The sequence below is a fragment of the Kordiimonas aestuarii genome, from assembly GCF_025574465.1.
GTDB classification, from domain to species: Bacteria; Pseudomonadota; Alphaproteobacteria; order Sphingomonadales; family Kordiimonadaceae; genus Kordiimonas; species Kordiimonas aestuarii.
This window is the reverse complement of the sequence record NZ_JAOBPP010000019.1, coordinates 57,334-114,361: the sequence shown is the minus strand read 5'-3', so window position 1 is coordinate 114,361 and position 57,028 is coordinate 57,334. Positions and strand designations below refer to the sequence as shown.

Annotated in this window: 55 protein-coding genes and 1 tRNA gene (2 of these 56 running past the window's edge); 32 read left to right on the top strand and 24 right to left on the bottom strand. The window is 58.0% G+C overall.

All coding sequences use genetic code 11. The features are described 5' to 3' along the window. Positions 1-73: the 5' end (the start) of a cold-shock protein gene (locus OEU85_RS07945; RefSeq protein ID WP_262690940.1), read on the bottom strand. It extends 134 nt beyond the left edge of the window; 73 of the gene's 207 nt are visible here — the first part of the coding sequence; the start codon lies at positions 71-73; its stop codon lies off the left edge, out of view. Continuing rightward, a complete protein-coding gene (locus OEU85_RS07940; protein WP_262690939.1) occupies positions 60-824 on the bottom strand; it encodes a substrate-binding periplasmic protein in 765 nt (254 codons plus the stop codon). Before OEU85_RS07940 ends, OEU85_RS07945 begins: the two co-directional genes overlap by 14 nt. A 310-nt stretch (positions 825-1,134) precedes the next feature. On the opposite strand from OEU85_RS07940, the gene OEU85_RS07935 reads away from it, so the two are divergent. From OEU85_RS07935 to tdh, 4 genes are all read left to right on the top strand, one after another. Then, complete coding sequence (locus tag OEU85_RS07935) at positions 1,135-2,109, top strand: patatin-like phospholipase family protein (RefSeq protein WP_262690938.1); 975 nt, start codon at positions 1,135-1,137, stop codon at positions 2,107-2,109. Positions 2,110-2,319: 210 nt separating this feature from the next. After that, a complete protein-coding gene (locus OEU85_RS07930; protein WP_262690937.1) occupies positions 2,320-2,892 on the top strand; it encodes a helix-turn-helix domain-containing protein in 573 nt (190 codons plus the stop codon). A gap of 156 nt (positions 2,893-3,048) precedes the next feature. Continuing rightward, positions 3,049-4,245: a glycine C-acetyltransferase gene (locus tag OEU85_RS07925; protein ID WP_262690936.1), complete on the top strand. Its 1,197-nt coding sequence runs from the start codon at positions 3,049-3,051 to the stop codon at positions 4,243-4,245. Positions 4,246-4,282: 37 nt separating this feature from the next. After that, positions 4,283-5,311 carry an L-threonine 3-dehydrogenase gene (gene tdh, locus OEU85_RS07920; RefSeq protein WP_262690935.1) on the top strand — a complete coding sequence of 343 codons (1,029 nt, stop codon included), beginning with the start codon at positions 4,283-4,285 and terminating at the stop codon, positions 5,309-5,311. Between the two features lie 18 nt (positions 5,312-5,329). Here the strand turns inward: tdh and trmB are convergent, their stop codons facing one another. Further along, positions 5,330-5,989, bottom strand: coding sequence for a tRNA (guanine(46)-N(7))-methyltransferase TrmB (gene trmB, locus OEU85_RS07915; RefSeq protein WP_394805399.1), 660 nt, complete (start codon positions 5,987-5,989; stop codon positions 5,330-5,332). 429 nt (positions 5,990-6,418) lie between these two features. Here trmB and OEU85_RS07910 point away from each other — a divergent pair, with 429 nt between their 5' ends. Beyond that, positions 6,419-7,015 (top strand): transglutaminase-like cysteine peptidase, encoded by a 597-nt coding sequence (locus OEU85_RS07910; RefSeq protein WP_262690933.1) that lies wholly within the window; start codon positions 6,419-6,421, stop codon positions 7,013-7,015. 31 nt (positions 7,016-7,046) lie between these two features. Here OEU85_RS07910 and OEU85_RS07905 read toward each other — a convergent pair whose 3' ends face one another. From OEU85_RS07905 to OEU85_RS07885, 5 genes are all read right to left on the bottom strand, one after another. Next, a complete protein-coding gene (locus OEU85_RS07905) occupies positions 7,047-7,517 on the bottom strand; it encodes an aminoacyl-tRNA deacylase (protein ID WP_262690932.1) in 471 nt (156 codons plus the stop codon). Between the two features lie 122 nt (positions 7,518-7,639). After that, entirely contained in the window at positions 7,640-9,316 is a 1,677-nt protein-coding gene (locus OEU85_RS07900; RefSeq protein WP_262690931.1) for an amidohydrolase, read from the bottom strand. A gap of 28 nt (positions 9,317-9,344) precedes the next feature. Continuing rightward, complete coding sequence (gene trhA / locus OEU85_RS07895) at positions 9,345-10,028, bottom strand: PAQR family membrane homeostasis protein TrhA (RefSeq protein ID WP_262690930.1); 684 nt, start codon at positions 10,026-10,028, stop codon at positions 9,345-9,347. Positions 10,029-10,094: 66 nt separating this feature from the next. Then, on the bottom strand, positions 10,095-11,246 hold the full coding sequence (locus tag OEU85_RS07890) for an alpha-hydroxy acid oxidase (RefSeq protein WP_262690929.1): 1,152 nt from the start codon (positions 11,244-11,246) through the stop codon (positions 10,095-10,097). A gap of 153 nt (positions 11,247-11,399) precedes the next feature. Then, positions 11,400-11,840, bottom strand: a complete 441-nt coding sequence (locus OEU85_RS07885; protein ID WP_262690928.1) for a tetratricopeptide repeat protein — start codon at positions 11,838-11,840, stop codon at positions 11,400-11,402. A gap of 187 nt (positions 11,841-12,027) precedes the next feature. Between OEU85_RS07885 and OEU85_RS07880 the strand changes: the two genes are divergently transcribed. Further along, positions 12,028-12,948: a LysR family transcriptional regulator gene (locus OEU85_RS07880; protein WP_262690927.1), complete on the top strand. Its 921-nt coding sequence runs from the start codon at positions 12,028-12,030 to the stop codon at positions 12,946-12,948. Positions 12,949-12,952: 4 nt separating this feature from the next. Next, complete coding sequence (locus OEU85_RS07875; RefSeq protein ID WP_262690926.1) at positions 12,953-13,651, top strand: transporter substrate-binding domain-containing protein; 699 nt, start codon at positions 12,953-12,955, stop codon at positions 13,649-13,651. Between the two features lie 17 nt (positions 13,652-13,668). Here OEU85_RS07875 and OEU85_RS07870 read toward each other — a convergent pair whose 3' ends face one another. Then, positions 13,669-14,928 (bottom strand): MFS transporter, encoded by a 1,260-nt coding sequence (locus tag OEU85_RS07870; protein WP_262690925.1) that lies wholly within the window; start codon positions 14,926-14,928, stop codon positions 13,669-13,671. Between the two features lie 211 nt (positions 14,929-15,139). On the opposite strand from OEU85_RS07870, the gene OEU85_RS07865 reads away from it, so the two are divergent. After that, positions 15,140-15,532 (top strand): putative quinol monooxygenase, encoded by a 393-nt coding sequence (locus OEU85_RS07865; protein WP_262690924.1) that lies wholly within the window; start codon positions 15,140-15,142, stop codon positions 15,530-15,532. 51 nt (positions 15,533-15,583) lie between these two features. Here the strand turns inward: OEU85_RS07865 and OEU85_RS07860 are convergent, their stop codons facing one another. Continuing rightward, positions 15,584-16,003 carry a YigZ family protein gene (locus OEU85_RS07860; RefSeq protein ID WP_262690923.1) on the bottom strand — a complete coding sequence of 140 codons (420 nt, stop codon included), beginning with the start codon at positions 16,001-16,003 and terminating at the stop codon, positions 15,584-15,586. Between the two features lie 35 nt (positions 16,004-16,038). Further along, a tRNA-Met gene (locus OEU85_RS07855) sits at positions 16,039-16,115 on the bottom strand. 253 nt (positions 16,116-16,368) lie between these two features. On the opposite strand from OEU85_RS07855, the gene OEU85_RS07850 reads away from it, so the two are divergent. Beyond that, positions 16,369-16,839, top strand: a complete 471-nt coding sequence (locus OEU85_RS07850; RefSeq protein ID WP_262690922.1) for an OsmC family protein — start codon at positions 16,369-16,371, stop codon at positions 16,837-16,839. Positions 16,840-16,857: 18 nt separating this feature from the next. On the opposite strand, the gene OEU85_RS07845 is transcribed toward OEU85_RS07850, so the two are convergent. Beyond that, positions 16,858-17,457: a TetR/AcrR family transcriptional regulator gene (locus OEU85_RS07845; protein ID WP_262690921.1), complete on the bottom strand. Its 600-nt coding sequence runs from the start codon at positions 17,455-17,457 to the stop codon at positions 16,858-16,860. Between the two features lie 287 nt (positions 17,458-17,744). Between OEU85_RS07845 and OEU85_RS07840 the strand changes: the two genes are divergently transcribed. Both OEU85_RS07840 and OEU85_RS07835 read left to right on the top strand, forming a co-directional pair. Further along, positions 17,745-18,944 carry an alkane 1-monooxygenase gene (locus tag OEU85_RS07840; RefSeq protein ID WP_262690920.1) on the top strand — a complete coding sequence of 400 codons (1,200 nt, stop codon included), beginning with the start codon at positions 17,745-17,747 and terminating at the stop codon, positions 18,942-18,944. Between the two features lie 103 nt (positions 18,945-19,047). Further along, positions 19,048-19,230, top strand: coding sequence for a DUF1328 domain-containing protein (locus OEU85_RS07835; protein WP_262690919.1), 183 nt, complete (start codon positions 19,048-19,050; stop codon positions 19,228-19,230). Between the two features lie 102 nt (positions 19,231-19,332). On the opposite strand, the gene mnmA is transcribed toward OEU85_RS07835, so the two are convergent. Further along, positions 19,333-20,496, bottom strand: coding sequence for a tRNA 2-thiouridine(34) synthase MnmA (mnmA, locus tag OEU85_RS07830; protein ID WP_394805398.1), 1,164 nt, complete (start codon positions 20,494-20,496; stop codon positions 19,333-19,335). Between the two features lie 313 nt (positions 20,497-20,809). Here mnmA and OEU85_RS07825 point away from each other — a divergent pair, with 313 nt between their 5' ends. From OEU85_RS07825 to OEU85_RS07755, 15 genes are all read left to right on the top strand, one after another. Then, positions 20,810-22,687: a flagellar hook-length control protein FliK gene (locus OEU85_RS07825; protein WP_262690917.1), complete on the top strand. Its 1,878-nt coding sequence runs from the start codon at positions 20,810-20,812 to the stop codon at positions 22,685-22,687. Positions 22,688-22,714: 27 nt separating this feature from the next. After that, entirely contained in the window at positions 22,715-23,395 is a 681-nt protein-coding gene (locus OEU85_RS07820) for a flagellar hook assembly protein FlgD (protein WP_262690916.1), read from the top strand. 123 nt (positions 23,396-23,518) lie between these two features. Continuing rightward, the gene (locus tag OEU85_RS07815; RefSeq protein ID WP_262690915.1) at positions 23,519-24,931 is read left to right on the top strand and encodes a flagellar hook protein FlgE; all 1,413 of its coding nucleotides are present in this window, start codon (positions 23,519-23,521) and stop codon (positions 24,929-24,931) included. A 180-nt stretch (positions 24,932-25,111) separates the two neighbouring features. Then, the gene (gene sciP / locus OEU85_RS07810) at positions 25,112-25,393 is read left to right on the top strand and encodes a CtrA inhibitor SciP (RefSeq protein WP_262690914.1); all 282 of its coding nucleotides are present in this window, start codon (positions 25,112-25,114) and stop codon (positions 25,391-25,393) included. A 205-nt stretch (positions 25,394-25,598) separates the two neighbouring features. Beyond that, the gene (gene fliF / locus OEU85_RS07805; RefSeq protein ID WP_262690913.1) at positions 25,599-27,320 is read left to right on the top strand and encodes a flagellar basal-body MS-ring/collar protein FliF; all 1,722 of its coding nucleotides are present in this window, start codon (positions 25,599-25,601) and stop codon (positions 27,318-27,320) included. Positions 27,321-27,393: 73 nt separating this feature from the next. Continuing rightward, the gene (fliG, locus tag OEU85_RS07800; protein WP_262690912.1) at positions 27,394-28,383 is read left to right on the top strand and encodes a flagellar motor switch protein FliG; all 990 of its coding nucleotides are present in this window, start codon (positions 27,394-27,396) and stop codon (positions 28,381-28,383) included. A 16-nt stretch (positions 28,384-28,399) separates the two neighbouring features. Continuing rightward, positions 28,400-29,080: a FliH/SctL family protein gene (locus tag OEU85_RS07795; RefSeq protein WP_262690911.1), complete on the top strand. Its 681-nt coding sequence runs from the start codon at positions 28,400-28,402 to the stop codon at positions 29,078-29,080. 13 nt (positions 29,081-29,093) lie between these two features. After that, positions 29,094-29,456 (top strand): flagellar motor switch protein FliN, encoded by a 363-nt coding sequence (gene fliN, locus OEU85_RS07790; RefSeq protein ID WP_262690910.1) that lies wholly within the window; start codon positions 29,094-29,096, stop codon positions 29,454-29,456. 30 nt (positions 29,457-29,486) lie between these two features. After that, entirely contained in the window at positions 29,487-30,251 is a 765-nt protein-coding gene (locus tag OEU85_RS07785; RefSeq protein WP_262690909.1) for a motility protein A, read from the top strand. 54 nt (positions 30,252-30,305) lie between these two features. Beyond that, positions 30,306-31,691 (top strand): sigma-54-dependent transcriptional regulator FlbD, encoded by a 1,386-nt coding sequence (gene flbD, locus OEU85_RS07780; protein ID WP_262690908.1) that lies wholly within the window; start codon positions 30,306-30,308, stop codon positions 31,689-31,691. A 40-nt stretch (positions 31,692-31,731) separates the two neighbouring features. Next, positions 31,732-33,873 (top strand): flagellar biosynthesis protein FlhA, encoded by a 2,142-nt coding sequence (gene flhA / locus OEU85_RS07775; RefSeq protein WP_262690907.1) that lies wholly within the window; start codon positions 31,732-31,734, stop codon positions 33,871-33,873. A gap of 70 nt (positions 33,874-33,943) precedes the next feature. After that, a complete protein-coding gene (locus OEU85_RS07770) occupies positions 33,944-34,963 on the top strand; it encodes a flagellar biosynthesis protein FlhF (RefSeq protein WP_262690906.1) in 1,020 nt (339 codons plus the stop codon). Next, positions 34,960-35,748 (top strand): MinD/ParA family protein, encoded by a 789-nt coding sequence (locus OEU85_RS07765; RefSeq protein WP_262690905.1) that lies wholly within the window; start codon positions 34,960-34,962, stop codon positions 35,746-35,748. The genes OEU85_RS07770 and OEU85_RS07765 overlap by 4 nt, the downstream gene beginning before the upstream one ends. Positions 35,749-35,790: 42 nt before the next feature. After that, a complete protein-coding gene (locus OEU85_RS07760; protein WP_262690904.1) occupies positions 35,791-38,064 on the top strand; it encodes a hypothetical protein in 2,274 nt (757 codons plus the stop codon). A gap of 86 nt (positions 38,065-38,150) precedes the next feature. Next, positions 38,151-39,068 (top strand): DMT family transporter, encoded by a 918-nt coding sequence (locus OEU85_RS07755; protein ID WP_262690903.1) that lies wholly within the window; start codon positions 38,151-38,153, stop codon positions 39,066-39,068. 5 nt (positions 39,069-39,073) lie between these two features. Here OEU85_RS07755 and OEU85_RS07750 read toward each other — a convergent pair whose 3' ends face one another. The 3 genes from OEU85_RS07750 to fliI form a co-directional block, all read right to left on the bottom strand. After that, positions 39,074-40,447 (bottom strand): aminotransferase, encoded by a 1,374-nt coding sequence (locus tag OEU85_RS07750; RefSeq protein ID WP_262690902.1) that lies wholly within the window; start codon positions 40,445-40,447, stop codon positions 39,074-39,076. Between the two features lie 100 nt (positions 40,448-40,547). Next, a complete protein-coding gene (locus tag OEU85_RS07745) occupies positions 40,548-40,997 on the bottom strand; it encodes a flagellar export protein FliJ (protein WP_262690901.1) in 450 nt (149 codons plus the stop codon). Next, positions 40,994-42,343 carry a flagellar protein export ATPase FliI gene (gene fliI, locus OEU85_RS07740; protein ID WP_262690900.1) on the bottom strand — a complete coding sequence of 450 codons (1,350 nt, stop codon included), beginning with the start codon at positions 42,341-42,343 and terminating at the stop codon, positions 40,994-40,996. Before fliI ends, OEU85_RS07745 begins: the two co-directional genes overlap by 4 nt. 322 nt (positions 42,344-42,665) lie before the next feature. Here fliI and ctrA point away from each other — a divergent pair, with 322 nt between their 5' ends. Next, the gene (gene ctrA, locus OEU85_RS07735) at positions 42,666-43,367 is read left to right on the top strand and encodes a response regulator transcription factor CtrA (protein WP_262690899.1); all 702 of its coding nucleotides are present in this window, start codon (positions 42,666-42,668) and stop codon (positions 43,365-43,367) included. Positions 43,368-43,443: 76 nt separating this feature from the next. Here the strand turns inward: ctrA and OEU85_RS07730 are convergent, their stop codons facing one another. The 6 genes from OEU85_RS07730 to OEU85_RS07705 all read right to left on the bottom strand — a co-directional run bounded on the left by OEU85_RS07730 (position 43,444) and on the right by OEU85_RS07705 (position 50,366). Next, the gene (locus OEU85_RS07730) at positions 43,444-44,286 is read right to left on the bottom strand and encodes a CheR family methyltransferase (protein ID WP_262690898.1); all 843 of its coding nucleotides are present in this window, start codon (positions 44,284-44,286) and stop codon (positions 43,444-43,446) included. After that, complete coding sequence (locus OEU85_RS07725) at positions 44,283-45,569, bottom strand: protein-glutamate methylesterase/protein-glutamine glutaminase (protein ID WP_262690897.1); 1,287 nt, start codon at positions 45,567-45,569, stop codon at positions 44,283-44,285. Before OEU85_RS07725 ends, OEU85_RS07730 begins: the two co-directional genes overlap by 4 nt. 16 nt (positions 45,570-45,585) lie before the next feature. After that, a complete protein-coding gene (locus OEU85_RS07720) occupies positions 45,586-45,951 on the bottom strand; it encodes a response regulator (RefSeq protein ID WP_262690896.1) in 366 nt (121 codons plus the stop codon). A 78-nt stretch (positions 45,952-46,029) separates the two neighbouring features. Further along, a complete protein-coding gene (locus OEU85_RS07715; RefSeq protein ID WP_262690895.1) occupies positions 46,030-46,515 on the bottom strand; it encodes a chemotaxis protein CheW in 486 nt (161 codons plus the stop codon). After that, the gene (locus OEU85_RS07710) at positions 46,512-49,598 is read right to left on the bottom strand and encodes a hybrid sensor histidine kinase/response regulator (protein ID WP_262690894.1); all 3,087 of its coding nucleotides are present in this window, start codon (positions 49,596-49,598) and stop codon (positions 46,512-46,514) included. Before OEU85_RS07710 ends, OEU85_RS07715 begins: the two co-directional genes overlap by 4 nt. 132 nt (positions 49,599-49,730) lie before the next feature. Then, a complete protein-coding gene (locus OEU85_RS07705; protein ID WP_262690893.1) occupies positions 49,731-50,366 on the bottom strand; it encodes a histidine phosphotransferase family protein in 636 nt (211 codons plus the stop codon). 149 nt (positions 50,367-50,515) lie between these two features. Between OEU85_RS07705 and cysQ the strand changes: the two genes are divergently transcribed. Next, complete coding sequence (gene cysQ / locus OEU85_RS07700; protein WP_262690892.1) at positions 50,516-51,331, top strand: 3'(2'),5'-bisphosphate nucleotidase CysQ; 816 nt, start codon at positions 50,516-50,518, stop codon at positions 51,329-51,331. Between the two features lie 338 nt (positions 51,332-51,669). Beyond that, a complete protein-coding gene (locus OEU85_RS07695) occupies positions 51,670-53,481 on the top strand; it encodes a hypothetical protein (protein ID WP_262690891.1) in 1,812 nt (603 codons plus the stop codon). A gap of 63 nt (positions 53,482-53,544) precedes the next feature. Here the strand turns inward: OEU85_RS07695 and OEU85_RS07690 are convergent, their stop codons facing one another. After that, a complete protein-coding gene (locus tag OEU85_RS07690) occupies positions 53,545-54,009 on the bottom strand; it encodes an SRPBCC family protein (RefSeq protein WP_262690890.1) in 465 nt (154 codons plus the stop codon). Between the two features lie 127 nt (positions 54,010-54,136). Here OEU85_RS07690 and OEU85_RS07685 point away from each other — a divergent pair, with 127 nt between their 5' ends. Continuing rightward, positions 54,137-54,730 (top strand): TetR/AcrR family transcriptional regulator, encoded by a 594-nt coding sequence (locus OEU85_RS07685; protein WP_262690889.1) that lies wholly within the window; start codon positions 54,137-54,139, stop codon positions 54,728-54,730. A gap of 10 nt (positions 54,731-54,740) precedes the next feature. Here the strand turns inward: OEU85_RS07685 and OEU85_RS07680 are convergent, their stop codons facing one another. Continuing rightward, complete coding sequence (locus OEU85_RS07680; RefSeq protein ID WP_262690888.1) at positions 54,741-55,928, bottom strand: sialidase family protein; 1,188 nt, start codon at positions 55,926-55,928, stop codon at positions 54,741-54,743. A 138-nt stretch (positions 55,929-56,066) separates the two neighbouring features. Here OEU85_RS07680 and OEU85_RS07675 point away from each other — a divergent pair, with 138 nt between their 5' ends. Both OEU85_RS07675 and OEU85_RS07670 read left to right on the top strand, forming a co-directional pair. Further along, entirely contained in the window at positions 56,067-56,642 is a 576-nt protein-coding gene (locus OEU85_RS07675) for an NnrU family protein (protein WP_262690887.1), read from the top strand. Positions 56,643-56,648: 6 nt separating this feature from the next. Next, a protein-coding gene (locus OEU85_RS07670) for a substrate-binding periplasmic protein (protein WP_262690886.1) crosses the window boundary here: on the top strand, positions 56,649-57,028 show its 5' portion. 379 nt of this gene lie beyond the right edge of the window; 380 of the gene's 759 nt are visible here — the first part of the coding sequence; the start codon lies at positions 56,649-56,651; the stop codon falls past the right edge of the window.

The window sequence follows — 57,028 nt, the reverse complement described above, 5'->3', positions numbered from 1 at the left end:
CGCCGCCTTCATCGGGGGCGATAAAGCCGTATCCCTTGTCTTTGTTGAACCATTTCACTTTACCGGTCGCCACCTGTGCCCCCGTCAATTTCTGCACTGCACCCTGCTTCCAGACCGGACGTCAGCACATCCATGCCGCAAAAGGGTTTAGACCCAAATACAGGAATTTCACCCTCTTTCACAAGGCTTTCATAGGCTTCACGCGTCTGTTTCACCACCACCGGGCTGGTCTGCGGGCTGAAGGCCATATGTGGTTCGGCGTCAAATGCCCAGACGTAAGGCACAACGGACCCCGCCTCAATGTCGCCCGTCCTGACGTGGGCCGCCACATTCACGGCGGAGGTCAGCAACAGGTCGATCCGGCCATAGCGCAACTGCTTGAAGCCAAGGCTGATATCAAAAAGCGGCTGCACATCGGTAAAGCCGTGCAGACGCAGAAAATCCATCATCGCGCTGTCCTGGCTGGTGGCGACACGGTAGACCTTTGCGTCGTCCGCCTGCTCCAGCTTGATATCGGCCCGCCCCTTGATGCCAAAGAAATAAAGTTTATCCCCTTCCATGACCTGACCGACAAACTGAAACTGCCGCTCCCGCTCCGGCGTCTTGATCATGGCTGAGATCAACAGGTTTTCCCGATCCTGTGCCATGCGAAGGGTCCGTGGCCACGGATAAAGCGCGATATCATAGGTATAGCCCGCCCGTTCCATCACCTTGCGGACCGTCTCGGTCGCCCGACCCATGACAACGCCATTTTCTTCATAACTGTAGGGATACCAATTCTCGGCAATGACCTGAATATAGGGCACTGGCACCTGCGGCGACATTTGTTCAGGCTGCTGGGCCGATGCCCCGCTGCAGAGCACAGGCAAAAAGCCCGCGACCAAAATTGCAAGTGTGCGCAAAGCACCCCGATATCCCTGCGTCATTGCCAAAGGCAACATAAAATAAAGCTCCGATCCCCCACCGTGAACTACGGTCCGGCCATGACTATAAGCACATGATTTTTATGATGCAATTCCATTCCCTGAAAAGGGCAAACGTCCCGCACCAGCCATCATTAAAACTTATACTGCCCAAAATACGCGTATGACGCTATCATACGGGCGCCAACAATCTCATGAGGGGGAGATAATCATGCCACAGTTTGACCGCGCACTTGTTCTATCCGGCGGCAATGTAAAGGGGGCCTATCAGGCGGGTGCCGTGAAGGCGCTGCTCAACCACACATTCCCGGACGGCTCGATGTTTGAACCCAACGCCATTTACGGCGTTTCCGTCGGTTCCATGAATGGTGGGTTTCTGGCGGACCGCGCCGGCCGCGCGGCCAAGGCGGGCAAAGCCCCCAACTGGCCCCAGATCGGGGAGGAACTGGAAGCCTTCTGGCGCGACAATATCACCAGCTTCGCCTCCATCGGCAAAAAACGCGGCACCGTTGACCTTCTGGCCGACATCCTGTTCGGCAATTTCGATGGCCTGACCACGATGGACGGCGCGGCCAAACTGGCACGCGCCAACATCAATGCCGACAACCTGCGCGCAAGCCCGGCCCATTATGCGTGTGGTGTGACCAACATGGCGACGGGCGATTATTTTGATGCGGACGTTGGCACCTTCGGAGACGACATCCTCGACTATGTTATCGCCTCCACGCGTGAGCCCGTCTCGATGCCGCTGATGTGGATTAACAATATGCCAATGGCTGACGGCGGCGTGCGCAATATCGCTCCGCTTAAACCCGCCATCAAGATGGGGGCCAAACAAATGGCCATTATCGCCATGAAGCCGGAACAGATGACCCCCGACTATGCCAAAAAGAACTTCCGGAATATCCTGAAGCTTCTCAAGCGCACCATCGGCACCCTCACCGCCGAGATCATGAACAATGACCTTGATGAAGTGAAAAAGGTCAACCGCGCCTGCAGGCACGGCGGCAACCCTATGCTGGCCCAGGGCAAACATATTGTTGAATTTGTCGAGGTCCGCCCAAGCGAGCGCCTGCCCATCGACGTGACGGACTTCAACGCGGCAGACATTGCCAACCTCATCAAGGTGGGGGAAACCGAAGCGAAGGCCGCCCTCTCGGCAGGCTGGCAAACCGGCGCAGATTAAGCTATGATTACGGGTCTGGCAGGGCTGTGGCGACACGGCCTGCGGCCCCGATGATAGCGCCGCGCCCTGCCGCACAGATCTCGCACACAACCCGCACAGGTTTCGCGCAAAACCCGCCCACATTTCGCACAGCGTTCGCACAGGTTTTCAGTCCTTTACGCGCCTCAAAAATTCAATATAGTGAACATTGAGTTTTTGAAGGGATGCCCGATGGCACGCAATTCACCGCCCGATGTGGGCCAGAAAATCAAGGCCCTGCGGTCAGAACGCAAGCTGACGCTTGACGGGTTGGCCAAGGCGTCCGGCGTGTCAAAATCCATGCTGTCACAGATCGAACGTGGACTCACAAACCCGACCCTCGCCACGATCTGGAGCCTGACACAAAGCCTGGGCATCGATATTTCGAGTCTCTTGGGTGAGCCCGAGGGCGCCGGCGAGAGCGCGCCTGCGCTCGAAATTGTGAAGTCCTATCAAACGCCTGAGATCCAAAGTGCCGACGGTAAATGTACGCTCAGGATTTTAGGGCCCATTGACCTTGTCTCCCACACGGAATGGTATGATATGCGGCTTGAGGCTGGTGGCAAGTTGACCTCTGACGGGCACGGCAGCGGCACGGTCGAACATCTGACGGTGCTTGACGGCACGTTGTGGGTGAAAAACGGCGGGCCGAAAAAGCAGGTGGAAACCGGCGACACCGCGCGTTATGAGGCCGACGTGCCGCATGTGATCGAGAATAAAAGCGATATGCCCGCGCGGGCGCTGATGATGGTCATCACCCCCTAAAAGCGCACTATCGCGGATAAAGCCACGCAAAAACAATATATTGAACTACTAGTATGCTATATTGAATTTCAGGCTGGAAATCGGGCCAGAATTTGCTATGGTCCTGCAATCAGAAGACCAGAGTAGCCAGCCGAAGTAGAGAGAAAGGACACCCGAATGAGCGAACGCTATAAAAAATACCTTCAGCAACAGCTTTCTGATGTGAAGGAAGCGGGCCTTTATAAAAGCGAACGGGTGATCACCACACCACAATCCGCTGCCGTGCATGTGGCGGGTGCGGGTGACGTGGACTATATAAACTTCTGCGCAAACAATTACTTGGGCCTTTCCAACGACCATATTCTGGTCGAAACGGCGAAGGACGCGCTGGACAAACACGGCTATGGCATGTCTTCCGTGCGCTTCATCTGCGGCACGCAGGATGTGCATAAGGAACTTGAGGCCAAGCTGGCCACCTTCCTCAAAACCGAGGATGTCATCCTTTACCCCAGCTGTTTTGATGCCAATGCCGGGCTTTTTGAAACCCTGCTCGGGCCTGAGGACGCCATCATCTCCGATGCCCTCAACCATGCCAGCATCATTGATGGCGTAAGGCTTTGTAAAGCCAAGCGTTTCCGCTATGCCAACAATGATATGAGCGAGCTTGAGCAGTGCCTCAAGGACGCGCAGGACGCCCGTTTCCGCCTCATCGCCACCGATGGTGTTTTCTCGATGGACGGTATCCTTGCCAACCTACCCGCCATTTGTGACCTGGCCGAAAAATACGACGCCATGGTCATGGTGGATGACAGCCATGCTGTTGGTTTCATTGGGGAAACAGGCGCGGGCACGCCGGAGCATTTTGGCGTTCAGGACCGGGTTCATATCGTCACCGGCACGCTTGGCAAGGCGCTTGGCGGCGCGTCGGGCGGCTACACGGCGGCCTCGGCCGAGATGGTGGACTGGCTGCGCCAGCGCTCGCGCCCCTACCTCTTTTCCAACACGCTCGCACCCGTGATTGCAGCCACCAGCATCAAGGTGCTGGAGCTTCTCGAACAGGGCTCTGAGCTGCGCGACCGGGTACATGCCAACGCGGCCCGCTTCCGTGAAGGCATGGAAAAACAAGGCTTTACGCTGGCCGGCGCGGGGCACCCGATCATCCCGGTAATGCTGGGCGACGCATCGCTTGCCGGCAAGATGGCGGAAAAGCTGCTTGAAGAAGGCATCTTCGTCATCGGCTTCTCCTTCCCTGTGGTGCCAAAGGGTCAGGCCCGCATTCGCACCCAGATGTCTGCCGCCCATACACCAGACCAGATCGACCGCGCCGTCGAGGCCTTTGGCCGCATCGGGCGTGAACTCGGCGTGATTAAATAATCCGCAACTGAAGGACCCACTTGAGGGACAATGAGCCATGAAAGCACTTGTAAAAGCAAAAGCAGAAACCGGTATCTGGATGGACGATGTGCCCATGCCGGAAGTGGGCCACAATGATGTGCTCGTGCGCGTTAAAAAAACCGCGATCTGCGGCACTGATATCCATATCTACAACTGGGACAAATGGGCTCAGGACACCATCCCCGTGCCCATGCACGTTGGCCATGAATTCGCCGGTGAGATCGTTGAATTAGGCAGTGAAGTCAAGGGGTTGACTGTCGGCCAGCGGGTTTCGGCCGAAGGTCACATCACCTGTGGTCACTGCCGCAACTGCCGCGCCGGGCAACGCCACCTGTGCCGCAACACCGAAGGCATTGGTGTGAACCGCCCTGGCGCATTCGCCGAATATATCTCCGTCCCGGCTGTAAACATATGTCCGCTGCCGGACGGTGTATCGGATGAGCTTGGCGCCATCCTCGACCCGCTTGGCAACGCAACCCATACCGCGCTCAGCTTTGACCTTGTCGGCGAAGATGTGCTGATCACCGGCGCTGGCCCCATCGGCATCATGGCGGTTGCCATCGCGCGCCGTGTGGGGGCGCGCAATATCGTGATCACCGACGTAAACGACTTCCGCCTTGACCTGGCGCGCAAGATGGGTGCTACCCGCGCGGTGAATGTCACCAATGAGAGCCTGCGCGACACCATGGCCGACCTTCACATGCACGAAGGTTTTGATGTCGGGCTGGAGATGTCCGGCGTGCCGCAAGCCTTTGGCAACATGCTTGAAACCATCAACCACGGCGGCAAGGTTGCCCTTCTGGGCATCCTGCCCGAAGGGACCGGCATCAACTGGAACCATGTGATTTTCAAAGGCCTGCAGGTGCACGGCATATATGGCCGCCGCATGTTTGAAACCTGGTACAAAATGATTGCGATGCTCGAGAGCGGGCTGGATATGAGCCCGATCCTGACCCACAGCTTTGGCGCGGACGATTTCCAGAAGGGCTTCGACATCATGCGCTCGGGGCAAAGTGGCAAGGTCATCCTCGACTGGGCCGCTTGAACAGCGCCCTGATCAAGCCTAACCAAGATCAGCGGTCAGCTGCCAGAGCGGCTGACCGCTGTTTTTATATTTGGCCTCGAAAGGCGTGATGGGCTCGTCCGCCCCATAAGGACACAGCTCTGCCCGGTGCCCAGCCACCTCAAGCGCGACCGCAAATTCCCTGAGATACAGCCACCAGTTTGAGCGCAGCTCCAGCCGTCCGCCTAACCCCACGATATAGGGAAACACCGGCGCGCCGTGCCAACGGCGTTTCAGGTGCTCAGCCTTCGGCCACGGGTTGGGGTAAAGGATATAATGGCGTGCGGGCCGCCAACCGGCTTCGGCTGCAAGGCGGAAGAAATCATTCAGATCAGCGCGCACCAGCAAAAGATTTTCCGGCTCGACCCCGTCCCGCTCCTTGCTGAGGCGCACGTTCGATTTGTCGACCCCCATGACCCAGTGGTCGGGGAAAGCCTGCGCCAGTGCACGGCTGCTATCCCCCACCCCGCAGCAGGAATCGAGGATCAGGGGCCTGTCTATTCGCGCCAGTTCAGCCGCGACAGCCTGAAAGGCAGCGCCTGTATGATCGCTGATCGGCTTTCGGAAGCGCGATGCGAGGTGCCTTTGCACCGTTTTTTCCAGATTTGCATGCACGCCATCCTGGTTGCTCATTATTTTTTTTGACTTGGCTTCCATTATTTTTTTCCGGCGTTTTTTTGTCTTCCAACTTCGAGTTGTTTTTACAAGAGCTGCGATATTGGAGCCAGCCTTAAATCAATAAATCTTAAATCCTTGAAAAATAACAGGAAATATGCACTAAAAATCATACCACCATTTAGCTCTAATTAAGTTGTAATTTAAGTAAACAAAGTAAAAATTTCCGATCTTTTTAGTAAAAAATTGACTTTAATTCCTTGTTAACGCCCTCGGAGCAAAACATTACTTCACATATTTCGTGATTCTTTTGAGCGCGGGCAACGACACGGAAGCGTTTTTCGAGTTGTGCTTATAAAGAAGCAACAGCCAAGTCTGTTGACGGCGAACACTTTCCATCAGGCAAAAACTATCGCGGGCAACCGCATGCAATGACCGAACGTAACGTTACGGCCAACAAAGGGACCTGATGCTGTGTTTGAAAAGTTGAAATATATCCTGCTTGTTTTATCGCTGAGTGCCTGTATGGGCACCGGCCCTGAGGATCAGGCCCTTATTTCAGCCGGGGCCATGCCAAAGGGCGAAAAGGTACCGCCCCCCCCTGCATTTCAAGCCTATTGCGAACGCAACCCTGAGGATTGTGCCATTCCATCTTCGGCACGCCTGAACAATGCGTTGGACCGCGTTAACTATGAAGTCCGGAAAATTGTCATCCCTACCGTCGAGGAAGGCGACTTCTGGCAACGTCTTGACGAGGTTGGGCCCGGTGACTGTGAAGATTTTGCCCTCACTTTCCGTCACAAATTGCGCGCCATGTTCCCGACATACAGTGCCGCGTTCCGGCTGGTGACAGCCTTCACGGAAGACGGACAATACCATGCGGTACTTTCTATCGAAACCAACCGGGGCACCATCATCTGCGATGTGCGCTTCCCGAACTGTGCATTGTGGACAGAGTTCCCCTACACATGGCGCATGCGTGAAATTGCCGGCGCAAATACCTGGGAGATATTTTCACCAGAACAGATCGAAACAGCAACCGCTGCAATCAAGGCACGGGGCCGTCGGTAACGACGACCCTTCCGGTCATGATTGTGTATTGCTAGTGCGCGCGTGAAATGGGCGCCAGTTCCGCCATCGCGGTCAACCGTGCGAACCCCTGCCGGGTAATATGGATCAGGCTTTTGTGGTCACCCGCCTCCATGTAAATCTCGTCAAAATCCGTCAGGTCACTGTCCACGATCATCGGAATACCGTAGGCTTCGGCGCAGGCCGGTACGGCTCCTGGGTCACAGTCCGCGAATATACGGCGCGCTTCCTCCTCGCTCGCAAGCCCCAGCCGTTCATGCCGCCGGTGGCTCAGCTCGGCAAGGTCAACATGCCGGTTCGCCGGCACCACGGCGACAAGAAAGCCGGAGTCAGACTTCAGCAGCACACCTTTGGCAAAACTGTTGCCTGGGATGTGTGCGGCCTGCGCGATACGGGTCGCAACCACCTCCCGGTCATGAGACATAAGCTCGTAGGGGATGCCCTGTTTGTCCATATGTTGTTGCAACATGGGCGCGATTGTCATGAAAACCTCCTTAATTTGGCAGCTAGGCTGTCCTCATATGGGCATGGAGGTATGAGGAGATGTGAGCAGAGAACTATAACAGTTCCGCCCATCTTTCGCAAAAGGAAGCGCTAGGTGCAGGCCTATTTGCCGAGATAATGATCCTCTCCGCCAATTACAGTTCTCAGGACGCGCACATCCTTGATCGCGACCGGATCAATCTCAAAAAGGTTATCGGAAAGCACAACAAAATCAGCCAGATAGCCAGCATTCAGCCGACCCAGCTTATCTTCCTGATATCCGGCATATGCATTTTCCTGTGTGTAGGCCTTCAACGCTTCAAGCACGCTGATTTTTTCGTCCGGGATCCAGCCCTGCGGGTTTTTGCCGTCAGTCGTGCGGCGGGTAACGGCCGCATAGATGCCCTGCAACGGCTCCAGCGGGGCGACGGACCAATCCGACCCGAAAGTGACATGGGCACCCGCCCGCATCACGGAGCCAATGGCATATGTGCCCTTGAGCCGTTCCTTACCCAGCCGCTTTTCGGCCCAACGGCCATCGTCGATCAGATGATAGGGATGCATGGAGGCGATAACGCCGAGCTCTGCAAAGCGTGGGATGGCATCGGCTGTCAGGTGCTGCGCATGCTCGATACGAAAGCGCAGATCGTCACGCGCGACCTTGTCCTGAACACGCTCAAACGCGTCCAGAAGTTTGTCGTTGGCCTGATAGCCGATAGCATGCACGGTGACATGCAGTCCGGCCTCAGCCGCGCCCAGCACGTCCCCTTCCAGCACAGCCATATCGGCAATCGGAAAACCGCTTGTCTCCGGCGCATCGGCATAGGGCTCATAGAACCATGCCGTAGTGGAGCCGAGAGACCCGTCAACAAAACCCTTCAGCCCGCCCCAGCGAATCCATTCGTCACCGCGGCCATTTTCCGCCACATAGTCCGCCAGCGTTTCCCAATCATCAAGTGGTGTGAAAGCGTAGACGCGGATGCTCATCTCGTCCTTCTCGCGCAGGCGGCGGAATGTCTCGAGCGAGCGCCAGTCATACCCCATGTCGTGTACTTGCGTCACACCATGGCTGACGGCATGCGCCATGCCGCCCTTGAATATCTCTTCCATTCCCTGGTCGCTCAGTGGCGGCACAGCGCCAACAACCAGCGCCATGGCATTGTCTTTCAGTACGCCTGTGGCCCGGCCATCCTCATCGCGCACGATCACCCCGCCCGCAGGGTCAGGCGTATCGTCGGTCACGCCCGCCAGCTTGAGTGCCGCGCTATTGGCGAGGATCATATGACCGTCAAGGCGGGATACCGCCACCGGCACATCACCCGTCAGCCCATCAATCCATTTTCGGTCCGGCAGGGTGCCGCCCCACAGTTCATGATCCCACGAGCCTTCCAGCACCCATGCACCTTCCGGCATGCCCTTGGCCGCCGCGCCGATACGACGGGAGAATTCCTCCGGCGTTGCCGCGTCCCGCAGTTGGACCTGGGTCAGCCCGACCGAACCCATCTCAAAGTGCACATGGTTGTCTATCATGCCGGGCACGACAAAATGACCATCAAGCAAAATGGTTACAGTATCCGGGCCTATGAAGGCACTCATGTCGGCGTCACACCCCACAGCCAGTATGCGCCCATCCTTGACGGCAATGGCTTCAGCATCCGCGCTGTCGCTGTTCCCGGTCCAGACGACACCGCCGGTAAACACCCGGTCGGCGACTTCAGCGGCAAGAGAGGCCCCGCCCATCGTGGCTGCAAGAATGGTGGCTGTGCCGACACGGCGAATGGTTTTACTGAAGCGCATCATGATCCCCCCGGATATAAGATGATTGCCGTTAGCTGACACCGCCGCCCGGCTGCATCACATAAAAATAAATGGTAATGAAGTGGCACGCGCTACCCGCCATAACAAATACATGCCAGACAGCATGCGTGTAGGGCAGGCGTTTCAGGGCGTAGAAAAGCGCGCCAATGGTGTAACAAAGCCCGCCCGCCACAAGCCACCAGATGGCGGCGGATGGCAGACGATCCATCAACTCCCCGATCATCAGAACGCCAGCCCAGCCCATCCCCAAGTATAACAATAACGAAACGGGGCTGAATTTTTTGCCCGTTTTTTTGACGTAGCCACGGAATTTGAGCGCAGCGCCCAAAACAGCAGCACTCCATGCACAGGCCAGCACCCAGACACCGACAGTTGTCGGCAGCGCCAGCAAAGCAAACGGCGTATAGGCCCCGGCGATTTTGAAATAGATCGAGCTATGGTCCAATGTTTTCAGCAGCGGTGTAAAACGGGAGCGAAAGAAGCTGTGATACAGCGTGGAGCAGACATACATCGCCACCATAAAGCCGCCGTATAACGTCGCCGCGACCATCACACTGACGCCGCCAATTTCCGCGGCTTTCATAATCAGGAACACCAGCCCGACAACCGCCAGCACTGCCGCGACACCGTGGGTTATTGCGTGCCAGGCTTCCTCTGACGGGGAATAATCACGAATAGGTTTGGCAACGGACAAATCGGCTCTCCTGCTCTTTTGGGTGCACTATAACAGTAATCACCGCCAATGCCCTAGCCATGAATATCACGCGCCAACACGGCGCACATGTTTCGCCCCGACCTCGGCAATGTTTTTACATCCCAGCAGCATAAGGTCCCGCGTGAGCCCTGCCTGCATAAGCGAGAGCACACGCGCCACGCCCTTCTCGCCGCCAGCGGCAAGCCCATATAGATACGGCCGCCCGAACGACACCGCATTAGCCCCAAGCGCCAATGCCTTGAGTACATGCACCGGGCGCCGGACCCCGCCGTCAACGATCAGCTCCAGCGCGTCGCCGACAGCGTCACGCATGGGTGCCACGCAGTCGATCGGCGCGGGCACCCCGTCCAGCTGGCGGCCACCATGGGTCGAGATCATCACTGCGGACGCGCCCACATCGCGGGCACGCCTCGCGTCCTCAGCCGACAACAAGCCCTTGATGGCAAAAGGTCCGCCCCACGCCTTGGCGATGGCTTCTGCGTCACCCCAGCCGATGGCGCCGTCTATCTGGCTGTTGATATAGCGTATCACCCCCATGGTACCGTCCCGCAGGCCATCCTGCCGGTGCACCACATTCGCAAGCTGGAAATCCGGGTGACGCAGCAAATTAAGTGACCATTTCGGATGCGCAATGAAACTGAGCAAGCTGGCAAGCGTAAATTTCGGCGGCATCGTCAAACCAGTACGCAGATCGCGTTCGCGCCCGCCCGCAACCGGCACATCGACCGTCAGGCAGATGGCATCATACCCCGCCGCCTTGGCCCGCTCGACAAATTCCATCGTCAGGCCACGGTCCTTGTGGATATAGATCTGGAACATCTTCGGCCCCGGCTTGACCGCCGCCACATCTTCCATGCTCGTCGTGCCAAGGGTTGAAAGCGAATACATCAGCCCCGCCGCCTCCGCCGCGCGCGCGACGGCCAGTTCCTTGCCATGGTGAAACAGGCGGCTCATGCCGGTGGGTGACAGGATGAAAGGGGCAGCCATCTCGGCCCCCAGAACGTTGGTTCGCAGGTCTACGCCGGTGATATTGCGCAGATATTCAGGGATCAGTTCATAGTCGTCAAAAGCGCTGGTGCTGCGCATCAGGTTCCATTCATCGCTGGCACCGCCATCGATATAGTGAAACATAGGTGCAGGCAGCGCACGTTTTGCAGCGCTGCGAAAATCATCATAAGTCAAAAGCTTGCGGCCCATGGACGCTCCTCCCCTGAGGGGAACGGTAGCGCCGCGCACGCGCGCAGGCAACCGACATGTAACCCGGTCAGCATCTTATCTGCACAGAAAAGGGCTGACCGAGGGGTTCAACGGTCAGCCCTAAAGCGCATGTTTGAAGTTTCAGCCCGAAAGCTAGCTCTGTGCGTTACACCGCTCTTCAAACGTGCCACTTACCTGATCCGGGCTCAGGTCATGGGCCCGGCAATAATCTGAAAGTGCGCCTGCATGGTCACCGGTCGCCGCGCGCGCGTTGCCCCGGTTGACAAAGGCTTTCCAGTAGTGACTGTCACCGGCGATTGCCGCATCACAGGCCTGAACCGCCGCATCGGGGTTGCCCAGGATATTTTCCACCGCACAGATCGAGTTATAGGTGGTGATGCGTTCCCGCTCGGTGATGTTTTTCTGGACCGCCTTGCGCAGATGCCCAAGGGCATCTTCAAGTTCGCCCGCCGCAAGCGCGGCATTGCCTTTCACCAGGTTTCTGTCCGGGGCCAGATGAAAAGTCTGCGCTTCAGCAGCTGCAAAACCGGCGGATATCAAGCCGGCGGCGGCTATTAAAAAAATCCTGTTCATATCCGTTCTCCTCGTGTCCTCGCTGTCGTACGGCTGAGAAAGGGAGTTTGAAGAAGCGCTGTCTCAAGAGACTTCTTCATGTTATGCGCAAGGGGAGCACACACCAATCTTGCCGTGTTACTTTATTTTTGCACTTGCACCTGGAACAGCAAGGTGGGAAAAGATGCTAAATACATGAGGTATATTCATGAATAATAGGCTACTCAAACTTGCCCAGGCAACACCCCACCTGGCCGCCATGCATGAGGCACGAAGCTTCACCAAGGCAGCCGATATCCTGAACGTGCACCAAACCGCTGTCAGCCACCGTATCCGCGCGGTGGAAGACCTGATCGGCGTGCAGTTGTTCGAACGCACGACACGGACACTGCGCTTCACAACAGCGGGTGAGATACTCTGCTCTGCAGCGCACACCAACATGACCGAACTGGAAGCCGCGATGACACGGGTACAGGCCAAAAAGCGCAGCACGACCATTCGCGTCTCTGTCACGCCGTCCCTTGCCATGAAATGGATGGTGCCGTTGCTGACCGTTGCCAAGGCTGCCGGGCTTGATATCTCGGTACAGGCGCAGACCCGTCTTGTTGACTTCACACGGGATGATGCCGATGTTGGCATGCGTTTCGGGCTTGGTCCCTATCCCGGCCTGCGGGCTATCCGCATCAGCCGGTCTTATATGCAACCACTGGCAAGCCCGGCCTATATTGAAGCCAACGGCATCGATGTTAACAACCCCTGGGCCAAGCCGGTTGATATCCTGATGGACCATACGACCGAAGCAGACGCCATCCCGTTCGGCTGGGCGGAGTTTCAGGCAAGCGAACCCGCTTTCACCCAGAAAATCGAACCTGTCAGCCTGTTTGACCGGACGGACCTGGCACTACAGGCCGCAATTGGCGGCTTGGGGGTCGCACTCGGGCGCACGCTTTTGTATGAAAATGACGTTAAAATGGGCTATCTGGTGCCGCTTGGCGATCCCAAACCGGCGGAACCGTCTGATTGGGTCGTTTGTTCCTACGAGTTTGCGGAGACGTCAAAATTCAAGGCCTTCACACGCTGGATCACCGAACAGGTGGAACGCACCAAATGTCCCGAGACACGGAGCTGACACCATGTTGAAACTTGCTTTTTGCCTCGCCCTTCTGAGCGCTGGTGCCAATGCACAGGCTGACACACTGCGCATTGGCACAACCGGTGACTATCAGCCGGTGACGTGGCTGAATGAAGAAACAGGCACCTTCGAGGGCCTTGATATCGCCCTGGTTGAAGCTTTTGCCCGCGACCATGGGCATGAGGTGACGTTCGTCCACACAAGCTGGCCCGAGTTGATGACAGACCTGAACGCAAACCTCTTTGACGTTGCGGTCGGCGGCATCTCCTACACGGACACCCGCGCGCAGCAGGCGCTGGTATCAGACACCATCCGCACCGACGGCAAGGTGGCGCTGACACGCTGCGGCGACGAAGCCCGCTTTGACAATCTTGAGAAAATCAACCGCCCCACTGTACGTGTGGTCGAGAACCCCGGCGGCACCAACGAAAAGTTCGCCCGCGCCAACACCCCCGCAGCCACGCTCACTGTCCTTGGCGACAACCATGCGCCGTTTCGGGCCCTCCTTGCGCAAGAGGCCGATGTCATGTTCACCGATGGCATTGAAGCCGCCTATAAGGAAGCGCAGGGTCAGGGGCTATGTGCGGTCAAGCCTGATGCGCCCTACACCCATATCCGCAAGGTGTTTCTTTTCCGGCAAGATGCCACAGGCCTTCACGCAGCCTTCAACAACTGGCTTCGGGCGCGCGCCGACAACTGATGCGCACAGGCAACTGATCAGGTATCGGTTTCACAGCCCTCTTCGGTCTCTGCCCTGGGGTCAAGCTCGAACGAGACCGGGCTGACGCCCTGGGCCGCAAAAACAAAATCCGCGCTTTCGTCGCTTGGAGCGGCAGAGCGCTGGGTCATGCGGTAGCTTGTGAACACCGCCAGAAGCGCCGCCGCAATACCAAGATGCAGGAACAGTCCGTCTGGTCCGGCGACCTTCATCACCACGGTCGCAACCATGGGCCCGACCACGGCACCGATCCCATAAAGCAACAGAAGCGACGCGCTCGCGGGCACAAAGTCCTCTGGCTCCAGAAAATCATTCGCATGGGCAATGACAAGGCCATAGAGCGGCAACACGAGGCCGCCCATCAACGCACCAAGCACATAAAGCCCCTGCCCGTCCGGGAACAGCCCAAGGCCGGCAACAGCACCCAGTGCGGCAATGGCTATTGTGATGCCCGCTATCACATAGCGCCGGTCCATCTTGTCGGACAACCGGCCGAAGGGCCACTGCGTGACCACGCCGCCGCCAACCACCAGCGTCATGAAGATGGCGATATCATCCGTGGGCAGGCCCTTGCCTTGCGCATACACGGCTCCCAGCGCCCAGAAGGCCCCGGTGATAAGACCCGCACCAAAACAACCTGAAACCCCCACCGGTGAAATGCCGTACAAGCGGCGGAGCGCCATGCGCCGCGGCTCGGAGATTTCCGGCGTAGGGGTGGAGGTCAGCGAAATGGGCACCAGCGCAACCGAGATGATAACCGAGACAAAGATAAACAGGTCGTAGCCTGAGGGCGGCGCCATCATAAGAAACGCCTGCCCCGCCGCTGTGGAGGCAAGGATCACAACAAAATAGATCGACAGGACAGTCCCCCGGTTGAGATTGGAAGACCGTTCATTGAGCCAGCTTTCCGTCACAAGGCACAGCGCGGCAAAACACACACCGGTAAGGCCACGCATGATCGCCCAACTGAGCGGATCAACGAACACGGCGTGGCACAGGGCCGCCGCTGACGCCAACGAAGCGAAAGCAGAAAAAGTACGAATATGACCAACCCGGGAGACGATCTTGGGGGCAAGCAGGCTGCCCACAACAAAACCGGCATAATAGCTCGACATGATCAGGCCGATCAGCAGCGTGGGAAAGCCTTCCAGCCCCGCACGCACGCCGAGAAGCGACGCCTGCAACCCCATGCCAAGGTTCAGTGCTCCTGCCCCCAGAAGCAGGGCAAAAATGCCAATAAGTGTCACACGTAAACTCATAAGGTCCTGTTACTGGTTAGAGGTCAATTCAGTCGTTTTCCAAGCACCGCTATACCTGATTATGCCGTCCATGCCCATAAGCAAAGACATCAGCATGAACACCAGACCCGCGGTACCGGTAGCCCATGGCTTTTTAATGGTCCGGTTAATACCTCGGGGCGCGCTATCGGCCTGATTGACTTTTTTCACACGAGAGGCTTAGCTCTGCCCCATGACACTGAACCGCCGACACTTTATCGTCACAACATCTGCCGCTGTATGTGCGGCAAGCGTCGCTGCACAGGGAACAAAGGGAACCAGCCCCATGTATGGACTTATTGGGAAATTCACCGCAAAAGCGGGAACACGCGACGATCTCGCCAAAATCCTGCTGGAAGGCATCGGCGGCATGCCTGGCTGCCTTAGCTATGTGGTGGCGGTCGACCCCGCAGACGACAACATCCTGTGGATTACCGAAGTATGGGAAAACAAGGAGAGCCACGAGGCCTCACTTGGCCTTCCGGCAGTGCAGGACGCCATCAAACGTGGCCGTCCGCTCATCGACGGCATGGAAATGATAGCAACCACCAACCCCGTCGGCGGGTACGGGCTGATGGCATCCTGAGCCTTTGCTGGTCCCAAGGCCCGGCCATGCTGGTGTCAGGCGAGCCTGGCGTCACGCAAAACTGGCGTTATCGAGATAATGACGCACCGCATCCTGCACGTGGCGAAAACGATCCCCGCCCAGATGCTTGCCACCATACCAGCGGGTGACCACCACAATGTGGTTGCGGATATCATCCCGCTCCAGCATGCGAATAATCACCATGCCTGCCCCGGCCTCGCCATCATCGTTCTTGACCGGGCTGTCATCCTGCAGGAATGCCCAGCTGTTGTGTGTCGCCTTGGCAAACTTCTTTTTGCGGCAGAGCGCCTTGATAAAAGCCTTGGCCTCATCGGGCGTGTGGCAAGGGCCGCCTGAAACCGCATATTTGGACCCGCGGTCTGATATGATGCCGTCGAATATCTGCATGCCGCTTCTATAGTGCCGCCGCTGCCGTCCGTCAAACACCAGCGAAAAATCCCCGAGAATCAAAAAGCCCACCTCCGAAACGGGGCGGGCTTTTGAATTGGTAGCCGAGGAGGGACTTGAACCCCCGACACGCGGATTATGATTCCGCTGCTCTAACCAACTGAGCTACTCGGCCAAATTAAATGCCTCAACGCGTTTGCGACAACTCGGCACAACTAAAAACACGCCACACGGCCGCTGAAAGCTGCGCCGGTATAAAAGAGGGTCGCCGAACAGTCAAGACGATTTTGTCACAAAATGGCGACAGGAATTAAAGCCGTGAGGGAAAAGCGTCGTGGCACCCCGTCCGCGCATGAAATTGGCCCTGCCGATACCACACTTTTCGTCATATAGTCAGAGCCACGTCACACAAGCACGAGGGAACCATAATGACCAAACAGCACCACTATTTCAGCCGCATCACCTGGACAGGTGCCGGCGAGGAAGGCACCAAGACCTACAAGAGTTATGCCCGCGACTATGATATCGACATGGACGGCAAGGTCAGGATCCTTGGATCATCGGACCCTGCCTTCAGGGGGGACCCGGCACGGCATAACCCGGAGGACATCCTCGTTGGCTCCACCGCCGCGTGTCACATGCTGTGGTACCTGCACCTGTGCGCCGTAAACGGTATCACCGTCACCGGGTATGTGGACAAGGCTGAGGGCATTATGAGCGAAGGCGGCGACGGCCCCGACCGTTTCACCAAAATCATCCTCAGACCGCACATTACCATCACCCCGGACAGTGACGCGGAGAAGGCCATGTCGCTGCATCATGTGGCAAACGAAAAGTGTTTCATCGCCAATTCGCTGAACTGCCCGGTTGAGCATGAACCGACGATTGAAAAGGCCTGAGCTGACAGGCGCGGGTCGCTATTTCTCGCCCGCGTACGCCAACACAACATCAATGGTGTGCTCGGTAAAGCGGTCACGGCGCGCCTTGTCCACTCCGTCGAGCTTCATCACCGTCAGCATTTGGGAAGCCGCGAGCAGAATACGCGCGTCGTCGCGGTCATCGCGCTTCTTCTTGCCGTCACGCGCGCTGTTGAGAATGTTGGTCAGCTTATCGAGAATGATATCCTGCTGCGCGAGGAACCTGGCGCGGATCGCTGGCGCGAAATTGGTGCTCCAGTTCAGCCAGACCTGCGCGTAGGCGCGGTCTTCCTCGGCGCGGGCTGTTGCGTGCTCGGCCAAGGCAGTCAGCAGTTCCGCAGCACCCAGGCCTTCAGGGTCAACCTCGTCAAAAATGGCGAGGTTTCGAACTGCCACTTCGTCCAGCACACTTTCAATCAAGACGTCCCGCGTGGGGAAATAGACAAAGGTCGTGGCGACAGAAACGCCGGTGCGCTTGGCAATGTCGGCGTGCTTGGCTTCACCAATGCCTTTTTCGGCAAACAGCTGCACCGCCGCTTCCAAAAGCTGGCCTTTTCGCTCTTCCGGGCTGAGCCGCGTGCGTTTCACTTTTTCTGCCAAAACCATCCCCTTGCACCCCTTCATCTTTTTCTAGCGCCCCGCAGCCATGGTGATCAAGCAGGGAATTCGCTTTCTCTTTGTCCACATGCGGCAAGTTTGCCGCTTTGCCTAGGTGGCGAAGAGCCTGAGCTGTGCGGCAGGCGCGACAATGACACATACTTCACTCATGGAAGCTCGCCGGGTCACCCGTCCCATGATACCCCAAACCAGCCTTTAGTTTATTGACAATATTATCAATAAATGGAAAACTCCCCTCAAATGGTTCAAAAGCGTGCGGGGAAGGCATTATGGTTGACCAACAGACAGCGGTAAGTGCCGCAAACACCGGTGCCGAGTGGCGCGACAGCAAACGCTATCTATGGCCCCTGCCCGTGCTCCTGAGCGCGATCCCGCTCGTGGCATGGTGGCTTTATGCACAGACCGGCAACGAATGGACGCTCTGGCTGTCGCCGATTTTCTTCTATGTGCTGATCCCGATCGTCGAGATCGCGTTCGGAGAGGACACGTCCAACCCGCCGCGCGATGCTATCCCCTTCCTGCGTGATGACCCGTTTTACCGCTGGTCAGCCTTCGCCGCGTTGCCCGCGGCCTATATCGTATGGGTGATCGGCGCGTGGTATGTGGCGGTAATGGACCTGAACTGGAGTGCCTATATGGCCGTTACCATCGCCAACGGACTGATGGGAGCTGGTGCGCTGAATACCGCACATGAAGTGGGTCACCGGCGCGACAAGACGTCAAAAAACGTGGCGCGCTTCCTGCTGTGCCTGTGCGGCATGGGACACTTCCGCATTGAACACAACCTTGGCCACCATGTAGAGGTCGCCACACCGGAGGACAGTGCCACCGCCATGATGGGCGAAAGTTTCTATGCGTTCGTGGCGCATGAGCTGCCGGGCGGTTTCAGGCGTGCATGGCGTATTGAGAAGACCCGGCTTGGCCGCAAGGGCAAATCTGCCTTCTCGGTGGAAAATGAGGTCTTCCTCAACACGCTGATCACTATCACGATGTATTCCGCCTTTGTTGTTGTGTTCGGCTGGATTGTGCTGCCCTACCTCCTGGGCGGGGCACTTTTGTCAAACCTGATGCTCTCGAGCGCGAACTATATCGAACATTACGGCCTGATGCGCGGCAAACGTGAGGACGGCCGATACGAGCGCGTGCAGCCCCATCATAGCTGGAACGCCAACCATGTGGTCTCGAACGTAATGCTTTATCACCTGCAGCGTCACTCGGACCACCATGCCCACGCGGAGCGGCCATACCAGTGCCTGCGTCATTTCGGTACGTCGCCACAGTTGCCCGCGGGGTACTTCACCATGTTCATGGCCGCCTGGAACCCGCCGATCTGGTTTGCCATCATGGACAAACGCGTGGCGGCGCAACATGACTTCGACCTGACAAAGGCATATATAAAGCCATCAAAACGAGCCCTCCTCATGGCAAAATTCCACAACCCCGCGGAAAAAATGCAGGCAGCAGAGTAATTTGCAGTCTTGAGCATTTTTTTATAATGCGACGCCTATCCCCCTGCTGAGAATTGATGCGGGGCCTCGTAAGCTCAAATCATCAACAGACAGGAGACGAACCATGCTTGGTTGGGCGTTAACATTCTTCATTCTGGCAGTGATTGCAGCCGCTCTTGGCTTTGGTGGCCTCGCAGGTACACTTGCGTGGGCAGCCAAGTGGCTCTTCTTTGCCTTTATCATCCTTTTCATTGTCGCGCTGATTGCCAACATCATCAGCGGGCGGCGTACTCCGCCGCCACTTTGATCAAGGGCGGATGATGGCTGAGAAGGACGGGCGCCCCACCGGCAAACTTGGGGCGCCCGCTCTTTTTCAGTACAATATTCGGCAATAAAAAAAAGTGCTGACTTACGCCGCAGAAAGGCGGGGGTCGGCACTTTCTGTCTGGTCGATCCAGCCGCCGCCGAGCACCCGGTCACCATCATAGAATACTGCGGCCTGCCCCGGTGCGACACCGGCCTCAGGCACGTCAAGCACGAGATGGGCGCGACCATCCTCAAGGAACAACCGTGCTGGTACCCCAGGCCGGGTGGATCTGATCTTGGCAACCACATTCAAGCCGTTCTCAGGCACGCTTTCGCCAATCCAGTTGACGTCCTTAACCCCGATGGCGCGTGTCAACAGCGCTTCTCTGGGACCAACAATCACCTGCTTTTTGGTGGGGTCGAGCTTTACCACATAAAGCGGCTCAGCCGTACCGCCGACACCAAGACCACGGCGCTGGCCGATGGTATATTTCACGATACCTTCATGAGTGCCAAGCACATTGCCGTCAACATCCACAATCTCGCCCGGCTCAAGCGCGCCAGGGCGCAAGCGCTCGATCACATCAACATAACGCCCCTCGGGCACAAAACAAATGTCCTGGCTGTCGGGCTTATCGGCCACTGACAGGCCAAAACGTTCTGCGTGCTCACGGGTTTCCGTCTTGTCCATATGACCCAAGGGGAAGCGCAGGAAATCCATCTGCTCCTGCGTGGTGGCAAAGAGAAAATAGCTCTGGTCCTTGCCACTGTCGATACCGCGTACAAGGCGGGACTTGCCGTCCTTGCCCACAACCCGTTGCACATAATGCCCGGTGGCCATGCAGGCGGCACCAAGGTCACGCGCGGTATCAAGAAGATCCTTGAACTTCACCGTCTGGTTACAGCGCACACACGGAATCGGCGTTTCGCCCTTGATGTAACTGTCGGCAAACTCTTCCATCACCTGATTCTTGAAGCGGCTTTCATAGTCCAGCACATAATGCGGGATACCAAGCGCTTCCGCCACGCGGCGGGCGTCATGAATATCCTGCCCCGCGCAGCAACTGCCCTTTTTCTGCACTGCCACGCCGTGGTCATAAAGCTGGAGGGTAATGCCCACCACGTCATAGCCCTGCTCCTTCAGGAGCGCGGCTGTAACAGAGCTGTCGACCCCGCCCGACATAGCGACCACAACGCGCGTATCCGCCGGCGCACGGTCAAAGCCGAGGCTGTTGATCCCGCCGGCGTATCCTGCGCTCTGCTCCATGGCCAGCGCCGTGGCGTGGGCTGTGTCAGACATTTCCTACTACTTTCGTCCAGATTTCAAAATCAGCCGTGCATATAAGCCTTCATGACCGGCGGCGCAAGCGTTTCTGCCTTATTTTCCGCCTCAGCGCTTTTTGCCCGGCAATATCCGCCCTGCATCATGCCACAACCACCCCACCCATGACCAGAAGCCCGAATTCGCCTGATTTTACAACGCCTCTGAAAACTGGCCCGAGCCTTGCTTATTGACAAGCGAACAAATCCCGTCCCGCGACAGAAGCAACGGACAGGACAACGTAAATTGGTAAGATCGAATGAACCCGATTGATCAAATGATGCAGGCGCAGGGCGTCAATTCAAGTCAAGCCGCGGCAGCGCTTTTTGGTTCTCAGCCAACAACTGAGGGGCAGGAAAGCGGCTTTGCAGCACTGTTTGGCAATTTGATACAAAGCTTTCAGGCTGACGGTGCGAAAACGGCGACCTCACCTGATGACATTCAGACGCTGGAGGAACTGTCCCCTGCACAGGCGGAATTTTTAACCGCCCTCGGCGTTACGATCCCCGCTGAACAGAAGCCCGCGTCGTTCCAAGGCGACCTCGGTGTTTTTTCGTCGAGCGGCAACAGCGCCGTTACCCAGGAAGTCAATTTTGCGAAGGTGCTGCCCGCCGCGCTTGTACAGCTTAATATAGCAACCACCGAAGGCGGCGCTGCGAAGCTCGAAACCGCAGAGTTGCCGCTGTCGGATATTGCATCGCTGCCCGAAGGCGCAAAGTCGGACCTTCTCAATGCCCTGCAGGGCATGGTTACTTCAGGCAAGATACCGGCGCTGACGCTGACGGCGCCAAGTGGTGAGGCGCATATTCTCCCGGTGTCGGAGCTTGCTGCCTTGATCAACGCTTCACAGGCACCGGCGGACCAGGCCGCCGTGACAATACCGGCTGGCACTCTTGCGCCCGCTGGTACCGCAACACCGGATGGGACGGCCACTGCGCCTGAGGGGGCAGCGCCGCTTGCAGAAGCGCCTACCCAGACTGCCGCGCAAACCACGCCCCCACCAACCGACATAGCACCAGAAGGTACGCCTGCAACATCTGCCGCACCGGCGCAGAGTAGTGAGACCCTGGCCGCCGGGCTGGTTAATCCCGCCCCGCCAGCAGCGGACGCTATCCCGCAAGATCCCGCTCAAGCTGTTGCCGCAGCGGTCTCCAACGCTGCGGCTGATGCAGCCGATGATACTGCAAGTACGGCCGTCGCCGCGCAAGCTGCGAACGCCAGCAAGCAGCCTACGGTTCAGGCAGACAGTGCGCAGCAGAAACCCGCTGATCAGGCCCAAAACATGGCTGACGGATACATGGTCGCTGCTAATCAGCAGCAGAATACGGCGTCACAAAACAATACCGGCCAGTCAGCAAAAAAGCCGGCGAATGCGAACGTTTTGGATAAAGTGGCGCCTGCCCTCGGTGAAGACAGCAAGACCGCCCCCGCACGCGGGGAGGCCTTGACCGCACGGCCCGTTGATCCGGTTGCCGCGCGGCCCGAAACCCTGCCACAGATGAATGCGACGAGGGATCTGTCCCTGACCATGACGCCAGAGCGCCTTGCCGGCCTGCCAGACGGCTCCGCCAGCGACATTGTCGCTACCGGCCTCTCCGGCATGCGCGGCGACGGTGGTTTTATGGCCAGCATGAGTCTGCTTGGCGGACACGCGTCTCGCGGCCTTCAGGGCCATGTGGCCAAACAGCTTAATATGAGCGTTTCAAAGGCTGTCAAGGCTGGCGAGCAGGAGTTCACCATGCGGCTCGATCCCGCGGAACTGGGGCGTGTGCAGGTAAAACTGCGCTTCATGGATGGCGGGCGTGTGCACGCGCAGGTGACCGCCGAACGCCCCGAAACGCTTGAGCTGTTGCAGCGCGACGCGCGCGGGCTGGAGCGTGCGATTGATGCAAACAACGCCAAAGGGCAAGGGGCAACAATCGAATTCAGCCTCGATCAGGGCAACCAGCAGGAAAGTGCTGGCAAGGCCTTCGCCGAAGCTGTGCAACAGGAAAAAATGCGCGATGAACTCGCTGCCCGCTCCGCCGGTGGTCATGCCGCCGGATTTACGGACAAGGATGCGGGTACGGATGACGTGCCGCTTGATGACATTCTTCCCTATGTCGATGCCGAAACCGGCCTCGACATCCGGGTCTAGGCAGGAAGACAGGAAGGTAACAGGTAGATGGTAGACAGTGTAACAGGCACCGGCATTAGCCAGTATCAGTCCGCCGGAGATAAGTCGGCGGCTACGCTCGCCAACGATTTTGACGACTTCCTCGTGCTGCTCACAACCCAGTTGCAGCACCAGGACCCGATGGACCCGATGGACAGTAACCAGTTCACCGAACAATTGGTCCAGTTCTCCGGCGTTGAGCAGCAGATCAAGACCAACCAGAACCTTGAGACGCTTGCCAGCCTGACCATGATGAACCACCAAAGTTCCATGGCGGGGTATCTTGGCAAAGATGCATTGGTCCCCGGCATTTACGGGACATTTGATGCTGCTTCCACCAAGGGCCAGGATGAAGTCCAGTGGCGCTATAACCTGCCATCCGAGGCAAGTGAAGCCACCATTGAGGTGCGCAACAGCGACGGCGCTGTCGTCTACAAGACAAGTGCGGACCGCTCCGTCGGCACCCATGACTTCATCTGGAATGGGGAACTCAACGGCGGCGGCGTCGCTGAACCCGGCACCTATAATGTCAAAATTGTAGCCAAGGACACCGAAGGCTCCACCATGGATGTGGGTATCGCGGTGCGCGGCGAAATCGAGTCCGTTGACCTGACAGATACAGAAGCGCTGTTCAAGGTCGGCGAGAACTATGTCTATCAAACAGATATCGTACAGCTCTATCAGAAATAACGAGCGGTACGAAGTAATCCGGGACGAAGTGCCCGGCCCGCCTCAGACCCGAGTTCGGGACCGAGGCTAGAGCAGAAAGCCCAAAGCCAGTGAAAACGCAAAAGAGAGTTTAGGAGAAGTAACATGGCATTCACTGCTCTGGCAGCAGGCGTATCAGGCCTCCAAGCCTTCACCGAAGGCGTTGGTGTCATCGCTGATAACATCACAAACGTAAACACGATTGGGTATAAGGAAACACGGTCCCGCTTTTCAACGCTGGTGACTGAAACCGCAGCCCTCTCGTCCTATTCACCTGGCGGCGTCCGCGCCTTCTCCGACACCCTCGTGTCGAAGCAGGGCCTTTTGCAGCCATCCGGGTCCGCGACCGATCTGTCGATCGACGGTGCGGGCTTCTTTGTCGTCCGCCAAGGTACAAGCGCAGAAGATGCCAACGGTGAGTTCCTCTTCACCCGTGCCGGTGCCTTCAGCCAGGATGATGAAGGCTTCTACAAAAACACCGCCGGTCTTTACCTGATGGGGTGGCCCACTGACTCTACCGGTGCGGTTTCAGCAAGCAACCAGAGCGATCTGGGTGAACTGCGCCCTATCAACATCAATAACCTGAACGGTTTTGGTTCTGCCACGAGCACGGTATCGCTTCGGGTAAACCTCGATACAGCCACGGCTGTGACGCCAACCACAACCTACGACCCATCCGGTGGCGCTTATAATGCTTCCACAAACCCGACCGGGCTTGGTGCCATTGCGGCGGGGGTCGTGACCGCGGATTTTGAAACCAACATCACCATTTACGATAGTCAGGGTCGTTCGCACCTCGTGAATATGTCCGCCATCAAGACAGGCACCAACTCCTGGAGCTATGAAGCCTATTTTGATGATCCGACAGTCGTTGATTCGAGTGCGCACCCGAACGGGCTGATCGCCTCCGGTGAACTGAACTTCAACACGGATGGCTCCATCGACCTTAGTGGTGGCTCCAACACGTCCACGATGCTGGACTCCACAAGCACCGCAATCACGTTCCCGGGCGGGTCGATCCCGATCACGTTTGACAGTTCTGGCGCGACAGCAGTTGAGGATGGCTCGATCACCTTCGATTTTGGGGACGATGGTCTCAAGAACGGCTTTGTACAGTCCTCGACGGAATCATCCCGTCTGTCCTTCAGCGTCGATGGCGCCGCCTTTGGCAACATCAACGGTGTGTCGATCGGTGAAGACGGTATCGTGACCGCACTGTTTGATAATGGCCTGACGCTCAGCGTTTACAAATTGCCTGTCGCTGTATTCCAGAACGCGGACGGTCTGAGCCGCCGCCAGGGCAACGCATTTGGTTCGTCTGATCTTTCCGGCGAAGTCAACCTGCAGCATCCGGGCGAAAGTGGCGCGGGTAAAGTGGCTCCAAATTCGCTTGAACAGTCCACTGTGGACCTCGCCAGCGAATTTGCGGAACTGATCAAGGTGCAACGTGCCTTCTCCGCTTCCACGCGGATTATCACGACCTCTGACCAGATCCTCGAGGAACTGACAAGACTTTAATATCAGTTCGCCAATAGCTGGCTGATATCTCTTTTGCGCAGACCGGGTGGCCCATTTGGGTCACCCGGTTCTGTTTGGAGACAGCAAAAAATTAATTCAATCTTAACCCTAGCCATTAGGCCTTTTTTAAAAAGCCCGTGCCTATACTCACTCCGGCCAACAAAAACGGGTATATAGTCAATGGCACGTGAAGACATAAAAAGTCTGGTCATAGGACCGACAGGGAAACCCCTTACCCTCGCGGATTTGCCAAGTGCGAATACGCAGCGCTGGGTTATTCGCCGCAAGGCCGAGGTTGTCGCCGCCGTGCAGGGCGGACTGCTGAGCCTCGAAGACGCGTGCAAACGCTATTCGCTATCAGTAGAAGAGTTTCTCGCCTGGCAACAAGCCATCAATGAGAATGGCCTCCCCGGCCTGCGCACCACCAGAATTCAGAAATATCGCGGCGCCCGGTCAGCCTGAATATAGACCGTCGTTCGCGCCCAAGGCGCAGAAATCTGCGCTTTCTGGCTACCCTCAGAAAATTCCCTAATATTTTCCTTTACATTTATAGGCAATTTTTGCCTAGATTTAACCATCTGTTTACCGTGACGGCGTAAGTTGGGCTCAAATCCCGCCGGGCATGGGCGGGGGCATAAATGCGGGTGCACAATTTCCGAGGTGGGTGTTGGAAGGTATTCTTCAGTTTATCAGGAATCTCGGCACGGGCCGATTGATCCTTCTGGGTGTTGTCGGTTTTGCCATTGTGATGTTTTTCACGATGATCATCGGTCGTTGGCAGACAGCCCCGATGACAACACTGTATTCCGATCTTGATCCAGCCAATGCGGCCACGATCGTGCAGCGACTCGAAGGCGAGCAGATCCCTTATGAAACCGACGCCGGCGGCCGCATCCTGCGAGTGCCCCGTGATCAGGTTGACCGTCTGCGTCTTACGCTTGCCGGTGAAGGGCTCACGGGCAGTGTGGTTGGCAAAGAGATTTTCGATCAGGATAGCGGTTTTGGCCGCACCAGCTTTGAGCTTAACGTGAACTATGTTCGCGCGGTTGAAGGTGAAATCGCCCGCACCATCAAATATCTCGGCTCGGTATCCGAAGCACGGGTGCATATTGTCATGCCCGAACGCCGGCCGTTCCAGCGTGAAGCGTCCGAGCCGACAGCATCGATCATGATCCGCACCAACGGGGCTTCGCTCGGCCGCCAGCAAGCCCAGGCCATTCAGGCCCTGGTCGCCACAGCGGTGCCAGGCCTTTCGCCCGAGCGTGTCACCATTTCGGACACCAGCGGTCGCTTGCTTGTTGATGGCGCGGCGGAACGGGGCAAGCTGGGCGGTTTTTCGAACATTGAGGAAGCCCGGCTGGCAAAAGAACGCCTCTACCGCGACAAGATCGAACAGCTTCTGGCGCGCCGTGTTGGCGATGGCCGGGTACGAGCTGAAGTCGCCGTCAGCATGGATACCAGCCGCACGACGACAAGCCAGGTCAGCTATGATCCCGATGCGCAGGTGATACTGAGCCAGAATGTAGTTGAAGAAGAAAGCCAGGACGGTGATCAGGTCGGTGGCCAGGTCACCATGGGCAACAACCTGCCTGATGCACAGGGCTTGGGTGGCAACCCATCCAACGTAGCGAAAAAAACGCAGGAAACCACCAATTTCGAGAATTCCAAAACCGAAACGGTGACGGTACAGGAGCCGGGCAAACTGACCCAAATCCGCGTGGCCGTGCTGGTCGATGGCGAGCGTACCCTTGATGAAGAAGGCAACACCACCGCTTATCAGGAGCGCAGCGCCGAAGAGATCGCGCAGTTGCAAAATCTGGTCCTGACCGCTATCCCCTATGATGAAGACCGGGGTGATCAGGTGACGGTCGCGAGTATGCGCTTTGTCGACCCCGAGCCTTTTTCCGAATCAGAGGCAGGCTTCAACCTCTTTGGCCTTAACAAACAGGACCTTCTGGAAATTCTCACGGAAGGGGGCGTGTTTGTTTCTGTTATCCTGATTATCCTTCTGGTGGTGCGCCCGCTGGTGATGCGTCTTATTGAGGCCATTCCCGATGCCCCGCCACCGCCCGACCCGAACCAGATCGAGGACCGCAGCACGGATACGCCTGCTATCGCTGGCCCGTCAGGCGGCGGTGAAGGCAATGGTATCACGCCCGAGTTGATGGCCTTGGCAGCCTCCGGCAACGAGGATGCCGCGCTTGCCATACGGCTGGCGCGCGAAAGCGGGCAGCTGACCAACACCAGCCACCGGACAGATGCCAAGATTGATCTGGCCCAGGTTGAAGGCCGCATCCAGGAAAGCGCCATCAAGAAAGTGGCTGACATTATCCGTGCGAACCCTGACGAGTCTGTCGCCATTGTTCGCACATGGCTGTATGCCGACTAGGTGACCGCGATCATACGCGCATTGTTTGTAACCAACTGAGAGCATAGGTAAGAGTGTGGCAGATTTAACCAAAATGTCAGGATCGCAGAAGGCCGCAGCCTTCATGCTGGCCATTGGCGAGGAGCATGGCCGCGCGATCTGGGAAAACCTGTCCGAGGACGAGGTCAAGGAACTGTCGCAGCATATGTCGACCCTTGGCGCCATTGATGCCATCGATGTTGAGGACCTGTTTGTCGAATTTGCCTCCAAGGTATCCACTGTTGGCAACCTCAACGGGTCGTTTGAAAGTACTGAGCGCCTGCTCAAGAAAATGCTGCCCGGTGACCGTGTCCAGATCATCATGGACGAAATTCGGGGTCCTGCCGGGCGTACCATGTGGGACAAGCTTGGCAACGTGAACGAAGTTGTGCTGGCAAGTTACCTGAAGAACGAATACCCGCAGACTGTTGCCGTGGTGCTGCAGAAGATCAAGGCCGAGCATGCGGCGCGCGTGCTGTCCGTGCTGCCGGAAGACTTCTCGATGGAAGTCATCATGCGCATGCTGCGCATGGAGGCTGTACAAAAGGACATCCTTGATAAGGTTGAACAAACCCTGCGGGTGGAGTTTATGAACAACCTTGCCCGCACCAGCCGCCGCGACAGCCACGAAACGATCGCGGAAATTTTCAACTATCTCGACCGGTCGGCTGAAAGCCGCTTCCTGGCTGCCCTTGAAGACCGCAACCGCGATAGCGCCGAACGCATTCGCGCGCTGATGTTCACCTTCGAGGATCTGGCGAACCTCGACCCATCGGGTGTTCAGACGCTGCTGCGGAACGTGGACAAGGACAAACTGGCACTGGCTATGAAGGGGGCGTCCGACACATTGCGCGACCTGTTCTTCTCAAACATGTCCGAACGCGCGGCAAAAATCCTGCGCGAGGACATGGAAGCCATGGGCCCCGTACGCCTGCGTGACGTGGACGAAGCCCAAATGGACATGGTCAACAAAGCCAAGGACCTTGCGGAAGCCGGTGAAATCCTGCTTTCCGATAACAAGGGCGAAGATGAACTTATATACTAGAGGCATGAAACGCTGAATGGCTGAACCCGTAAAATACCGATTTGACCAGGCCTTCGACGGCGGCGCCAAAAGCCGTTACGATGAGGATTTGGAGCGTGTGCGCGCCGAGGCGGAGCGCATGCAGTCGGACGCCTACAGCCAGGGTGTTGAGGAAGGACGCAAGCAGGCGTTGGGCGAGATCGAGAATGCCACCAAGGGCCTGCTGGCTCAGATTGAGCAAGCCGCGCACGGCCTGTTTTCGCAGCGCGCACAGCTTGAAAGCAGCCTCAAGCAGGAGATGGTACAACTCGCCTACGCTATCGCGTCAAAACTTGCCCCTGCCCTGTTGCGCTCACACCCGATGGCAGAGATTGAAGCACTGATCGAAGACTGCATGGCTACCATGGTGAAGGAACCGCGCCTTGTTGTTCGGGTATCGGAACCGCTGGTTGACCCGGTGAATGACCGGCTTGAGGACCTCAAGGCCGCGACAAGCTTCCCCGGTGACATCGTACTGGTGGGCGAACCCTCCTTCGGCCCGCAGGACTGTAGGGTAGAATGGCCGGACGGCGGCACCGAACGTAAACATGATGTTACAATCAGCCAGATCGAAAGCGCGGTTCAGCGCTTTGTCATGCCAGAGGATGTCCCGGCCCCAGCCGCGGCGCAAGCATCTGAAAGCGATGAGGCTGATCCAGATAGTAATGCTCAGGGATAAAGAGGAAAACTGAATGGCAAACCAAGAGGACAACAACGGGGGTGACGTCGGCCTGCAGAACTTGTCGAGTGGCACCAGCAAGTCACCCGACCTTGCGCCCAAGGAAGACGGACAGGTCCGGTCGTCGCAGGAACTTGAACCTGTATTTGATGTCCCTGTGCGTGTTCAGGCCGTTCTGGGCAAATCGACACTGGAAGTCAGCCAGCTTCTGAAGCTTGCGCCCGGCGCGGTGATCGAGCTTGACCGGAAAGTCGGTGAAGCCATTGATATTTATGTCAACAACCGGCTGGTTGCCCGGGGAGAGGTGGTTCTGGTCGAAGACCATCTGGGTGTTACCATGACCGAGATCATCAAACTTGATGGCGGCATCGTCTGATAACGATGACATGAGGGGGACAAGGACGCGATGAGCACGATTTTCGGCATGCTGGCAGCATTTTTGCTGGTGGGGGGAGCCATCTGGCTTGGTGGGTCGCCACTGGCTTTCGTCAACCTGCAGGGCGTGCTGATTGTCATACTGGGAACGATGGCGGTCACTGCCATCAGTTTCCGCCTGCAGGAGATGATCACGCTTCCAGCCAACATCTGGCAGCTTTTGCGCCATGGCCAGCGTGATCCAACCGAGGAGGCGATCAAGGTGCTGAAAATTGCCGTTGAAAGCCGCAAGCACAACGATGTGCTGATGCTGGAGAAATTGTTGCCACGCTTGAAGGACACCCCGTTCCTCGCGCAGGCAATCCAGCTCGTCGTTGACGGCTCCGAGCCGGATGAGATTGAGCAGATCCTGCGGCGCGAAGCCAGCACAGCCTCTTCTCGCCACATGCGCGCCGTGGATTTTCTGCGCCGTGCTGGTGATGTGGCGCCAGCCATGGGCCTGATCGGTACGCTCATTGGCCTTGTACGGATGCTGGGCAACCTCGACAACCCGGCCGAAATCGGCCCGGCGATGGCGGTGGCCCTTTTGACTACTTTTTACGGCGCGGTGCTCGCGCATCTTGTTTTCATCCCGCTTGCGGCGAAGACCGAGCATTGCACCGACGAAGAGCAACTTGTGAACAACCTTTATTCAATGGGGGCAACCTCAATCCGCCGGAAGGAAAATCCGCGCAGGCTTGAAATGCTCCTGAATACAATTTTGCCGCCGGCAAAAAGGGTGACCTTTTTCAAATAGACGGCAAATCGCATGAGCCGCGCAGGCAGCGGCGACATGGTACGGAGACGATAGATGCGACTACTCATTGTGGGCACCCTGAACGGGCAACTGGGCGCAGCCAGCCAGATTGCGATCGAGCGCGGCGCGAAGGTTACGCACGCCCCTGATATTGACACAGCCCTCGGCACGCTACGGACGCGCGGTGCGGACCTTCTGATGGTTGAGGTCTCACTCGACATCCCGAGCCTCATCCCGAAACTGCGGGCCGAACACTTCTCGATCCCTGTGGTGGCATGCGGCATTGGCACCGACCCCAAGATTGCGGCAGCGGCCATTCGTGGCGGGGCCAAGGAATATATCCCCCTGCCCCCGGATGCGGAATTGATCGCAGCCGTCCTTGAAGCCGTGACCGAAGACAGCCAGGCTTTCATTTACCGTGACCCAATCATGAAAAATGTGGCGGCGCTGGCGGAACAGGTGGCACCAAGCGAGGCCAGCATCATGATTACCGGCGAAAGCGGTACCGGTAAGGAAGTGATGGCGCGTTTCGTTCACCAGAAAAGCCGCCGCGCCAACAAACCATTTGTGGCCGTCAACTGCGCTGCCATCCCGGAAAACCTGCTGGAGTCGGAATTGTTCGGGCATGAAAAAGGCGCCTTCACCGGTGCTGTCGCCCGCCGGATCGGTAAGTTTGAGGAAGCTCATGGCGGCACGCTGCTGCTTGACGAGATTTCAGAGATGGATGTGCGTCTGCAGGCCAAACTGCTGCGCGCCATTCAGGAACGCCAGATCGACCGCGTTGGTGGCGCCAAACCCGTAAACGTTAACATCCGCATCATCGCCACCTCGAACCGCAACCTGCAGGAAGAGGTGAAGGCTGGCAATTTCCGCGAGGACCTTTTCTTCCGCCTTAACGTCGTGAACCTGCGGGTACCGTCGCTGCGGGAACGTCCGGCGGACATTCAGGCTCTGGCAAACCATTTCGCCAAAAAATATGCCGAGATAAACCAGGTACAGGAACGTACCGTCTCTGACGACGCGATGAAGATGCTGCAGGCACACAACTGGCAAGGCAACGTGCGGGAGCTGGAGAACACCATTCACCGCGCCGTGCTGCTTGCCACAGGTGACGAAATTTCAACCGCCGCAATCCTGCTGCCCGACGCCAGCGGCAACATTACGTTCGGCACAGCGCCTGTAAGCAATGGCGGCAACGTCACAGGCAGCGCCGGCGCAGACAGCGGCAGCGCAGATGGCGATGACAGCGCGGCGACAATGGTCGGGAAGACTGTCGCAGAGGTAGAGCGTGAACTTATCATCGATACCCTCAAGCACTGTCTTGGCAATCGCACACATGCGGCCAATATTCTTGGCATTTCTATCCGCACCCTCAGGAACAAGCTGAACCAGTATCAGACAGAAGGTGTTTCCATCCCGCAACCCGGCGCGCCGGTTTAAGGCTCTTTAACCTCACGATGAAACGTCACGAGTATAAAGCATGAGTGATACAGCATCAGGCGGCGGCCAACCGGGCGGCGATGGCGGCGGAGGCGGCCCTTCAGCCGGCAGTGCCGCGCTAAGCGCTATTCTCGGCGGGGTCAGAAGCTCCGACGTTGCCTTCGCGCTTGGCATGGTTACCATCATCATGATGCTCATCATGCCAATGCCCAGTTGGCTGCTGGACCTCATGCTGGCTGCTTCCATCACCTTTTCGGTGATGGTGCTCATGACGTGCATATTCATACAGAAACCTCTGCAATTCAGCAGTTTCCCGACGGTCCTCCTGATCGCGACCATGCTCAGGCTATCGCTCAATATGGCGTCCACCCGGCTTATCCTGTCGGAAGGGCACACAGGCACCGACGCCGCCGGCAAAGTGATTGAGGCGTTTGGCGCCTTCCTGATGGGCGGTCAGGTTGTCATTGGCATCATTGTATTTGCCATCCTTGTCATCGTGAACTTTATGGTTATCACCAAGGGCTCGGGCCGGATCGCGGAAGTCGCGGCCCGGTTCAGCCTCGACGCCATGCCTGGTAAACAAATGGCCATTGATGCCGATATGTCGGCGGGGCTGATCGATGAAAACGAAGCCAAGATCCGCCGCAAGGAGCTTGAGGACGAAAGCACCTTCTTCGGCTCCATGGACGGTGCGGCAAAGTTCGTGCGCGGGGACGCCATCGCTGGCATCCTGATTACGCTCATCAACATCATCGGCGGCATCATCATCGGCGTGGTGATCAATGATATCTCGCTGTCCGACGCGATGAACCAATATACCATCCTGACCGTAGGCGACGGTCTGGTTTCGCAGATCCCGGCGCTGATCGTCTCCACCGCTGCTGGTATGCTTGTCACCAAAGCAGGCGTCACCGGCCAGACCGACAAGGCGCTTTTTGGTCAACTCAGTGGGTATCCACGCGCGCTTGGCGTCACCTCCGCGCTGCTTTTTGGCATGGGGTTGATGCCCGGCATTCCGTTCCTTCCGTTCGCCCTTTTTGGCGGCACCCTCGGTTACATGGCATACGCCATTGGCAACAAACGCGAGAAGGCCGCCGTCGCTGAAGCGAAAGCAACAAAAGATGCCGAGCATACCGCCGTCCCCGCCGAAGAGCCTATCAGCTCCGCGCTTGCCATTGACCAGCTTCGGCTGGAACTTGGTTACGGCCTGCTGACCCTGATCAACGATGACAGCGGCTTCCGGCTGACCGACCAGATCAAGGCGCTCAGGCGCCAGTTGGCAAGCGAGATGGGCTTTGTCATGCCCTCGGTGCGCATCCTCGACAACATGCAACTGCCCGCCAATACCTATGTGCTCAGGGTCAAGGAAACCGAAGTAGGGCGCGGTGATATCCGCCCCGGCATGCTTCTGGTGATGGACCCTGAAGGCCAACCCGTGCAGATACCGGGCGAAGCCACCACCGAGCCCGCGTTTGGCCTGCCCGCCACGTGGGTCGACGCGGGCGCACGCGAGGAAGCCAGCTTCCGCGGTTATACAGTTGTAGACGCCGCCACCGTGATCACGACGCATCTGACCGAGGTCATCAAGGACAATATGGCCGAACTGCTGTCCTATGCCGAAACGCAGAAGCTGCTTGATGACCTGTCGAGCGAGCACCAAAAACTGGTGGCCGATATTGTGCCAAGCCAGATCACCACGTCGAGCATCCAGCGTGTGTTGCAGTCGCTTCTGGGTGAACGCGTCTCGATCCGCGACCTGCCCACCATCCTTGAAGGTATCGCGGAGGCCACAGGCTTCACGCAGAATATCGTCTCGATCACCGAACATGTGCGCACGCGGCTTGGCCGCCAGCTTTGCTCGGCCTATTCCAATATGCAGGGGCTTGTGCCCCTGATCACGCTTTCGCCCGAATGGGAACAGGCTTTCGCTGAAAGCCTTGTCGGGCAAGGCGAGGAAAAGCAACTTGCCATGGCGCCGTCACGCTTGCAGGAATTCATCAATTCGGTGCGGATCATCTACGACCAGCAGGCCGAACGCGGCGAACAACCGGTGTTGCTGACGAGTCCGCTGGTGCGGCCTTATGTGCGGTCGATCATCGAACGTTTCCGCCCGGCAACCGTGGTCATGAGCCAGAACGAAATTCACCCGCAGGCGAAAATTCGCACACTGGGCCAGATTTAAGAACAGACCGAAGAATAAGAACAAGCGCGGCCCAAGGGCTGCCACGTGAAACTGAGGACAGAAACGGCTTATGCGCCTTAAAACCTTCCACGCGAAAAACATGGCCGCGGTGATGGACCAGGTGCGCAGTGAACTGGGCCCCGACGCGATCATCATCCAGGTCGAAGAAGGCAAGGCCGGGGTGCGCGTCACCGCCGCCCTTGAAGCTGGTGCCACACCGCCCCCGCCCAAAAAAGCACCCCGACCGGAGGAAACGCCGTTGGCGTTTGAAGCCGCGCATCCCTTCCCCAAGGCGCGGGATTTTGACAATGGCGACGTCAGCGCTGTGCTTAACCACCATGGCCTGCCGTTTGAAACCGCCTCTCACTTCTCTGAAGCGGTGCGCGCGATTGAGGGCGGCACCCTCTCAGAAGCGTTTTCGACCGCACTTGAGGCCACCATCCGCTTCAGCCCCATCACCGACGCCACTACCCGGCCGGTGATGCTGGTGGGGCCACCCGGTGCCGGTAAAACCATCTGTGCCGCCAAGCTGACGGCAGATGCCGTGCTGCATGAACGCCGTGTGCATCTCATTTCCACCGACACAGTCAAGGCGTCGGGCATTCATCAGTTGGACCATTTTGCCCAGCTTATGAAGCAGACGGTATCCACCGCCGATACGCCCAAGGAGCTTGAAGCGGTTATGCGCGCGAAGACCACCCAGGGCGGACTGACGATAATCGACACCCCCGGCACCAATCCGTTCAATATGGATGAGTTGAAGGAACTGCTGAAATTCATCCAGACGGTAGATGCCGAACCCGTGTTGGTGATGCCTGCCGGGCTTGATGCGCTGGACGCACAGGAAATCGCCGGTGTATTCGCAAAAATGGGCTGCCAGCGTTTTATCGCCACCCGGCTTGACGCAGCACGCCGCTATGCCAGCATGATCATGGCCGCCCGGCCCGGCTATCTGGCGCTGGCCGCGATCAGTCGTAGCCCCTATGTGGCCGAAGGGCTTGAGACCGCCTCGCCCATGACAATTTCCCGCCTGCTGACCGCCCTGCCCGGTCGCCGCAAGCAAGACGACAAAATGGATAAAAACACATGACAGACGCCCCGACGACACGAGACAAGGATACGCTGGAGCGCCGCCTGATCACCGTGGCTAGCGGCAAGGGCGGCGTTGGCAAGACATGGCTGTCCGTTACACTGACCCATGCACTGGCGCAGGCGGGCAAGGACGTATTGCTGTTTGACGGTGACCTTGGCCTTGCCAATGTGGATATCCAGCTTGGCCTGATGCCACAGCGTGACCTCGGCCAGTTCATCACCGGCGAGGCCCCGCTTCGGGACATCGTCTGCCGCTATGACGGCCAGAAGGACAGCGGATTTGACGTGTTGCCCGGCAAGTCCGGGTCTGGCGCACTGGGAAGCCTGACCAAGGAAACTCTGGTCAAGATCCGCACCGGGCTGACCGCGCTGGCGTCGCGCTACGACCATGTCCTGCTGGATCTTGCGGCGGGTGTTGACCCGTCCGTCACCACGCTGTCGAAGCACAAGGGCAAGGTGATTGTGGTGATGACTTCCGACCCCACATCCCTGACCGACGCCTATGCCTTTATCAAGATTACCGCCATGCGGAACCCGGGTGCCGACCTTTCCATCGTTGTCAATAATGTCGCATCGAAGAAGGAAGGTGAGCGCGCCTATGAGGCTATCAAGCGCGCCTGCGAAGGATTTTTGAAGATTTCACCGCCACTTATCGGTATCATCAAGAACGACGCCAAGGTTGTTGATGCCATCCGCTCGCAGGTTCCGCTTCTAAGCAGGCACCCGCAGTCGGAAGCCGCAAAGGACATCAAGGCGCTGGCGGCAGCGATCGTCGGGCGATAATTTCCCCGCTGTCGCGGCCCATGGAATTTCTTGGGGAGCGCGATGAGCGACATAACCGGCACACCACTGCCTAAAGCTGTAGACCCGGCAAACCGGGTCACAGATCGCGCTGGTACTGTGTCCAAAGACCCCGCGCGCAGCGAAACGCAGGCCAAGGAACGCCACGGCGAACAAAGCACCAAAAACGACCGCTCGGATGCGCTGCATGGCCGCGACCCCGCGGTCTCGATCTCTGCCAGCGCCGCACATCTTGAAATCGGTGAGCGGCTCAAGCAGCAGGTCAACAAGGTTGACCTTGAAGGCAGGCCCATCATTGTCACGGAAACCGCGACCTTTGCGCTCAGGCCCGATGCGGGGCTGAGGCCCGGTGACGACGTGGAGCTGGAAATTGTCGAGGCGGGTAAAAAGGTGTCCGCCGATCTTTTCATGAAAAATGGCCGGTTGATCGATCCGCCCATCCGCCTCGCCCTCATCGTTATCGCAATTCATGCGCCCGAGGGCGACCCCGCACAGGCACAAGGCCAATCGCACGCTGCCACATCCTACAGCAGCTATTCCCGCAACGTCAGCCTGTCGGAAGACCCGGAGGCATTGGCAAAGCTATTGGGTGCACGTGCTTCAACGCTGCCGAACGCGACAAACAATACACAGCCATACACACCACCAACACCAATTGCGCCGCCGCCCCAGCCCGGGCAGCCGCGCCCCGCCCCCCATGTGCTGGTCGCCGATAACCCGGACAAAGTGGGCGCACGATCCAATAGCTCAGACCTCGCAACCCTGATCGCCGCACAGCAGGGGCAGGCCCCCCGGGCCTATCCCTTCCAGCCCAGCACGCCACAGGCTTCGCTAATGCCCGGCGCCGCGCCGCCCGATGGTGCACACTTCATCCCGAAATCCCCCTTGACCGCGATGGCGGCTGAGGCAGGCCCGAAGGCAACCGGGCTTGGACCGCCCCTGCCGGCTTTCACGCTGGAGGGAAGTGCCCGCACACTGCAACTGATGGACCCGGCGATCAGCCGTGTGATCCCGGCAGAGGTAGCTGTCGTGCAAACCGTTCAACCCCTCGCGCCTGAGCTTGCCAAAACCCTGCCGATGTCTGTCGCGCAGATCAGTGCCGCCGGTGCACCGCTGGCCAAGGTGGAAACCAGCCTCGGCAATTTTGTCATGCCGCTACCGGCCGCGACCGGCCTGTCAGGCGAACAGGTCCGCGTCAGCACGCCCGAAGCCGCCCAGCCACCTGCACAGGCAACCACTGTGCCCACGGGCTTCAAGGCCCGGCTTGTGCCGCCAACCCAACCCAGCAACCAGCAGGCCCCCCGCAATATTGTGATGAATGTTCTGGCGGACACCACGCAAGCCGACCCGGCCAAACAACAGGCAACTGTGAAAGCCGTGCATATCGCGCGTGCCTTTTTAGGGCCGGACGGCCCACGCGCCGACCTGCGGATCGACACAACGCGTGGGCTTATCACCGCGACCCTGCCAAACGCGCTGCGTCCCGCCATCGGCGCGAGCATAGAATTCTCTTTCCCACCAGTGGCTGACAATGCACCGCTGCCAGCCAGCATGACCTATGCCAACGCACCCACAGCAGTGCCCACAGCCGCAGTGGTGCCTGAGGCTGCTAGCATGACAGCCCTTAGCCATCAGGCGTGGCCCGCGCTACAGGAGAGTATGACCCTGCTTGCCGCCCATGACCCAGCCGCGATGAGCAGCCTTGTCACCAAGTCGGCGGATGGTGGTGGTAAGCTGGCCAACAGCCTGTTGTTTTTCCTCGCCGCAGCCGGACGAGGCAATCCGGAAGGCTGGATCGGTGATGAAGCCAGCAAAGCACTTGAACGCCACAATCGCAGTCTGCTGGACATGCTGAAGCAGGATGTAGCGCAACTGATGACACGCGCAACAGAAGGCGCGGGCGACTGGCGACAGGTCCTGCTGCCATTTGACGCGCGTGGCGGTGACATGCCGCTGATTGCCATGCTGTTTGGCCAGGGCCCGCATGTTGACCCGGACCGAGAACACGCTGGCCGCGAAGGGCAGGACGGCAAAGATGACGAAGACCTCAAGCGCTTTGTCCTTGAGGTGCAATTCTCTATCCTTGGCCCGGTCCAGCTTGACGGTGTGATCCGCGGCCAGAAATTTGATCTCACCTTAAGAACCACAGCGGCGCTGCCCTCCGGCCTGAGGCATGACGCCATCCGCCTCTTTGATGACGCGCTTGCGGCCAGCGCCTTCACCGGCCAGCTCAATATACAGGAGCAGACGGCCTTCCCCGTAGATGTGGCGGCCATCATGGCGGGTGGCAAAGCTTAACTTCCGCACAAAGACAAATCGCTTGACCATGGGCTATAGCCTGTTACTTCGATAGGCATAGAACAAAGACAAGCGAGGTCATCATCATGGGCGTTCTTCTGGCGTTTTTCGGCTGTGTGCTGATATGGGGCTCCACATGGTACGCCATTGAGCTACAGCTTGGTATTGTGCCCAAGGAATGGTCGCTGGTGTACCGGTTTGGCCTCGCGTCGCTTGTGCTTTTTGCCATTTGCCTGCTCAAGCGGGAGCGGCTTCGCATCAAGCTCAGGAACCATGTCTGGATGGCCATCACCGGCATGACTCTGTTTTCAACCGGTTATGTCTTCACCTATTGGGGCACGGAATACCTGACGTCCGGGCTGGTGGCTGTGACATTTTCGATGCTGTCGTTCCTCAATATCGTCAACGCCCGCATTTTTCTTGGCAACCCGATCACACTCAGCACCATTGGCGCCGCCCTTATCGGCATCGTCGGGCTGGTGCTGATCTTCATGCCGGAAATCTCCACGTTGTCGCTTGCGGATGATACCACGCTTGGCGTTGCCCTGTGCCTGATAGCCACGGTCGTCGCCTCCCTTGGCAATGTGTCGGCAGGTGCAGCGTCCACACGGTCCGTGCCGGTTTTGTCCTTCAATGCATGGAGCCTGGGCTACGGCGCCCTTACCAACCTTGTGTTTGCACTCGCGTCCGGCAAGGCTATCGCCTTTGACCCGCACGCGCCTTATGTGCTGTCGCTTCTCTATCTGTCGCTTGTGGGTACGGTAATCGCCTTTTCCATGTATGTCTGGCTTATCGGCAAAATTGGCGTGGGCCGCGCGGCCTATATGGCGGTGATGGTGCCGGTGGTGGCGCTTGTCATCTCAACGCTGTTGGAAGGATTTGTCTGGACAGTTGAGGCCATGATCGGCCTGTCGCTGGTAATCATCGGCAATGTCACCATGATCCGCCGCAAGGCACCTGCCGCGAAACCTTGCGCGCCGGACGCTGCCCAACCGGCGAAATAGCAGCCTTAACCAAGCTGTGTTTGAATATCGTCAAGCGCTTCTCGCAGGGTCTTGGCGATAAAGTCTATTTCCCCATGGTTCAGGATGAAGGGCGGGCACAGCACCAGCACATTGCCCACCGGGCGCACGATAAGCCCGCGCATCAGCGCCGCCTGACCAACATGTTCGCAGATGGCCGCCTCCAGGGGATATTGCTCACGCGTTTCCTTGTTTTTCGCCAGTTCAATGCCTGCCATCAGGCCACTGACCCGCGCTTCGCCCACCAGGGGATGGTCTTCAAGGGACTTCAGCGCACGCGCAAAATACGGGCCGGTATCGTTTGCAATTTGTGTGACCAGCCCTTCGTTCTCGAGAATTTCGATATTCTTCAGCGCAACCGCCGCCGTGACCGGATGCCCGCTGGTGGTAAAACCGTGCTGCAATACGGCCTCGCGTCCCTCGATCACATTCGCGATCTCATCACTGATTACCGCGGCGGATATCGGTAGATAGGCCGATGACAGGCCCTTCGCAAGGGCCATCATGTCGGCCTTGAAGCCGAGGGTTTCCTGCGCGAACCAGTTACCGGTGCGGCCAAAGCCGGTGACCACCTCATCGGCCACCAAAAGCACGTCATACTTGCGGCAGATGCGCTCAACCTCCGGCCAGTAGGTCGTGGGCGGGACCACAGCCCCCAATGTACCCTGAATAGGCTCTCCCCAGAAAGCAGCGACATTCTCGGGCCCCGCTTCAAGAATTTTTGCCTCAAGGTCGCGCGCAGCGTGCAGGCCAAATTCCTCGGGGCTCATATCGCCCCCCAGCCGGTACCAGAAAGGCGCCATGGCGTGGATGACATCCTTGCCCGCCTTCAGGCCAAAGTCATCCAGCATGGCCTTGTTGCCGTTCAGCAGCGTCGTGGCGATCGTGCTGCCGTGGTAAGCATAGTCGCGGCTGATGATAATGCGTTTTTTGTCCTCGCCTTTGCGCGCCCAGTAAAGCCGCACCAGTTTGATCAGCGTCTCATTGGCTTCAGAGCCTGAGTTGGCGAAAAACACCTTGTTCATATGGGCGGGCGCATACTCGGCAATCTTGGCGGCTAGCGGCCCGGCATAAGGGTTCGAGACCGCCGCAAACGAATGATAGTACGCCAGCCGTTCCATAGCGTCAGCGGCCGCGTTGGCAATTTCCCTACGACCATAACCGACATTCACACAGCCAAGTCCGGCCATGGCGTCCAGCAGGCGAATGTTCTGCCCGGTGATGTAACAGCCCTCAGCGTGTTCGATCACGAAAGGCGGCGCTTTCCTCAGCGCGCCGGGGTCGGTGAAGGGATGCAGGTGATGCGCACGGTCCGCATCCTGAATCTGCGTCAGGATATCTTCATCTGTCATCTGCGCCATGATGTGCCCTTCCCTAAATTAGCCTGATACCACTGTAACATGCGGGGCAAAGGGTAACATAATCAAGTGCTTATTTAGTATAGGGCTGGCGCGGGGCCGATCAGCGGCGCATCTTCAGGTGGCGGCTGTCGGTCATCGCTTCCTGGCGAGCGTGATTCTGGATGCCAAGTTCATCGAAGGCTTCCTGTTCTTCCTTGTCCTCAGCCGCCTTGACGCGTTTCATTTCCTGCTCGTGGGCAATCTCATATATTTTCAGCTCACGGAAGCTTTCAGCCACCTTGTCGCGGTGTTCGTCGACTTCCTCGTCCTTGCGGGCAAGGTCTTCGCGCAGCATATCCTGCTTTTTGCGCACCCCTTCAAGATACAGCCCAAGCGTGAGGGTTGAGACCTCCAGTCCACCGGCCGTGCGGGCCTGCTCGGCCTTTTCTTCCTCAAGCATGTCGATCGTGGCGGCAATGGAGTCACGCTCAGCCTGCAACACGGCCAGAACACGGCGCTGTTCGTCAAGCTCCCACTTCCTCAAGCGGATGATGCCGTCCAGCCGGCTCATGCGTTATCCCCGTTCAGGGCATGATACGCCGGCCCGGTTTCGAGGATCTGGCGCAGGCGTTGGTAGCCTTCACCAAGCGGGGTTTTGTCGTCCTTCCACTGGCTGAGGAATTCCTCGATCGGCTCATTGTAGCCGATGGCGGCGTCCACGTCCGGGTTGCTGCCCTGCCGGTAAGCGCCCAGGCGGATCATCTCCTCCATATCGGAATAGGTGGACATATAGCGTTTGGCTTCGCGCACCAGCAAATTCTCATCGTCCGAGTTACAGCGCGGCATGGTCCGCGAGATGGACTTTAGGATATTGATCGCCGGGTAGCGACCGCGCTCCGCGATCGCGCGTTCCATCACGATGTGCCCATCCAGAATACCCCGCACGGCATCGGCCACCGGTTCGTTGTGGTCGTCACCTTCCACCAGCACGGTGAAAAGCCCGGTGATATTGCCCTGCCCCCGTGGTCCCGGTCCCGCGCGCTCGAGAAGGCGCGGCAGCTCAGTAAAGACGGTAGGCGTATACCCCTTACTGGTTGGCGGTTCGCCGCCCGCAAGGCCAATTTCGCGCTGCGCCATGGCAAAGCGGGTCACGCTGTCCATCAGGCACATGACATCTTTGCCACGGTCGCGGAAAAATTCAGCCAAAGTGAGCGTCAGGTGCGCGGCCTGACGGCGCATCAGTGCGCTTTCGTCCGAGGTCGCGACCACGACAACCGACCGCGCAAGGCCGTCTTCGCCCAGGTCATCCTCAATAAATTCCTGTACCTCGCGGCCCCGCTCACCAATAAGGCCGATCACGCTGACGTCTGAATCGGAATGCCGCGCCACCATGGACAAAAGCACCGATTTACCCACACCCGAGCCTGCGAAAATACCCATACGCTGGCCACGGCAGCAGCTCACGAACGTATTGAGCGCCCGCACGCCAAGGTCGAGCTTGCCCCCGACTCGCTGGCGGCTGTGCGCCGGCGGTGGTCCTGCGCGCAATAGTTGGGGTCTTGTGCCGTTCCTGATCGGGCCTTTTCCGTCGATCGGCTCACCAAGCGCGTTCACCACACGGCCAAGCCATGCGGAGCTTGGGAACACCTCCGGTTCACTTTGTGTGAGGGTCACCTTGCAGCCGACGCCGACACCTTCAAGCACATCAAAAGGCATGGCAAGCGCAGTTTCATGGCGAAAGCCAACCACCTCGACCGGGACTTTCTTGAAGCTGCGAGTTTCAATCTCAAGACGGGAACCGATCGAGATATGCTGGCCGATTCCTGCCAGTTCCACGAGCAAACCGCGCACGCCCGTGACACGGCCGAACCGTTTTTCCGTCTGAATACGATCTACTTCCTGGATTAAGCTTAGCACGCTGTTCTCTTATCCTGGCCTGACCCCCAAGGCCGACGCGGTACCCCCGCCGATGTCCCTGGCGAAGCTTCTGTTCTGGTGTGCCCAATATGCACACAGCGGTTTAAAGATTGGTAAAAGCCATGGCCTTTTTAGTCAAACGCCTTTCCATCTCCCGTGATTTTTATTGGACAATCTGTTAACCTTCGTTAACATTAACCATAGAAACACGCCTTGGGCGGGAGGGGTCGCCGCACAGGAGGCCAATCGTGTTTCGGCGGCAGAAAGTACGCCGAGTTGTTTTGGCTCATGCCGGATAACAACACTAACCTGGGGAATAAATATGCGTGTTCTTTTAATTGAAGACGACCCAACCATGACCCGCAGCATCGAGCTGATGCTCACTGCCGAAGGGTTCAATGTCTATAGCACCGACCTTGGTGAAGAAGGCCTCGACCTCGGCAAGCTGTATGATTATGATATCATTCTTCTTGATTTGAACCTGCCGGATATGCACGGCTATGACGTTCTCAAGAAGTTGCGCACCGCGAAGGTGAACACACCGATCCTGATCCTTTCCGGCCTGACGGAAATGGAAAACAAGGTCAAGGGCCTTGGTTTCGGCGCGGACGATTATATGACCAAACCCTTCCACAAGGAGGAACTGGTTGCCCGTATCCACGCCATTGTGCGCCGCTCGAAAGGCCACTCGCAGTCGATCATCAAGACCGGCAAACTGGCCGTGAACCTTGATACCAAGACGGTCGAGGTTTCGAACCAGCGTGTACACCTGACCGGCAAGGAATATGCGATGCTTGAACTCTTGTCCCTTCGGAAAGGCAGCACGCTCACCAAGGAAATGTTCCTCAACCACCTTTATGGCGGCATTGATGAGCCTGAGCTGAAGATCATCGACGTGTTCATCTGCAAGCTCAGGAAAAAGCTCGCAACCGCATCGGACGGCGATAACTATATTGAAACCGTCTGGGGCCGCGGCTATGTGCTGAGGAACCCGGTGGAAGAGACCGAAGCCGCCGCGAGCTGAGCCTGGTTTCTCTCCGTACCCATAAAAAGGCGGCCACCTGGGCCGCCTTTTCTTTGTCTGATATCCTGCAAGAGCGCTAGCCGAGGCCCATGGCTTTTTCCGCCGTGCCGTCAGAGGGCACATACATGCCGCGCTGGCCGCGTACGGGGCGGAAGCTGTCGGTGATACCCAGTACGGTTTCAGCCGCGCCAAGGAACAAGGTACCGTCAGACGCGAGGCACTTGCGCATGCGCTCCAGCACATCCTTTTTGGTCTGCTGGTCGAAGTAGATCAGCACGTTGCGGCAATAGATGACATCAACCGTGCCCATGCCGATGAAATTACTCAGGAGATTGAACGGACGGAAAGTCACCATCTTGCGAATGTCGTCGCTCAGGCGCCACATGTCGCCCTCCTGCTTGAAATATTTGATCAGCATCTGGATCGGCAGGCCACGCTGGACCTCGAACTGGCTGTAGGTACCAGCCTTGGCTTTCTCCAGCACTTGAGTGCAGATGTCGGTGCCAACGATCTCGATATTCCAGTTTTGCCACTTTATCCAGTTTTCGCGCAGCAGAATGGCAAGCGAATAAGGCTCCTGCCCCGTGGAGGCGGCAGCACACCAGATACGCAGGCGTTTCTGGGTGCCACGATTCTTTTCCATCGCGGGCAGCACGTGGTTTTTAAACAGGTCAAACGGCGTGTTGTCGCGGAAAAAGAAGGATTCGTTGGTGGTCATCGCCTCGGTGACGTCACGAATAAGGCCATCTTCGCGGGTCATGCGCAGCTTTTGCACCAACGCGTCCAGGGTGTCGAGGCCGCGTTTGCGCGCAAGCGGCGTCAACCGGCTTTCCAGCAGGTACACCTTGTCGGGCGTCAGCATCAGGCCGGAACGCTCTTTCAGCATTGATGCGAGGAATTCAAAATCTTCTGTTTTCATCCGAATCCTCCTTGCAGCCGCGTTGCTGCCGCTTCACCCAATTTATCAACAGGAAGTACCTCCGTACAAAGCCCTGCGGTCGCAACCGCTCCAGGCATACCCCATACAACGCTGCTTGCCTCGTCCTGTGCCAGCAGTGTGCCCCCCGTTCGTGTCAGTTCTCTTGCGCCCTTGAGCCCGTCATGGCCCATCCCGGTCAGGATCACCGCCAGGACATTCTCGCCATAAGCGGTGGCGAGGCTGCGAAACAGCGGGTCCACCGCCGGGCGGCAGAAATTCTCTGGCGGTTCGTCGGTCAAGCGCACCTGCGCCTTGCCGTCCACCATGTCCACTTCCATGTGTCGCCCGCCCGGCGCCACATAAACTTCACCCGGCACCAGCACCTGGCCGTCGTGTGCTTCCTGGGTTTTCCACCCGGTAGCCTGCGCCAGATGTTCCGCCAGAATTGCGGTGAATGTCGCAGGCATATGCTGTGTGATCAGCACCGGCACACCCGGTGCGCGTTTGAAACCGGCAAAAAACTTCATCAGCGCCTGCGGTCCCCCGGTGGATGACCCGATCGCCAGAACCTTGGGCCGTCGGAACGATCCTTTGCGCAGGCTGATTGCCTTGCCAACGGGGTCGGCTGCCACCACGGGTTCTGCCCGACGGGCGGAGGTCACGGCAACAGGCGCCGCGGGCCTGCGGGTCGTTACAAAACCGGTGGTCGGTGCGCTGGCACCGGGGCGGGACACCGACACCGTACGGGCGGCAAGCCCTGCGGTCGTCGCGCCGCCACCCGGCGCTCCCGGGTCATTGGCGCCCTTGGGCAAATCTTCGCCGCGCTTCTTGCGGCGGCGGGAAGCCCAGGCCTTCACCTTGTCCACCAGTTCACGGCGGAAATCGATACTCGCATTCACTGACCGGGCGGTCTCGGGCTTTGGTACATAGTCAACCGCCCCCATCTGCATGGCACGCAGGCTGACCTCCGCATTTTTACGGGTAAGCGTTGAGGCCATCACCACCTGAAGGTCGGGTTTCATCTCGATCATGCGCGGCAGTGCCGTCAGGCCGTCCATCTCCGGCATCTCGATGTCGAGCACTACAACTTCAATATCGTTGGCTTGCAACTGCCTGAGGGCAACCGCGCCGTTGTTGGCTGTGGTCACCACCTCAATTTCACTGTCTTCAGACAGATAGCGACACAGGAATCCACGGATAATGGCGCTGTCATCTACCACCATCACCCGGTACGGGCCACCTTTTCCCGGTATTGCCGTTGTTTTTGAAACCGCAGAATTCACGCGGGTATCCCTATAATTACATCAACCCAACCTGGGTGAACTTGGCCTCAATGATCTCACGGTCGAAGGGCTTCATGATATATTCATTGGCGCCTGCCTCGATGGCGGTACGGATATGCGCCATGTCGTTCTCCGTTGTACAGAAAACGATGATCGGCTGTTCCACGCCCTCGCGCGAACGGATTGCTTTCAAGAACTCAAGCCCGTCCATGACCGGCATGTTCCAATCGAGAAGCACAACGTCCGGCATGTTGCGGTCACACGCATCCAAGGCGTCCTGACCATCCACGGCTTCCTCAATTTCGAAATTGAGTTCTTCCAAAATACGTCTTGCGACCTTGCGGATCACTTTTGAGTCGTCAACGACAAGACATAACTTCATTTGCTGATGTCTCCCAACTCCACCGTTTACGGTGAATCCCTATAATATTGGTTATAATTTTATTATCCGCCGACCAGTTTACGCAGCTTTGCCATTGCTTTCAAAGGCAAGAAGGCGATCCACGTCCAAAATAGGCAGTAATTTATTTTCCAAGCGGTAAATCCCTCGGCTTACCTCGCGCCAGCGCGTGTCAAGCGTCACGGGGTTGCGTTCAAAATCGGCGTCGTCAAGCGAAAGTACCTCGCCCACTGTGTCGATCTGCAGGCTATATGGTTCGTCTTTGTGCTCAACCACTACAGACATGCTCTGCTTGCCTTTTTCAAGCGGCGGCAGGCCAAGCCGCTGGCGCAGGTCAATCGCGGTGACAATCTTGCCGCGCAAATTCAGCACACCCGAAACCCACGACGGCGCGAGCGGAATGCGCGTTATCTGTTGTGGGTTCAGCACGTCATGGACACTGAGCACGGGGATGCCGAGGGTTTGCCCCGCCAGCACCACGGTTACAAAATCCTGCGTGCCGGTTCTCACAAGGCTCAGATCGTCGCGGACAACAATATCGTTCATGCCGCATCTCCCTTAATTTTAAGCTGTTGCGCGAGGCTGCGAAGCAGGGTTTCCCTGTCGAATTTGGCTATGTAATCGTCAAAGCCCGCAGCGTGGCCCCGGTTTACATCCCGTTCGGTCGCAAGGGCGGACAGGGCGATCAAGGGTACATTCTCCCATTTACTGCCGTCGCGGATGGCCGCGGCAAAATCAAACCCGTTCATATCCGGCATCTCGATGTCGGAGATAACAAGATCGAACATATAGCCGTCTTCCATCAGCTTCAGGGCAGCCGCTGCGCTGGACACTGCCTTCACCTCATAGCCCGCGACACGAAGCACCGGCTTGAGCATGCTGCGGAAAAAGTCACTGTCGTCGATGAGAAGAAGCGAGGCTCCCTTGGTCGACACCGTGTCGTCCGCCACGTTGCGGGACCGCAACCAGTCTGCGAACGCAAGGTTCAGATAATAGGAGACATCAATCACCTCAGACGCCTTGCCGCTGATGATCGCGGACCCAACCACGCCCTGTTTGTCGGACGCCAGTTTGATGTTCAGCTCTTCCTCTACAATATCAAGGATATCATCAACCGCGAGGCCCATGGTGTATTCGCGGTCTGTGAACACAAGCACCGGCTGGCGGCCTTCCGTGCGCAGGTTCATGTCGGGGTGCGCCTTGATAAGCGGCATCAACGCACCACGATACTGCACCATATAGCGACCGTCGGACATCTCGATGGTGTTGACCTCGACCTCTTCAAGACGCGCGACAAGCGCCAACGGCACCGCTTTCGGGTTTTTGCCACCCGCGCGGAACAGAAGCATGCTTTCTTTTTCCTCGGCGGCGGCACGGCGCACTTGCGCGCGTTCATCCTCTTCCTCACGTTCATGGTCACCCACGCCGGAATTGGCTTTGGCCGCGATACCGTTCGGGTCCAGGATCATAATCACACTCCCATCCCCCAGAATGGTATTCCCGGAATAAATCTCAAGATCCTTGAGGATAGGCGCCATTGGCTTGACCACGATCTCCTCGGTGTCGAACACCTGATCCACCACAATACCGAAGGTGAAGGCACCAACCTGCGCGACAACAATGAAGTCATCCACATTTTCCCGGGCATCAATCTCGTCGCGGGACATGAAGCCCAGCACTTCATTAAGATACACCAACGGCAACAGCCGGTTCCGGAGCCTGAGGACCGGGGTATCCTTGATGGTTTCGATCTTGTGTTCGGAATTCTCGGACGCCCGCACCAGCTCGAGCACGCTGATCTGCGGGATGGCATAACGCTCGTCTTGCGCCTTGACAATCAGCCCCGCAACAATCGCCAGCGTCAGCGGAATCTTGATCTGGAAGGTTGAACCCTTGCCCTCGATCGAGACCATATCAATGGTGCCACCGATCTTCTCGATGTTGGAGCGCACAACGTCCATGCCCACACCACGGCCGGACACGCTGGTGACTTTTTCGGCGGTGGAAAAACCGGGGTGGAAAATGAATTTCTGGATCTGGCCATCCGACATGTCGGCCAGCTCAGCCTCGGACGCCAGTTTCTTCTCAAGAATCTTGCTCGACAGCTTGGATACGGAAATCCCGCGGCCATCGTCCTTGATCTCGATAATGATATGGCCGCCCTCGTGGTAGGCATTCAGCACAATGGTGCCGCCCTCGGGCTTGCCGACGGCCATACGCTCAGCCGGGGTCTCGATCCCGTGGTCGGCCGAATTCCTCACCATATGGGTCAGCGGGTCCTTGATCAGCTCAAGTACCTGGCGATCAAGCTCGGTATCCGCACCGCGCATATCCAGTTCGATTTTCTTGTCCAGTTCGACCGTCAGGTCACGAACGATACGCGGCAGTTTCGCCCATGCGTTGCCGATTGGCTGCATGCGCGTTTTCATCACATTTTCCTGCAACTCGGTCGTGCACTGGCTCAGACGCTGAAGCGGCACACCCAGCTCGGAATTGTCCATATTCCGGGTGATCTGCAGAAGCTGGTTCCGGGTCAGTACCAGCTCGGACACCATGTTCATCAGGTCCTCAAGCAAATCCACGCTCACCCGGATCGACTGAGAGGTGCGCTTCTGCTCTGAGGCGGGCGCCGAAGAAGCTGCCGCGCCACCTGCCGACGCGCCTGACGCAGTGCCAGCCTTGTTGGTCGGCGCTTTGGCAAGCGCCTTCGCGGCACTCACCACACCTTCACGTACCAGTTCAAAGCTCATCACCGCTTCATCGGCAACATCGCTGTCAACCTGGCATTCCACCAGCACGTCCTTGATCAACGTGATCAGTGTGTCAAAATGCTGGTCGTTGAACCCGGACACGGTCACGATCTGGCGGGCAACATTATCCGCTGCGTCGATGTCATCCTTGAAGATGGCCATCATCAGGCCCATGAACTGGCCTTTGCGCAGGTCGGCCGCGGTGCCGGCAAAAAACTTGGAAAGCTCGCTATCGCCACCAAGGCGCTGCGAGATCAGATGCGCGGCAACGGCAAGTGTGTCCTCACCGCCTACCCTGTCAAAGAGGGAACCACCGGCAGCACCGCCGCCCGACGACGCAGGCGCGGGGGCTTCCGCAGCCATTTCCTCTGGGCCGGGGGCGTTGGCGAACGCGGCCTCAAGCTCCTCAAGCGACACTTCCCCAGCCTTGAGAGGCCGACCAAGCGTGGGTTCCACGATCTCGCCTTCAACTGTATCGGGCTCGGGGTCGGGGGCTGCCTCGGCGCCTTCCGCAATGGCGTCGAGACGCGCGATCAGGTCGCTATCGTCCCCTTCGGGTTCTTCTTCCGTAGCCTCAAGGCCGGCAAGGATTTCCTTGATCCGGTCAAGGCTTTCCAGAATAACCGTCACCGCATGCTCGGACACCTGCAGTTCGCCGTCCCGGAACTTGCCCAGCACATTCTCGGACGCGTGCGCCACAGATTCCAGTCTTGGCAGGCCAAGGAAGCCGCATGTGCCCTTGATGGTGTGCACAAGCCGGAAGATGTTATCCAGCACTTCCTTGTTGTTTGGGTCCTGCTCCAGCTTCACAAGCTCGACGTCTACGACATCAATGCTTTCACCGGTTTCGGTCAAAAATTCGTTTAACAGATCGTCCATATGTCAGTCATCCCCGCGGATAGGGTGGGTGCGTGGGCGGAGTGTGCCCCGAATATACTCCGGTTCGCAACTTGCACCTTGGCCAAAAAGAGTTAAAAACGTGTAAAACTATTTGATCAGGCACCAGAATTCTCACGTTATCGGCAATTTCGCCACCAATTCGACGGTCTTGTCGTCGATCTCGGCGACGGTGGTGTTGCCTCCGGCTTCGGTGGCAACAGCATGGGCCAGATAGGCTGGCGCCGCACGCGGTTCAAGGTCATCTTCGTCAAGCTTGCCCGCAAGCGCGGCCTTTACCTCATCTTGCATGATCACCCGTTCACCTTCGCCGCGCACGCGGATCACACTCATGCCATCATTATCGGCCACGGTGACCGTTATCATCCCACCGCGGATCATCGATTCCGCGACAAGGAGCGCCAAATTGAGCAACACCTTGACCTGGTTTTTCGATACACTGATCGACGGTACCCGCCAGTCAAGGCTCACCCGGCTGCCGTCGAGGATGGCGCCGATGGCCTTTTCGCACTCGCGCACATCAAGCTGGGCGGAAAAGCCGCCAGCGGCGCCAAAAGCCAGCCTGAAAAACTGGAGCTTATTGCTGGTTTGCCGGGTCGATTTTTCGATCAGGTCAACCACGGCGGCCCGCATCGACGGGTCTTTCTCGTCAGCAAGGATTTCTAGCCCGTTATTGATGGCGCCTACCGGGCTGACCAGATCGTGGCACAACCGCGAGCACAAGAGCGCCGCGAAATCCAGTTTTGACATAAAATGCCCCTTCCCTCAGTCACCCAAAACCGGCCTCGCACGGCAATTAGCCCTTGCGATTTCCGGCCATCCTGTCAGAACCATAGCCAAGCTTGGCGACAGCGCCAAGGACTGATGCACGCATTATTCAAAATTGTTGAGGTTTTCCAATGTCATTAAAACTTGAAGCCCTTGTTACCCCGCTCCTTGAAACCGTCATCAAAGCCGGTGACGTGGTGATGGAGGTTTATAACTCAGACTTCGAGGTTTTTAGCAAGGCGGACCAGTCCCCGGTGACCGAGGCCGACCGTCGCGGCGAAGCCGTGATCGAAAAGGCGCTTGAACTGATCACCCCCGACATTCCGATCGTGGGAGAGGAAGCCAAGTCCGAGGGCAAATGCCCCGACATCTCAGGCGGCACCTTCTGGCTGGTTGACCCGCTGGACGGCACCAAGGAATTCATCAAAAAAGGCACCGACTTCACCGTCAATATCGGCCTGATCAAGGATGGCGTGCCCATCATGGGCGTGGTCTACGCACCCGCCATGAACAAGCTTTACTGGGGCATCAAGGATGACGGTGCCTGGACCGGCGAGGTGGTGGACGGCAAAGCCGACAACATCACGCCCATCAAGGCCCGCAAGGCCGACCCCGACAAACTGGTTATCGTGGCATCGAAGTCCCACCGTTCGGCGGAGCTGGAAGACTATCTGGCCCATTTCCCGGGCGCGGAGAATGTCTCCATCGGCTCCAGCCTCAAGCTGTGCCTGCTTGCTACTGGCGAAGCAGACCTGTACCCCCGCCTTGGCCCCACCTGCGAGTGGGACACCGCCGCGGCCCACGCCGTCTTGCTGGCTGCGGGCGGCAGTGTGGAGGTCGCGGGCGGCAAACCACTGGCCTACGCCAAAGACCTCAAGACCTTCCTCAACCCTTGGTTCCTGTGCCGCGCGGACACCAAGTTCGACGTCCCCGCGCTGGAAAAATAGCCCCGGCGTTCTTACCCAAAGCCCCGACATTGACCACCAGCCCCGCGTCCACGCGGGGTTGTTGGTACCGGTTGCCATAACAATTTATCAAGATTGCATTAATGCATCTTTATGTAGTATGATGGCTCTCGCGAAACATCGGGGGGTTCCGTTTGCTGGCTGATAGGGCAGCCACATCCAGCACCAGAGAGAAACGTGACCTGCATGCCCACGCACTATGCCGTGACCTGTAGGATTCCCACGCTACGTCGCATCGACCGCGTACCATCGCCATACCTGCACGGGTTGGCGGTGACAGTGTTCTATTGCAACAATTCTCGAACGTGCAGGAGAAGAAAATGACTGTCAAAATCACCCGTCTGCTCCCCCGGTTTGCCGCCGCGGGCATGGCCGCCGCACTTGCGGCCACAACCTTCACAACCGAAACTCGGGCGCAAACCTATTTCCCAAGCGATGTCGACACCAGCAAATGCAGCCTGTCTTCCAGCGAATTTGAGACCTGGATCAAACTGCAACTGCCCGGCGTGCCGGGCAAGGTTGGTCCGGTTTATGACAAAACCAGCGGCATGGCCTATATCTTCCCACCCGACGGCCCCAGCTTCAAAAGCGATAATGGCGGTGACCCGGACGACTGCGACTTCTATAAATGGGGCGCGCAGATGTTCCTGTGGCTGACATCCACCATTGATGACGGCAGTTCCATCCCCGCGAATCCCACCTTCCCGGACACCCTGCCCTATGTGTTCAACAGCGAATTTTTCTATCGCCTGTCATCAGACCATACACAGCTTCTGGCCCAGGGCGCCTTTGGCGACGCCAACAGCAAAAACCTGGCTGTCTCACTGCGCACAGCAAAAAGCGATGAAGACGAAAGCATCGGACAGGCTGGTGGCTCGGGCGTATTGCTCACACAGGCTCCCACCCCGGCACAGTCGTCACTCACCTACTACGGCGTGCATGTAAACCGCGTTTACGGCTATTTCACCCACATCAACAAGTCGGCCGCGACACCGGAAATGGATTTCCCGACCACCGGCACGGAGGTCTGCAGCGACGTCAATTATGCGATGAACAATGGCTACGCCGAGGACACCGCCGTCGCCAAACTTCTCTATGGGCTGTATTGCACGCAGTTGCAGGCCGAGGCCTCCGGCGGCGCGGCGATGAAACAGGCCAAACAGGTCAAAAAAGATATGAAGTCCGCGGGCGTCAAGTCCGCCAGCGCCTTCACCATCCCCGAGCTTGAACCGGCAGTGGACTATCTTTCCATGTCGGTTGAGCTGAAAACATCATGGGTGGATGCCTCGAGCGTGGCAAACAAGGATGATTATATCCTGCAAAGCCTTTATGTACCGACCTACGACAAATCGAACCCCAACCACTGGCTGATGACCGGGTCGGAACAGCGGGAGCTGGCGCTCGTGGGCATGCATATCGTGGGCACCGTGGAAGGCCACCCTGAAATGGTTTGGGCGACGATCGAGCATGAAAGCAACGCACCCAACAGCACCTATTATTACATGGATCAGAACGGCACTATAAAAACCGTGTCCGGCCCGCAGGCTGGCTCGTCGTGGCTGTACTCAAACGGCACGGTCGTAGACGCCATCACCCTGCACGCCCGCGGCTGTGACGGCTATCAGCCACCAACCAGCTGCACCAACACCACCGACATCGTCAGCGTGGGCGACAATGAGGTTATCGGCCCGAACGGCAATGACCCCATCGAGGCGTCAAACGTCACACGCCTGCACCCCTGGGGTAACAAGCAAAGCAGCACCGACAGCTTTGCTGTCTCGCAAAACACGCAGATTATCTCGTTGAACCGCGACGTGATCTCAAATGTGAAGGGCATGCTGGCAGGTGACCCGCGCCAGCACTATTTTGTCAGCGGTGCTGTCTGGACCAGCAATGGCAGTATCCCGCATCTTGGCAAAAAGAACCCGGACAGCGGCGATGACTATGAATATAACACCGGCTCAAAACTGCTGGCCAACACCACAATGGAAACCTTCCATCAGGACTTTGGCTGTTTCGCCTGCCACTATAGCGACAGCGCAACCGACGGTCTTGGTGTAAGCCATATCTACAGCGGTATCTCGAAGGATATCCCCAAGATTCCAACGACCACACCGAAGAAGAAAAAATAGGCGGAACACCGTGCCTCCGGGCACTGTACCGGTCACACAGGCGGCTTACGGGCCGCCTGTTTTTTATGTATCCGCCGTGTCGTAAAGCTTGCGGATGGCTTCCGCCTCCAGGGTACGTTTCATGATCTCGACGCCGCGTTCCATATTGCCCTCGATATAGTTCCTGAGGTCCGCGGGCAGGAAATCGCACGTCCACACGAGGTCGCACCCGCTGATATCCTCAAACACCTGCATGCTTGCCAGATGGTGTGTTGTCTCACCGCCGCGCGCGCCATAGGTCAGGCGCATCGCCGTATCATCAATGCTGATTATACGCTCCCGCAATCGTACGCCATTTGCAAAAGTGATGGTGCGGTATTCCCCGTCCGCCGCTGTTTCTGCCTCGACATCCGTGACAAAGCCGGGCGTCAAGCGTTCATGCACCTTGTACACATCCCGGATCGCAGACCACACCAGCGAGGCTGGCGCATCCATATAGGTGCGGATGGTGCATGTTTCGGCCAATACCGGCATTGATAGAAATGCCATGACAAACCCTCCTGGAAAGAGCCGTTTCAAAAGCAGGGCATTGTTATTTTCGCCGCCCCACGTTATTTTGTACCAATTAGAACATTATTCACATGATGACAATAATTATTTACCAAGTGGAACAGAAATGAAGGCACAACGCGGCAGGCCCCGGACGTTTAATCCTGACGAAGCGGTAAATTCCGCGCAGGCTGTCTTCTGGCAACACGGCTATGATGCCACCTCGCTGAACCAACTGGCGGAAGCGGTTGGCCTGCATAAGCCCAGCTTATATGCCGCATTCGGGGACAAGAAGGCCTTGTACCTGAAGGCGTATGACGCCTATGTCGCCCAGGCAACAGCCCCCCTCAAGAAAGCGCTGACCGCACCAAAACTTCGCGACGCCCTGACCGCCTTTTTCAATGCCGGGATGGACCTGTTCATGGCTGATGGCGGCAGGGGCTGTTTCATGCTGACCACCGCCGTACCGATCGCCAGCATGATGGATGAGGTGGCGGAACGGATTAAGGAAACGCGCGCAACACTTGCCAATGCGCTCCGCGTGCGCCTCAAGACCGCGCAGGACGCGGGCGAGATAAAGGCGGAGCAAGACCTCTGGCCGCTTGTCTCCCTGCTCTCCTCCACCCACATCGCCATCGCCGTCCGCGCCCGCTCGGGTGAAAGCCGGGAAAGCCTTCAGGCTACAACCAAAGCTGCGGTCGATATGGTGTGCGGGAGTTGACCAGCGGCAGTTAGTCGCTCACCACCTTACGCCACGGTATCCTCGTCACCTCGACATCTTCCTTGTTGGTCGCGTAGGCGACATAGAGCCAGCCATTCGCCACCGTGCTTTTGGGGTAGCTGTAGCTGGGGCGTTTGTATTTGCCGGCATGCCGCATCGGTTGCATGTCCGGCCCGCCTGCGCGCAACAGGAAAGCCCGGTCGAAGCGCCGGCCGTCGGAACTCAAACTCAGCACCAGCGGGAAGCGAGCCTTGTGGCTGTTGGGGTTACTGGCGCGGAAGACAGTCCCGTCCGGCAGAGTGCCTGCGCTTTGCTTGGTGCTTGCATCCGGGAAAGGGCTGAGCGCGGGGCGTGACCATGTCGCGCCCCTGTCGTGGCTGATGGACGCCAGTGTCTTGAAGCTGCTGGCCTGGTCGCGGAAGATCATCACCACCGCGCCGTCCGGCCGTTCATAAAGGCTGGGCTCCAGCTCCCGGCTTACCGGGCCGTCTGAGGGCAGGTTCTCCATCTTTCCCGGTGTCCAGCCGCTTATGGCAAGCGGTTGATCGGTATAATAGGGCGTGGCGACAAGCCCCGGTGAGGCATGGAACGCGCCGATGATGCGGCCCCCCGTCACCAGATGCGGGTCCTGCTCTATCACACCTTTCACTGGCGCCCCGTCCGTGCCCAATGCACGCGCTGGCTCGCTCCAGACCTCGCCGTCTGTGCTCAGGCGGTATTCGGTGTAGCCTTCACGGATGCCGCTTTCCCAACCGGGCCAGACATTGATGAAGGCAACAAGGGTTGCTCCGTCTGTCCACCATCCGCCACTGGTCACCAGCGTGCCAGGCCGGGCCGGTGCCAGCACCTTGGGACCGGGCCAATGGCTTGGGTCGGTGGTGGCGCTCAATATCACCTGGGTGTCCGGCGCGTCCTCATCCCGCATGGATGATTGCCACATAACATACAGCCGCCCCTTGAACTGAATGGGCACTGCACCGTGGTTATAGTGGTTCTCCCCCTCCCTTGGGGCAAACACGGTGAAGGTCTCTGCCCCCGGCGCGGCGGCAAGACCGAGTGTGTCGGGCTGGCTTTCGTCAAACAGACCCGGCGCGATGGTCAGGAGCGGCTCGTCCGCGCAGGCGAGCATGGATTTTGCCGCCCCTGTCAACAAGGCCAGCGCAACCATGATACCTGCCCTGAGCTGCCGCGCTGCCATGATCCCTCACCATAAAGTTTCCTCACCGTCATATTCGGGAAAAAGCACCCGCAGCGCAAGCGATGGAATCGCACACTTTCCCCTGCACCCTAAAGGGGTTATGCTGCCCACAAGCCAATATTGCGGGGAGGCACTGTCATGGCCATACTCTTTCTGGGGCTCGCCCTTTTTATCCTTGTCCACCTGATTCCGGTTTATCTCACCGGGCTTAAGGGGGCTATCGTCGGCAAGGTCGGGCGCACCGCCTATCGCGGGTTGTTTTCGCTTGTCATCATCGGCTCAATATACGTCATATACCTTGGCTGGACTTCCACTGATGTCGCCATGGTCTACTCACCGCCCACATGGGCCTTCCACGCCACGCCCATCTTTGTGCTCATTGGTTTCGTCCTGTTTTTTGCCAGCCAGGCGCCCACGAACATCCGCCGCATGGTGCGGCACCCGCAGTTGACCGGTGTCACCTTCTGGGCCGTGGGCCACCTGCTTGCCAACGGTGAAAACCGCTCTGTGCTTTTGTTTGGCGCTTTGCTCGTCTGGGCCGTTGTTGCCGCCGTGGGCAGCAACCGGCGTGACGGCGCCTGGGTGAAGCCCGAGAAGCAGGCGTTTTATAAGGATATTGTGACGGTCCTCATTGGGGTGGTCGCCTTTGTCGGCTTTGCCGCTATCCATGAATGGCTGATCGGGGTGAACCCGATGCCGTATGTTGCCGGGTAACACTTCATGAAAGCATGTCGCTGGCTCTATTCCCTTGTCGCGCTGGTCGCAACCGGTGCGGCCGCGGCGGATGAGGGCACCAGCCTGACATTGCTGACCGAGGAAAACCCGCCCTATAACTTTGTGGGTGCAAAGACCGGTGAAATTGAGGGCAGCGCGGTTGAGATTGTTGCCGCCCTGATGGCGGGGGCCGATATCTCCTACAGCCTCAAGCTCCTGCCGTGGAACCGCGCGTTCCGCGAAACGGTGGCGAGCACCGACACCTGCCTGTTTGTGGTCAACCGTACGCCCGAGCGCGAAGACCTGTTCCAATGGGTGGGGCCTCTCATTGGCGGCGGCTGGGCCATCTACCGTCGCCCCGGTAGCACCATCAGGATTGAAAGCCT

What these genes read in the sequence shown, in the direction of transcription:
- OEU85_RS07940 (WP_262690939.1), bottom strand. Translation starts at nt 824, where the DNA reads ATGTCGCCGCAGGTGCCAGTGCCCTATATTCAGGTCATTGCCGAGAAT.
- OEU85_RS07935 (WP_262690938.1), top strand. Translation starts at nt 1,135, where the DNA reads ATGCCACAGTTTGACCGCGCACTTGTTCTATCCGGCGGCAATGTAAAG.
- OEU85_RS07930 (WP_262690937.1), top strand. Translation starts at nt 2,320, where the DNA reads ATGGCACGCAATTCACCGCCCGATGTGGGCCAGAAAATCAAGGCCCTG.
- OEU85_RS07925 (WP_262690936.1), top strand. Translation starts at nt 3,049, where the DNA reads ATGAGCGAACGCTATAAAAAATACCTTCAGCAACAGCTTTCTGATGTG.
- tdh (WP_262690935.1), top strand. Translation starts at nt 4,283, where the DNA reads ATGAAAGCACTTGTAAAAGCAAAAGCAGAAACCGGTATCTGGATGGAC.
- OEU85_RS07905 (WP_262690932.1), bottom strand. Translation starts at nt 7,517, where the DNA reads ATGACAATCGCGCCCATGTTGCAACAACATATGGACAAACAGGGCATC.
- OEU85_RS07900 (WP_262690931.1), bottom strand. Translation starts at nt 9,316, where the DNA reads ATGATGCGCTTCAGTAAAACCATTCGCCGTGTCGGCACAGCCACCATT.
- OEU85_RS07890 (WP_262690929.1), bottom strand. Translation starts at nt 11,246, where the DNA reads ATGGGCCGCAAGCTTTTGACTTATGATGATTTTCGCAGCGCTGCAAAA.
- OEU85_RS07885 (WP_262690928.1), bottom strand. Translation starts at nt 11,840, where the DNA reads ATGAACAGGATTTTTTTAATAGCCGCCGCCGGCTTGATATCCGCCGGT.
- OEU85_RS07880 (WP_262690927.1), top strand. Translation starts at nt 12,028, where the DNA reads ATGAATAATAGGCTACTCAAACTTGCCCAGGCAACACCCCACCTGGCC.
- OEU85_RS07875 (WP_262690926.1), top strand. Translation starts at nt 12,953, where the DNA reads ATGTTGAAACTTGCTTTTTGCCTCGCCCTTCTGAGCGCTGGTGCCAAT.
- OEU85_RS07870 (WP_262690925.1), bottom strand. Translation starts at nt 14,928, where the DNA reads ATGAGTTTACGTGTGACACTTATTGGCATTTTTGCCCTGCTTCTGGGG.
- OEU85_RS07865 (WP_262690924.1), top strand. Translation starts at nt 15,140, where the DNA reads ATGACACTGAACCGCCGACACTTTATCGTCACAACATCTGCCGCTGTA.
- OEU85_RS07850 (WP_262690922.1), top strand. Translation starts at nt 16,369, where the DNA reads ATGACCAAACAGCACCACTATTTCAGCCGCATCACCTGGACAGGTGCC.
- OEU85_RS07840 (WP_262690920.1), top strand. Translation starts at nt 17,745, where the DNA reads ATGGTTGACCAACAGACAGCGGTAAGTGCCGCAAACACCGGTGCCGAG.
- OEU85_RS07835 (WP_262690919.1), top strand. Translation starts at nt 19,048, where the DNA reads ATGCTTGGTTGGGCGTTAACATTCTTCATTCTGGCAGTGATTGCAGCC.
- mnmA (WP_394805398.1), bottom strand. Translation starts at nt 20,496, where the DNA reads ATGGAGCAGAGCGCAGGATACGCCGGCGGGATCAACAGCCTCGGCTTT.
- OEU85_RS07825 (WP_262690917.1), top strand. Translation starts at nt 20,810, where the DNA reads ATGAACCCGATTGATCAAATGATGCAGGCGCAGGGCGTCAATTCAAGT.
- OEU85_RS07820 (WP_262690916.1), top strand. Translation starts at nt 22,715, where the DNA reads ATGGTAGACAGTGTAACAGGCACCGGCATTAGCCAGTATCAGTCCGCC.
- OEU85_RS07815 (WP_262690915.1), top strand. Translation starts at nt 23,519, where the DNA reads ATGGCATTCACTGCTCTGGCAGCAGGCGTATCAGGCCTCCAAGCCTTC.
- sciP (WP_262690914.1), top strand. Translation starts at nt 25,112, where the DNA reads ATGGCACGTGAAGACATAAAAAGTCTGGTCATAGGACCGACAGGGAAA.
- fliG (WP_262690912.1), top strand. Translation starts at nt 27,394, where the DNA reads ATGTCAGGATCGCAGAAGGCCGCAGCCTTCATGCTGGCCATTGGCGAG.
- OEU85_RS07795 (WP_262690911.1), top strand. Translation starts at nt 28,400, where the DNA reads ATGGCTGAACCCGTAAAATACCGATTTGACCAGGCCTTCGACGGCGGC.
- fliN (WP_262690910.1), top strand. Translation starts at nt 29,094, where the DNA reads ATGGCAAACCAAGAGGACAACAACGGGGGTGACGTCGGCCTGCAGAAC.
- OEU85_RS07785 (WP_262690909.1), top strand. Translation starts at nt 29,487, where the DNA reads ATGAGCACGATTTTCGGCATGCTGGCAGCATTTTTGCTGGTGGGGGGA.
- flbD (WP_262690908.1), top strand. Translation starts at nt 30,306, where the DNA reads ATGCGACTACTCATTGTGGGCACCCTGAACGGGCAACTGGGCGCAGCC.
- flhA (WP_262690907.1), top strand. Translation starts at nt 31,732, where the DNA reads ATGAGTGATACAGCATCAGGCGGCGGCCAACCGGGCGGCGATGGCGGC.
- OEU85_RS07770 (WP_262690906.1), top strand. Translation starts at nt 33,944, where the DNA reads ATGCGCCTTAAAACCTTCCACGCGAAAAACATGGCCGCGGTGATGGAC.
- OEU85_RS07765 (WP_262690905.1), top strand. Translation starts at nt 34,960, where the DNA reads ATGACAGACGCCCCGACGACACGAGACAAGGATACGCTGGAGCGCCGC.
- OEU85_RS07760 (WP_262690904.1), top strand. Translation starts at nt 35,791, where the DNA reads ATGAGCGACATAACCGGCACACCACTGCCTAAAGCTGTAGACCCGGCA.
- OEU85_RS07755 (WP_262690903.1), top strand. Translation starts at nt 38,151, where the DNA reads ATGGGCGTTCTTCTGGCGTTTTTCGGCTGTGTGCTGATATGGGGCTCC.
- OEU85_RS07750 (WP_262690902.1), bottom strand. Translation starts at nt 40,447, where the DNA reads ATGGCGCAGATGACAGATGAAGATATCCTGACGCAGATTCAGGATGCG.
- OEU85_RS07745 (WP_262690901.1), bottom strand. Translation starts at nt 40,997, where the DNA reads ATGAGCCGGCTGGACGGCATCATCCGCTTGAGGAAGTGGGAGCTTGAC.
- ctrA (WP_262690899.1), top strand. Translation starts at nt 42,666, where the DNA reads ATGCGTGTTCTTTTAATTGAAGACGACCCAACCATGACCCGCAGCATC.
- OEU85_RS07730 (WP_262690898.1), bottom strand. Translation starts at nt 44,286, where the DNA reads ATGAAAACAGAAGATTTTGAATTCCTCGCATCAATGCTGAAAGAGCGT.
- OEU85_RS07720 (WP_262690896.1), bottom strand. Translation starts at nt 45,951, where the DNA reads ATGAAGTTATGTCTTGTCGTTGACGACTCAAAAGTGATCCGCAAGGTC.
- OEU85_RS07715 (WP_262690895.1), bottom strand. Translation starts at nt 46,515, where the DNA reads ATGAACGATATTGTTGTCCGCGACGATCTGAGCCTTGTGAGAACCGGC.
- OEU85_RS07710 (WP_262690894.1), bottom strand. Translation starts at nt 49,598, where the DNA reads ATGGACGATCTGTTAAACGAATTTTTGACCGAAACCGGTGAAAGCATT.
- OEU85_RS07705 (WP_262690893.1), bottom strand. Translation starts at nt 50,366, where the DNA reads ATGTCAAAACTGGATTTCGCGGCGCTCTTGTGCTCGCGGTTGTGCCAC.
- cysQ (WP_262690892.1), top strand. Translation starts at nt 50,516, where the DNA reads ATGTCATTAAAACTTGAAGCCCTTGTTACCCCGCTCCTTGAAACCGTC.
- OEU85_RS07695 (WP_262690891.1), top strand. Translation starts at nt 51,670, where the DNA reads ATGACTGTCAAAATCACCCGTCTGCTCCCCCGGTTTGCCGCCGCGGGC.
- OEU85_RS07690 (WP_262690890.1), bottom strand. Translation starts at nt 54,009, where the DNA reads ATGGCATTTCTATCAATGCCGGTATTGGCCGAAACATGCACCATCCGC.
- OEU85_RS07685 (WP_262690889.1), top strand. Translation starts at nt 54,137, where the DNA reads ATGAAGGCACAACGCGGCAGGCCCCGGACGTTTAATCCTGACGAAGCG.
- OEU85_RS07680 (WP_262690888.1), bottom strand. Translation starts at nt 55,928, where the DNA reads ATGGCAGCGCGGCAGCTCAGGGCAGGTATCATGGTTGCGCTGGCCTTG.
- OEU85_RS07675 (WP_262690887.1), top strand. Translation starts at nt 56,067, where the DNA reads ATGGCCATACTCTTTCTGGGGCTCGCCCTTTTTATCCTTGTCCACCTG.